A 57486-nucleotide genomic window follows, 5' to 3' on the forward strand; every position below is an offset into this window, starting at 1 on the left:
TTTAGCATGCCCTTTTATGGATCAATAAGTGGTAAAAATAAGACAGTAACCTCAGAATAGCTACTGTCTCATCTCTTTTTTTACTTAAGCCCCTTGATATACTTGACAAATGGTAGAAAAGAGCCCTTTTTTAGTGCTCAAAATAGCACTCAATTTTAAATGGATTTGGTGTTCAAAAAATATAATCAAATGCAACAAACTAATTTCATTTTTAATAGGCACAATTAATTTTAGAAGATAGTACGAAAAAATATTGACTATTTTCTTTAGAATGTGTAAAATTTAGATAGATTATTTAAAGTGAGGTTTTTTTATCTTGTCTATATTAAAGAAGAAAGTTAATATGTTTAGTGTACTATTGAATGTGGTATTAATAGCTATTATAGCTATTGGAGTGCTATTTTTCTTACCTAAGGAACATAAATCAGAAGTCAAATCGTCAATTAATATCGAAAGTATTGAAAAAGTGAATGAAGTTGTATTTTTGAATGCGGGAATTAATGAAATTATTTCTGAAACAAAAACAACTCAAGTTTTTGGGTTTGATGTGCCGTTCTCTAAAAAAGCAGCATTAGTAATTTTAAATTATAAAGCTAAATTTGGAATTAAAAGTAGTGTAAAGGTTGAACAAATAAGCGAAAAAGAATATAAGGTTATTGTTCCAAAATTGGAAGTAATTGGTGTTGAACTTTCAAAAGATAATCCTTATGATTTATATGATAGTCATGGAGAGTTATTAAGTGGAACTACAGAAGATATTGATACTGGGAAATTGATCGCTAACCAACTTTCTAGTGATAAACAAGCAGAGTATTTAGATAAATTTAAGAGTGAAATTAAAGAATCTGCAATCAATTATTATAAAACAATATTTTCTTCAATGGATTCTGAAGTAAAAGTAACTATAGAATTTACAGAATAATTTTTGAAATACAAAACCCTGGCCATCTCTGGTCAGGGTTTTGTGTGGTTCTATAATTTTTAGGGTTGATGGAAATTTTCCACCAACCCTATTTTAGTGTATACAAAAAGGCCAACATCCATTATATTAAAAGCGCTGAAACCTAAAACAAAAGAATGATGACCATATGAACAATATACTAGAAGCTACACTACAAATCAAAGATGCACACAATGAAGGTGTTACATTCCATTTCTTAGAGAATATTAAAGAAGTATTGCGTGATGAGAGTGGGAAAGTAACTGGTGTAAAGGTTATTACAATGGAACTTGGTGAATCAGATGAAAGTGGAAGAAGATCAACGCATGAAGTGGCAGGTAGTGAACATATTATTCCATGTGACCTTGTCGTTGCAGCAATTGAACAAAAGTAGACTTTAGTGTTCTAGATGAAAGGTAAAAATTTGACTTTCGGTCAACATCAGAATACAATAGAAATGAACTAATAACAGGGGATGCATATTTAGGTCCTCAATCTATCGCAACCGCAATTAAAGGCGGGTGAGAAGTTGCGACAGAAGTACATGAATCGTTTAAAGAAAACACATAAATAACTTGTGGTGCCTTTCGTTTTTTTACTGGGAAAATTAAGGAACTATAGTTATAAATCCTTAAAGATATTAATATATTAACATGCGTATATTTATAGGAAGATTAAATAGAAATATTTGATATTAGCAAGAATATCTACATCCTATAACAATACAAGTATTAATATGTTCATAAAATATTAGGAGGAGAAATAATGAACAAGAAACTATTATCAGGCTTATGTGCAGCAGTACTCTTATAAGGTTTAGTAGGATGCGGACCTAAGGAGTCAAAACAAAATACCACAACAAGTACTTCTACAATAGAAACAAAAAATAACACAACAAATAACTCTGAAGTAACAGAGAAGAACTTCAAAGACTTCCCAGAGACAGATGAAAAGTACTTCACATATGATGAATGGCAAGAAGGTTATGTCATCTATAGTTGTACTTCTGACGATAAGGTTGTTCGTGTACCAAAGGAAATTAAAGGTAAACCTGTTATCGCAATTGGAGAACGTGGTCTTGCGAACTTGAAACATTGTGAGGCAATCGTTTTACCAGATACAGTACGATATATTGGAAAAGGTGCGTTTGCGATTGACAATAAGTTAAAGTATGTCCACTTTGGTAAGTCAATAGAAACAGTAGAAGATGATGTTTTCAACTCTGACAGTTCATTAGAATCAGTTGTATTCCCAGAAGGAACAAAGAGTATTGGAACATTAGTCTTCTGGGGGACATCATCAATTAAATCTATTACAATTCCAGCAAGTGTAACAGCAATTACAGAATACTTCTATTTTGTGGATAACTGTAACCCAGATGTAGAAATCCATACACCTAAGGGATCAAAGGCAGAAGAAGTAGCTAAAGCAATGCAACTTAAAGTAGTAAATGACTAAAGGGGAATAGTATGAACAAAAAATTACTATCAGGCTTAGGGACTGACCCCAAAAAGTGAGAATTTAATAAAAACACCCTAGGGCTACCGTCTTCGGTATTCAACCGGAGACAGGTAGTCCAATTTTTGTTGGATTCTTTTTTCATTAGGTTCTTCATCAACACTATTTGACAAAGAGCCAAAAGAATCAGGTGATAAACCTGATTCTTTTTTTGTTTGTACATTCTCACCAAGATTACATGATACCGAAGAAACGAGCTGCGATACCAACTACAAAGAGGGCAAGAATGATTGTGATTGGAGATACTTTTTTCTTAAGCAACCACATGCAAAGGAAAGTAAGGAGAAGTCCCATCAATCCTGGGATCAATGAGTTCAACTGTCCTTGAAGGGTTTGTGGTTGAACGCTATCCAAGCTCAATCCGCTAAGTGCTTGGCCGAGGATTCCCTTCAATTCTCCACCTGTAACAGGACCTTCTGGGAAGACGATGTAGGCACCTTCTGACAATTGTTTACCTGGAAGGTTGATAGTGAAGTTGATTGATACCCAACGTTGTACAAGAACGGCAAGGATGAACATACCAAGGATAGAAGCTCCTTTAGTGATGTCTTTCAAGATACCACCTGACATATCTTTAGTGATTTCAGATCCAGCCTTGTAACCAAACTCTTGTGTATACCATAGGAAAGACATACGGATTGCATTCCATCCAAAGAAGAAGAGAAGTGGACCAACGATGTTACCAGTTGCAGCAAGTGATGCACCAAGGGCACCAAGGATAGGACGAACTGTAAACCAGAAGACTGGGTCACCGATACCAGCAAGAGGTCCCATCATACCGATCTTAACACCTTGGATAGCAGCGTCATCAATTTCAGTACCGTTTGCGCGTTCTTCTTCAAGTGCAAGAGTAACCCCCATGATTGGGGCAGCTACGTATGGGTGAGTGTTGAAGAACTCGAGGTGACGCTCAAGAGCAGCAGCTTGGTCTTCTTTTTTAGTGTAAAGTTTCTTGATAGCTGGGATCAAAGAGTAAGCCCAACCCAAGTTTTGCATACGTTCGTAGTTCCAAGAACCTTGAAGGAATTGTGAACGCCACCAAACTTTTTGGCGATCTGATTTTGATAATTGAATTTTTTCAGCCATGATTGTTCCCCTTTCTAGTAGTCTTCTAGGATATCACCGATTGGATCGTTAGAAGTTGCAGCTCCTCCTCCGCCGTTTCCACCTTGTTTAGAAAGGTTGAGGTAGATGAAGGCAAGGGCAACACCGATGACACCAAGGGCAATCAAAGTCAATTGAGAGATTGCTGCAAGAGCAAAACCGATAGCGAAGAATGGCCATACTTCACGAGTAGCCATCATGTTGATAACCAATGCGTAACCAACGGCAACGACCATAGCACCACCGACAGCCATACCACCTTTAAGCCATTCTGGCATAAGGTTCAATACGCTTTGAACGGCTTCAGTTGGCATTGCAAGCAAGAGTGCAGCTGGGATAGCAATACGTAGACCTTGAAGAGCGAGGGCAAAGTAGTGAGCGCGTTCAACAGCTGTAATGTTTCCTTCTTTAGCAGCAGCGTCAGCAGTGTGAACCAAACCAACTGAGATTGTACGAACAATCATAGTCAAGAAAAGTCCAGCTACGGCAAGAGGTATTGCAGTAGCAGTTGCGACTGCGATACCTTCAGTAGTAAAGTTACCACCTTTAATCATGATGATTGCAGCGGCAACAGAGGCAAGGGCAGCGTCAGGAGCAACGGCAGCACCGATGTTTGCCCAACCAAGGGCGATCATTTGAAGTGATCCACCAAGCATAACCCCTGCTTCGAGGTTACCAGTTACAAGACCGATAAGGGTACATGCGACGATTGGTTGATGGAATTGGAATTGGTCGAGGATACCTTCAAGACCTGCGAAGAAGGCAACAACTACAACCAAGATAGCAGAAATGAATGAAATATCTGACATGGTTTTATTCCTTTTCTATTTAATGTTAATTATTGAACGTTAGCTTTGCTAATCAAGTCAAACAAATCTTTTTTAGTGTCGTTTGGTACTTTACGTACATCAAATTCAACGCCAAGGTCGCGCATTTTTTCAAATGTAGCAACGTCGTCTTTGTCCATTGACAATACGTTATTGACCATTGTTTTACCAGTTGAGTGAGCCATTGAACCAACGTTAAGAGTCTTGATTGGCACACCGCCTTCGATAGCACGAAGGGCATCTTGAGGTGTTTCAAACAAGATAAGGGCGTGTGTTTCACCAAAACGAGGGTCTTTTGCAACCTCAATCAATTTTTTGATTGGTACAACGTTAGCCTTCACTCCGTTAGGAGCTGCTTGTTTGATCAATTCTTTACGAAGATCGTCGTTAGCTACGTTATCTGAAGCAACGATGATACGGTTAGCTTTTGAATCTGGTGTCCAAGCAGTTGCGACTTGTCCATGAAGAAGACGTGTGTCAAGACGAGCAAGATTGATTTTCAATTTACCGTCTCCGATAACAGTTCCTTCTGGGATGGCAGCTTGGGCTACAGGAGCAGCTGCAGCAGTTGCAACTTCCTCAGCTGGGTTTATCTCTTCTGGTAGAGCCTTGATGCCATCTTTGGCTTCTTTAATGATGTTCGCAGCGACTTTATCCACTCCAGCATTAGCATCCATAAGGCGCTCTGTGTAGGCTTGGATCAACATCGGCAAGTTAAGTCCTGTGATGATGGCAAATTTACGCTCAGGATTTTCTCCCATTACGCGGCTTGCTTGGTTAAATGGAGAACCACTCCAAAGGTCAGCCAAGACTAGAACCTCATCTTCTGCGTCAAATGCAGCCACAGCATTGTTGAATTTTGCGTATAAATCATCTGGACCTTCGTTTGGCATAAAGGTTACAACTTGAACCTTTTCTTGTTCACCAAAGATCATAGATCCTGACTGATGAATACCAGCGGCAAATTCACCGTGGCTCGCAATAATGATTCCGATACTCATTATTGTCATTCCTCCTTATAAAATGTTTGACTCGTAGTTTAAGAAAACTTTAAGACTCCTTAAGTATAAATCGTTTTCATCAAAAAATCAACTAATTATAATAAAGAGTGAAAAAATCTCAAAGCTCTATCTTTACAGATATTGATATATAAACTTTTTGTAAAATCGTCTATAAAATGGTAAAAAAATTTAATATAAAAAAGCGGTGGTGCTAGGAAGTTTACGTCAGTAGTGCTCTTGGGCGTCTAAAAATTGCCCCAAGTCCAATTAGTTGTCGTATCAAAATTTTATTGCTAAAAAAACGAGGTAGGATCTTCTGTCCCTACCTCGTTTTGGCATTTATTATTTATCTTAATGAGTAAAGTCTAGAACCATACGACCTTGGATGGTTCCAGCAGCCATTTCATCAAAAACAGCAATGGCATCTTCGACAGGGCGTTTTTGAACGACTGGTACAACCAGTCCTTCAGCACCAAATTGGAAGGCTTCTTCCAAATCTTTACGTGTTCCAACGAGAGAACCGATGACTTGGATACCGTCAAGAACTGTTTTGACGATACTTAGGTCCATCATTTCTGAAGGGAGTCCGACAGCTACTACACGACCGCCTGCACGAACAGAGTCAACTGCTTGGTTAAAGGCAACTTTTGATACAGCCGTTACGACAGCTGAGTGAGCACCACCGTTTGTTTTTTCTTTGATAAGACCTGGGACATCTTCGACTTCAAGACCATTAATTACGATATCAGCACCAACTTCTTTAGCTAGAGCAAGTTTATCATTGTTAATGTCAACTGCGATAACGTGAGCGTTAAACACTTTTTTAGCGTATTGAACAGCCAAGTTACCAAGGCCTCCAGCACCATAGAGGACAACCCATTGACCTGGCTCAACTTTTGCTTCTTTGATAGCCTTGTAGGTAGTAACACCGGCACAAGTGATAGAAGAAGCTTGGGCTGGATCGAGCCCTTCTGGAACCTTAACAGCATAATCTGCAGTTACGATACATTGTTCTGCCATACCACCATCTACTGAGTAGCCAGCATTTTTTACGGAACGGCAAAGAGTTTCGCGTCCAGTTGTACAGTATTCACACATACCGCAGCCTTCAAAAAACCAAGCTACGCTGACACGGTCGCCAACTTTGAGGCTTTTAACATCAGGAGCAACTTCTTTGACGATACCGATCCCTTCGTGACCGAGAACGCGTCCTGGAACTTTTCCAAAGTCACCATGGGCAACGTGGAGGTCTGTGTGGCAAACACCACAGTACTCAACTTCAACAAGTGCTTCCCCAGTTTCGAGCGGACGGAGCACTTTTTCTTCAATAGCAACACCAGTGCTTTCTGGATTTACAACAACAGCTTTCATAGCTATCCTCCTTGATTAGTCGTTGAGGTGCAGAGGAAAAGGGGCTTGGCTTGAAAAGCTTTCAAGTGAAGTCGAATTTGAACTGCCCTCTTTTTTGTCTATATGTGAATTGTATCACTATATTTAATATAGTACAAGGGATTTGATGCAAAAACATATGTAATCGCTTAACCGGTTGATGAGACTGTGAAAATTGAACAATGATATCTGACGTCTTGGCATAAAATTTCATATAATGAGGAAGTTATTTGGTCTTAAATCTAGGGAGCGAGCTTGCAAACAGATTTTCTAAGGTCCTTCTCTAGGACTTTTTGGTATAATAGAGAGTAATTTGTTTTCTAGTATGAGAAGTTAGAATGAGAGGTATGTATGTCCCCTTCAGTTCAGTTATTAAAAGACCGCTATTTAAAGAATATCAAAGAAAATCCAGAGCTCTACATTGGCATTGAGTTGGAGTTTCCAATCGTTCATAAGAAAGGTCAGCCTACAGATATTGAAGTCAGTAAGGATTTGATGTGCTTTTTGGTGGATGCTCTCAGTCTGAAAGTTGAAAAGGAGGACCAGGATGGCAATCCAATTCAACTTGTAGAACCGATGAGTCAAGATCGAATTCTGTTTGAGGTTTCTTACACGACCTTGGAGTTTGCTTTTGGGAAGGCAAAGAGTATTCAGGAAGTGGAAGGGCGCTTTAGAGCTTATATGGAAGTAATTCAGGAGAAGCTAGGAGAAAAGGATCATGCTATCCAAGGATGGGGGATTCACCCGAACTGGGATATCAATGATAATAGGCCTGTTGCTTATCCTCGCTACCAGATGCTGATGGCTTATCTGAGTATGGGGATTCACCAAGAAAGTACGCATTTACATGACTTTCCACAATATGGAGCCTTTATCTGTGGTAGTCAAGTTCAGTTGGATGTTTCGACCGCCAACTACCTACGTGTCATCAATGCTTTCACTCAGATAGAGGCAGCCAAGGCCTACTTGTTTGCTAATTCTCAGTTTTCGGGAGCAGAATGGGATACTTTGATTTCACGAGATATTTTTTGGGAAGATTCCATGCATGGAATTTATCCAGAGAATGTCGGTGTCAATTCAAAACTCTTCAAAGATGAGGATGATTTCTTTGATTATCTAGACCGCTCTGCGATTTTTACGGCAGAACGTGACGGGGAAACCTACTATTTTTCTCCAATTCGGGCTAGAGATTACTTAGATACTGATGAGATTACTGCCTATACTCTAAATAGAAAAGAAACTCTGCTTGTTCCTCAAGAGAAGGATTTCCAAACCCACCGTAGTTACCAATTCCAAGACTTAACAACTCGAGGAACGGTCGAATTTCGTAGTGTTTGTACACAACCGCTAGACCGAACCTTTGCTTCAGCAGCCTTTCATCTAGGATTGTTGGTGAGTCTTGACAAGCTTGAAGCTTACCTAGAAACAGCTCCTTTCTTTGAAAGTTTTGGTCGTGACTACAAGTCTTTGAGAAGACAATTTTCTAAGAAACAGCTCACAGATGAAGAAACAGCTGGAATTGTTCAATTCTCAAAAGACTTGCTAGCGATAGCAGAGCAAGGTCTTAAGATAAGAGGTCAGCAAGAAATGACCTATTTAGAGCCTTTGAAAGAAAAATTGATTCTATAATTTTTTTATAAAGGGAGAATTTTCTGAAAAATCATGTTATAATGGATGAGACTATAGATAAAGGATAGAGATTATGACATTAGTTTATCAATCAACGCGTGATGCGAACAATACAGTAACAGCCAGCCAAGCGATTTTGCAAGGTTTGGCAACAGATGGAGGCTTGTTTACTCCAGTGAGTTATCCAAAGGTAGACTTGGATTTTGACACATTAAAAGATGCTTCTTACCAAGAAGTTGCGAAACTTGTCTTGTCAGCCTTCTTGGATGACTTTACAGCAGAAGAGTTGGACTATTGTATCACCAATGCCTATGACAGCAAGTTTGATACACCAGCTATTGCCCCTCTTGTCAAACTCGATGGCCAATACAACTTGGAACTTTTTCACGGTTCAACCATTGCCTTTAAAGATATGGCCTTGTCTATCTTGCCATACTTTATGACAACAGCTGCTAAGAAACATGGTTTGGAGAATAGGATTGTCATCTTGACAGCGACATCTGGGGATACTGGGAAAGCTGCTATGGCAGGCTTTGCGGATGTTCCAGGTACTGAAATTATCGTCTTTTATCCAAAGGATGGTGTCAGCAAGGTACAAGAGTTGCAAATGACTACTCAAACTGGTGAAAATACTCATGTTATCGCTATTGATGGAAACTTTGACGATGCTCAAACCAACGTCAAACATATGTTCAACGATGTGGCTCTTCGTGAAAAATTAGCAGCCAACAAGTTGCAATTTTCATCAGCCAACTCTATGAATATCGGTCGTTTGGTACCACAGATTGTCTACTATGTCTATGCTTACGCTCAGCTTGTTAAGACTGGCGAGATTAAGGCTGGTGACAAGGTCAACTTCACCGTTCCGACAGGAAACTTTGGGAACATCTTGGCTGCCTTTTACGCTAAACAAATCGGTCTGCCAGTTGGGAAACTAATCTGTGCTTCAAATGACAACAATGTCTTGACAGACTTCTTTAAAACTCGTGTCTATGACAAGAAGCGCGAGTTTAAGGTGACCACTAGTCCGTCTATGGATATCTTGGTATCTTCAAACTTGGAGCGCTTGATTTTCCATCTTTTGGGTAATGATGCGGTTAAGACAGCTGAACTCATGGATGCCTTGAACACTCAAGGTCAGTATGAATTGAAAGATTTTGATGTAGAGATTCTTGATCTTTTTGCGGCAGAGTATGCGACAGAAGCGGAAACCGCAGCAGAAATTAAGCGTGTCTACGAGTCAGATTCTTATATTGAGGACCCTCATACAGCAGTTGCTTCAGCCGTATTTAAAAAATACCAAGCAGCAACAGGCGATGTGACTAAGACGGTGATTGCTTCAACAGCTAGTCCTTACAAATTCCCAGTCGTTGCAGTAGAAGCTGTAACTGGACAATCAGGTCTTAGCGACTTTGAAGCCTTGGCTCAATTACATGAAATCTCAGGAGTAGCAGTGCCACCAGCAGTGGATGGCCTTGAAACAGCTCCAGTTCGTCACAAGACAACTGTTGCAGCATCAGAGATGCAGACTGCAGTAGAATCTTATCTAGGACTTTAAAACAGAGGAAGTAAACTCGGTTGGGAAACTAACTGAGTTTCTTTTCATCAGGAGGAAGGATTGTTTAAGAAATATAAAGACATTCTCAACATAGCTCTGCCAGCCATGGGTGAAAATTTTTTACAGATGCTTATGGGAATGGTGGATAGTTATCTGGTAGCACATCTAGGCTTAATCGCCATTTCGGGTGTGTCTGTAGCGGGTAACATTATCACCATTTACCAAGCGATTTTTATTGCTCTAGGAGCTGCGATTTCCAGTGTTATTTCCAAAAGTTTGGGGCAGAAGGACCAGTCTAGACTAGCCTACCACGTGACAGAAGCGCTCAAGATAACCTTGCTTTTGAGCTTGATTTTAGGGTTCTTGTCCATCTTTGCCGGTCAAGAGATGATTGGTCTTTTGGGGACAGAAGCGGCTGTGGCTGAGAGTGGAGGACTATACCTAGCTTTGGTCGGTGGAACAATCGTCCTCTTGGGCTTGATGACTAGTCTAGGAGCCTTGATTCGCGCCACCCATAATCCGCGTCTTCCCCTTTATGTGAGTCTTTTATCCAATGCCTTGAATATTCTCTTTTCAAGTCTAGCTATTTTTGTTCTTGATATGGGCATAGCTGGTGTAGCTTGGGGAACTATTTTGTCTCGTTTGGTCGGAGTTATCATTTTGTGCTCACAATTAAAACTTCCATATACGAAACCAAGGTTTGGACTGGATAAAGACTTGCTGACTTTGGCTTTACCTGCAGCGGGAGAGCGTCTCATGATGCGAGCTGGTGATGTGGTCATTATTGCCTTGGTTGTTTCCTTTGGGACGGAGGCAGTCGCAGGAAATGCAATCGGTGAAGTCTTGACTCAGTTTAATTATATGCCAGCCTTTGGTGTCGCTACAGCAACAGTCATGCAGGTGGCTCGAGCAGTTGGAGAAGATGATTGGGCAAGGGTAGACAACTTAAGTAAGCAAACTTTTTGGCTATCGCTCTTTCTCATGTTGCCCTTAACACTTAGTATCTATGCTCTTGGAACGCCCCTAAGTCACCTCTACACTAGTGATCCTGCGGCCATTAAAGCCAGTGTTTTGGTGACGCTGTTCTCACTACTAGGAACTCCTATGACGACGGGAACAGTCATTTATACAGCTGTCTGGCAGGGGTTGGGAAATGCACGCCTCCCCTTTTATGCGACAAGTATCGGAATGTGGTGTATCCGTATCGGAACAGGGTATCTGATGGGAATTGTTCTTGGTTGGGGCTTGCCTGGTATTTGGGCAGGAACGCTTTTGGATAATGGTTTTCGCTGGTTCTTCCTGCGCTATCGTTATAAGCAATATATCTCTTTGAAAGGATGACATATGAAAAAAATTGGATTTATCTGGGATTTAGATGGGACCTTGTTAGACTCTTATGAGGCTATCTTAGCAGGAATCGAAGAGACTTTTGCCCAGTTTGACATTCCTTATGATAAGGCTGAGGTTCGTGCCTTTATTCTAAAAACTTCCGTTCAAGATCTGTTGGAAAAGGTGGGAGAAGAAAGAAGCTTGGATGCTGATATGCTCAATCAGGTTCGTGCTCAGAGTTTGGCTGAGAAGAATGCTCAAGTTGTTCTGATGCCGGGGGCGCGTGAAATCTTAGCTTGGGCAGATCAGCAAGGGATTGAGCAGTTTGTTTATACCCATAAAGGGGACAATGCTTTTACAATTTTGGAGAATTTGGGTTTGGCCCACTATTTCACAGAAATTTTAACCAATCAAAGTGGCTTTTCTCGGAAGCCTAGTCCAGAAGCTGCGATTTATCTTCTAGATAAGTATGAACTAGATCCTCAGCAGACTTATTATATCGGCGATCGGACTTTGGATATCGAATTTGCTCAAAACAGTGGCATCCAGAGTATCAATTTTCTTGCCTCTCCTGCAACTTGTAATCAACAGATAGAGCATTTAGAAGACATTAGCTCGCTTTCCTTCTAGAATTTTCTGCAAGAAGAATGTGTCAGCCTGATGACAAGAAACTAACAAACTATTTCAAGTAATGTGATTTGTTACAACGAATGTACAGTTCTGTTAAATAGCCCCAAAAGGGCTTTTTTTCTATTTTCTTTGTGTTATGATAGACAGGTACTACATTTGAAAAGGAGTTTGATAGTATGAAGAAAAGAATTATTTTAGCATCAACAGTAGCCTTATCCCTTGCCCCTGTATTGGCAACCCAAGCAGAAGAATTAGTGTGGACAGCGCGTAGTGTTGAGCAAATTCAAAACGATGTTACTAAGAATGAGAATAAAACAAGCTATACGATTCAGTATGGTGATACCTTAAGTACCATTGCCGAAGCTTTGGGAGTGGATGTGACCGTTCTTGCTAACCTGAACAAGATCAGCAATATTGATTTGATCTTCCCTGAGACAGTCCTTACAACAACTGTCAATGAAAAAGAAGAAGTGACAGAGGTTGAAATTCAAACCCCTGATGCAGTTCAAGGAGGCGAAGGCACAACTGCAACAGCAGATTTGACAACCAACCAAGTCACTGTAGATGACCAAACTGTACAGGTTGAAGATTTAACTCAACCAGTCGCAGAAACAACTGTAGCTGAGCCAGTCGCAGAAGCAGCTGTTACAGAAGTTGTAGCACCGGTAGAAGAGTCAGTAGTAGAAACCACTACTGAAGTTGCAACACCAGCAGAAGAATCTGCAGCAGAAACAACAACAGGAGCTGTTGCAGAAGTTTCAGCACCAGTAGAAGAGCCGGTAGCAGAAACACTTGTAGTGAAAGAAACGACTACAACAGAAGCACTAGTTACAGAAACTGTAGCAGAGACTCAATCAACACCATCAACTTATCAAGCTGAAGCAAGCCAAGGTTCATCAGCGACTTATGCAGCACCAGCAGCACCTGATTATGCAAGTATTGCAGCTTCAAAATCAGAAAATGCAGGTCTTCAGCCACAAACGGCTGCCTTTAAAGAGGAAGTAGCTAACTTGTTCGGAATCACATCATTTAGTGGTTACCGTCCAGGAGATAGTGGAGACCACGGAAAAGGACTTGCCATTGACTTTATGGTTCCAGTAAGCTCTGCTCTTGGAGACCAAATTGCAGATTATGCTATCCAAAATATGGCTAGCCGTGGCATAAGCTACATCATCTGGAAACAACGTTTCTATGCACCATTTGATAGTAAATACGGACCAGCCTACACTTGGAATCCAATGCCAGACCGTGGTAGTGTTACAGAAAACCACTATGATCACGTTCACGTATCTATGAACTAATGATTAATAAGAAGCTATACATTTAAAAGTGTAGCTTCTTTTTTTGTTATGACACGCTTTATAAGTGAAATAAAATCTAAAACACGATATAATGTAAGCGTATACAAAGTTATCTAACGATTTTAAGCATAGAGAGAAAGGATGAAAAGAATGACAAAACGATTAAAAACTCCATTTGAGAAAACAAGAGATGATTTTGAATAGGAATTTTGCGGAGAAATTGTTGAGCTCTTGATTTTTACCCTCCAAAATGTAAATGGAGCAATCTCTTTAAAAGATGGATGCAAGATACCGTCCGTTCATTTTAAAGCTAGTGTCAATGTCGAAACTCAGGACTTTTCTGAACTTGAAGGACGTTTGGAATGGCTCTTGACTCCAGAAGAATTTGAAGAAAAACGATGGGGCTTTAGTTTTGAACCCTACAACATTCATCGTATTAAATGTCAAAAACGCCCCTTCATGGAGCTAGAGCCTTATATGTCAGAAGTGGCGAACAACTGCTACCGCTTGCTGGAATACCTAGATGACCAATCCACGGACTCTAGGTTAGAGACCTTGATTGAAAGCTATCAAAAACCTGTTATCATTCAAGACGCTCTTGGCGAGTTCACCCTAAATAGAGCCTATTCTTGGTTTGAAGGCTTCATCACCTATGAAGGCGGTAAGATTCATGCTATGTTTGATGCGGGTGCAGATGAAAGTCTTCCTCCAAGTTCTTTTGATGATTTAAAGAAATTTATGGGAACTTTCCAAGTCCATGATGCTCAGATTAAAAACTATATCGTCAAAGAATTGTGGGAAACAGCTCAAGACTGGATTGATTCAGATGAAAATGATGTGGAGTTAATAGAAGAGTATTTTACCAACTCACTTTCCTTGAGTGAGCTATCAATCAACGAAGATGGGGAATTGACTCTCTACTATGATGATAGCGAGGAAATTTTTGCAGGCCATGCCATCGAAGTTGTCATCGATAAAGAGGGAGAAATCCTTCGAGCAGATTTGGTAGGTTAGTACTGGATTTTATCTAGAATATAGAATTAATAGCCTTTTGGGATTGAAACCAAGAGGCTATTTTTTGGAGTGAGCAAAATAGTTGCGTTTTTAATCTTTCTGTATTATACTTGACAAGTCAACTATTGATGAATCAAATATAAAAGAAAGGAGAAAATACTAAAAATGCATGAATTGCTATACCAACTCCATTTAACAGATCAGACCATCACTCAACTTTTTGAGAAACAATTGGGAATTAGTTTGACCCGCTATCAAATCCTGCAGTTTTTACTGCAACAGTCACCCTGTAACCAGATTGCAGTTCAGGAGAAATTACAGATTGACCAGGCAGCCTTGACCCGTCATTTTAAGATACTGGAGTCAGAGGGCTATGTCAGTCGCAATCGGAATCCAATCAATCAGCGAGAAGTCTTAGTTGAATTAACCCAAGAAGCCAAGAATCAACTCTTGGTCAATCCGCCTAAACATCACTTGCGAGTGAAGGAGCAGATGGAGAACATCTTATCCTCTACTGAGCAGCAAGACCTGACAGCTTTGTTGGTAAAACTAGTATCAGGATTAGAAAAAATAGAATTTTAAGGAGAAAACGATGTCAATCATTACTACTATTTTAGCAACTATTGTTGCCCTCGAGCATTTTTATATCTTTTATTTGGAGAGTATGGCAACCCAATCAGACGCCACCAGTCGAGTCTTTAATATGGAAATGGAAGAGTTGACTCGACCATCTGTAACCTCATTGTTTAAAAACCAAGGAATTTATAATGCCTTGATTGGGGTATTTCTTATTTACGGAATTTATTTCTCACATAGCTTAGAAATCGTAACAATCTTTGTTTTATTTGTCATAGGAGCAGCGACCTATGGTGCCTTAACAGCAGATAAAAAAATCATTCTCAAGCAAGGTGGACCGGCAATCTTAGCACTTTTGAGTATCCTTTTCTTGAAATAAAAAGCGGAGGTGGAAAAAATATTGGATTTAAGAATCCATTATTATAAATCCTTATGCTTGATAAATTAAATAAAAAAGCGGACAAGATAGAATTCTGAGTATCAGAAACAAGTATGGTTCGCTTTTTTATTTATGATTAGACTTTTATACGAATTTTGTTTTTAAGTTGGTTCACTTCAGTGTGGTTAAGGAAGTGATGTTTGTAAATCTTTAAAAACTTATGGAAATGCGTGGTCATGTTATTCAAGACTACTTCTTTACTATTAAAGTTTATTTGGATAATACTTGACAAAAGCGAATGTTCATACTATAATTTTTTTAAACAAGCATTGAACAAAAAGAGGTTATCAATATGATTTCAGAAAAACAATTTAAACTACTGTCTTTTTTGCAAGAGCATCCACAAGAGGAGTTTACACAAAGACAGTTAGCGGAACAATTGGAAGTTTCTTTAGGAACAATTAATTCCCTGCTTAAAGAAATGAAAGAAGCTAATTGGATTGATCAAGAAGGTCACCTATCTGAGTTAGGAAAAGAAGCTTTAGAGCCTTATCGAGTACAAAATGCAGTGATTATGGCTGCAGGGATGAGTAGTCGATTTGCACCTTTGTCTTACGAAGTACCAAAAGGATTGTTAAAAGTTAAAGGGGAACGCCTGATTGAAAGGGAAATTGAACAACTACAGGAAGCAGGTATAGAAGATATTACAGTTATTGTAGGTTATTTACAAGAAAAAATGTTTTACCTTGCTGAAAAATATGGTGTAAAAATCGTTGTCAATAATGATTACTATAAATACAATAACTGTTCTTCATTAATGTTGGTTAGAGATCAACTATCAAATACTTATATTTGTTCATCGGACAATTATTTTGCCGAAAATCCATTTGAGAAGTATATTTATAGGGGCTACTATTCAACAATATTTGTGGAAGGCGAGACAGACGAATATTGTGCTACCGAAGACTCCAACAACATGATTGTTGACATACAGATTGGTGGTAAAGACACTTGGGCTATGGTGGGACATGTGTATTTTGACCGTGCCTTTAGTGAAAAATTCGTAAAAATTTTAGAAACTGAGTTTAAACACGAGCCCTATAAAGAACAGCTCTGGGAAGATTACTATACCCGCAATGTTCATGAATTGCATTTAGAAGCTCGTCATTATTCAGCGGATATTGTTAAAGAATTTGATTCCTTAGATGAGTTGCGTCAATTTGATGACCGCTACTTGATGAATTCTAATTCTGAGATTATTGATAATATCTGCAAGACCTTGAATTGTGATGCTTCGGATATTGTTCATATTAAACCACTCAAAGATGGTTTGACCAATACATCCTTTAGCTTTGATTGTCTTGATAAAAAATATGTTTACCGTCATCCTGGAAGAGGAACTGAAAAATATATCAACAGGTCAAGTGAAGCGGCTTCTATGGAAATTGCAGCAAAACTACAAATAGACAGAACATTTGTTGCAATGGATAAAAACGAAGGGTGGAAGATTTCAGAATTTATCCCTAACGCTAGACCGCTTGATTATGATAATTGGGATCATGTAGAAAAAGCTATGGGGCTCTTGAGAAAACTACATCAGTCTGGAGAGAAGACAACTCATAATTTTGATTTATTTGTAGGAATTGATGATTTTAGAGAAAAATTGAAGGCTAGCAATCGTTTTGAGTTTGATGGACTTGATGAACTCGATAAAAACATTTCAACTATTAGAGAATTTTTAAAACAGGATGACACTGAGAGAGTTTTATGTCATGGAGATTCCTATAGTCCTAATTTTCTCCTAAACGAACAAGAGGAGATGAGTCTGATTGATTGGGAGTATTCTGGTATGGGGGACCCTGCAGGGGATTTAGGTACCTTCATTGGTTGTTCGAATTATACTGTTGAACAAGCTGAGAAAGTACTTGAGATTTACTTGCAAGAAGTTCCAGATACAAAAACAAGACGTCATTATTTAGCCTATGTGGCAGTGACATCTTATTATTGGTTCTTGTGGGCCTTATTCCAAGAGAGTGTTGGAAAACCTGTGGGAGAATTTCTTTATACTTGGTATCGATTTACCAGACAATACGGACAACTTTCATTAGAGTTATATCTAGGAGAAAAATAAGATGAAATCTGTATCTGAAATTGAACAATTGGTAGCAGATGAAACGAAACGAAGACTGGAAGAAATGGAATCTCCAGACTATGATTTTGCGCAACCATTCTTAAAAAAAGATTTTGCTTTGATTGGTGTTATCATTGGAATTAATCTAATCTTGATTATCTTAGCTATGACAGGAGGAATTAAATAATGTCGAAAACGACCGACTTTATTCAACAAGAAACCATAACTGGGATTGTTCCAATGACTAGTAAGGATCGGCAATATTCCTTCTGGGATCTATTCTTATCAACAAGTGGTTTTGCGATTGCAACTTGGTGTTACACACAAGGAGCGTATGTTGCTCAATATTTGACCTTCAGCCAGATGTTAATCAATATTTTTAGCTTTAATATTATTTGGGTCTTTATCGAGTGTCTTCCCACCTTGTTTGCAGTGAGATACGGAATTGATTTATGGATTTGGCTTCGAGCGGTTTTAGGGAAGCGCGGAGTGGCATTTTTGTCAACAACTATCAGTTTAGCAAATTTTGGTTGGTATGCAGTTACTGCAAATCTTTTTGCCAGTTCTATGATTCATCTAGCTAATAATTTTGGCCTTGGACTGGAGAAGGGGATTTGGGCACCAATTCTTGGGACACTTTGTGTCTTATTAGGGACCTTGATTGCCCTTGGTGGACCGGAGGTTATAAAAGGTATTAATCGGTTTATGGTAATTGCTTTACTAGTTGTTGGATTGATTATCGTTGGAATTTGTTTTGTAGCAGTTCCGATTACTGACATTATGAACGTTCAACCAGCAGTACAAGGAGATTTGAGCCCGCTAGAGCGATTTATGATTTCAGGAGAGGGGAATGTAGCGACTGCCTTTTCTTGGTCGACGCAAGCATTAATTTTACCACGTTTAGCAAAATCAGAACGTAGTGGGTATTGGGCTACTTCTTTATCTTATGGCGTAGTAGCACCATTCTTTGCTGCGACGGGTGGTGTTATGGCTCTAGCTATGTTTGTAAGAACAGGAGTTTACGAGAGTGATCCAACTGCGATGCTTTCAACCTTGAGTACTCCTACCTTTGCTCTTCTTAGTTTATTGCTAGTAGCTTTTGCAAATATTGGAACTCAAGGGACAGGATCCTATGTGAACTGTATGATTGTTAAAAGCGGTATGCCTAAGGTGAGCTATAAACTAATGGTTTGGATTGCCATGATTTATGTGAGTGCGTTAACAATTTGGGGTGGCGTAGAAGAATATTTTGGTTCTTTTATCTCGCTTGCAGCTTATATTCAAGGACCTATTATTGGAATGATTGTTGTTGATTATTTCTTGATAAGAAAACGGAAATTAGATTTACGATCAGCTTATTTCTTAGATGGACATCAGGCTTATGAGTTTACTAAGGGATTTAATTTAGTTGGTTTGTCTTGTGTATTCGTATCTCTGTTAGTTGCGGTACTCTTTGTTTACAATCCCCTAACTAAACAAATTCAAAGTTCGATCTTCTTAATCACAACAGGTAGTGGCTTTACGGCGATTTTTGGTGGCTTCCTATATTGGTTGGCAAGCCTAACTCCATTAAAACACTACATGATTAAAGACAGAGATCAAGTAACCATTTAAATAAAAACAAACCAGCACTTTCTATTGAAGGTGCTGGTTTTAATCATTCACATTAAACTTTTCTCCGCTTGATTTCGAGTAATCTTTGATAAAAGAAGAATTGACTACTATAGATATAAGGGAAAGTAGGGATGCTCGCAATTCCGAAGCTGATCCAGATAAGGAGATACCAAGGAAGTAGCTGTAAATCAAGCACGAAGCGTTGGAATTTATAGCCTTTCATAAGGAAGCGACTGGTTTTGAGTACGCGGCTTGGCTTGGCAATTCCAATTGCAAGGGTATCACATAGGAGCAGCTCTACTTGGGAATAAGCGTAGTATTGCGGCAGATAGGCAATGGTTCCCAAAATCATCAGAAAGACGCTACCAAAGAAGTAGAGTGCAAAAGTGAGCAGAAAATGTTCGATATCTGAATTGGTGACGTCTACGGCTGGAAATTCGGGATGAAGTTCTACAAATTTACGGGCCATGGCACTGCTATAGAAGAGCAAGTAGACACCAAAAAGATTAGGGATGCTCCACAAAAAGAGATAGAAACGCTTGAGCAAGAGAGTCAAAAAGGTCTGGGTGAAGAAGCGATTGTCAAGTAAGGACAGACTATCTTTAAAGGAAAGCTCTATCTCGGAAATTCTGTAAAGATTAATGGTTGTAAAAAGAGCACCAGCTAGGATAATAGAACTTGTAAATCCGACTGCTAGAGGAAAGAGTGAAGACTGGATCAAGCTCATCAAAAAAGTAAAGAAGGATTGCTCAAGAATCCCCTCATCAAGTAGGGATAATGGACTTATAAAGCTGGATAGAATCAGGAAAATGCTTGGTAATAAAAAGACAAGCAATAGACGTGGATGTTCAGCTTGAAATTGTCTAGCCTGCTGGCGAACTTCTTTTAAATCAATTTTTGGGTATTTCATTCTTTCATTATACCATAGTTCGTGACAGTTCCTGTTTTTTTTGATAGAATCATACAGTATGCCCTTGGGCACAAAGTAAGAACTGGGACTGTCTTTCCCAGCTTCGGAGGTAAAAAATGTCAGATTCGCCAATCAAATATCGATTGATTAAAAAAGAAAAACACACGGGAGCTCGTCTGGGTGAGATTATCACGCCACACGGAACCTTCCCAACCCCTATGTTTATGCCAGTAGGGACTCAAGCAACGGTCAAGACTCAGTCGCCAGAAGAATTGAAAGAGATGGGTTCAGGAATTATCCTATCCAACACCTATCACTTGTGGCTTCGCCCTGGAGATGAGTTGATTGCTCGAGCAGGTGGGCTTCATAAGTTCATGAACTGGGACCAACCTATCTTAACGGATAGTGGCGGTTTCCAAGTATACTCTCTAGCGGATAGTCGTAACATCACAGAAGAAGGGGTAACGTTTAAGAACCACCTCAATGGTTCTAAAATGTTTCTATCACCTGAAAAAGCCATCTCTATCCAAAACAATCTAGGGTCAGACATTATGATGTCCTTTGACGAATGTCCTCAATTTTATCAGCCTTATGATTATGTGAAGAAGTCAATCGAACGTACCAGCCGTTGGGCTGAGCGTGGATTAAAAGCTCATCGTCGTCCACATGACCAAGGTTTGTTTGGGATTGTACAAGGTGCAGGATTTGAAGATCTTCGTCGTCAGTCAGCTCATGACCTTGTCAGCATGGACTTCCCAGGATACTCTATCGGAGGGTTGGCAGTAGGTGAAACTCATGAAGAGATGAACGCAGTTTTGGACTTCACCACTCAACTCCTTCCTGAAAACAAACCTCGCTACTTGATGGGAGTGGGAGCGCCAGATAGCTTGATTGATGGGGTTATTCGTGGGGTCGATATGTTTGACTGTGTCTTGCCGACTCGTATCGCTCGTAACGGAACTTGTATGACTAGCCAAGGACGTTTGGTTGTCAAAAATGCCCAGTTTGCGGAGGACTTTACCCCACTTGATCCTGAGTGCGATTGCTACACATGTAAGAACTACACCCGTGCCTACCTTCGTCATTTGCTCAAGGCTGACGAAACCTTTGGCATCCGCTTGACAAGTTACCATAACCTCTACTTCTTGCTCAATCTCATGAAGCAGGTCCGTCAGGCTATTATGGATGACAATCTCTTGGAATTCCGTGAGCATTTTGTTGAAAAATATGGCTACAATAAATCAGGTCGTAATTTCTAAGATTATCAATCTAAAGCTGAAATCCTAAGTTTTCTCTTAGGATTTTTCTTCTTTTTTTGATAAAATAAAGGTAGTATGGAATGAACATTAGATGGTTTTTTACTACTCTAATGAACGGAGAATAAACTCGTATGCGTATTAAATGGTTTTCCTTGATCAGGATTACAGGCTTACTCTTGGTGCTTTTGTACCATTTCTTTCAGACGGTTTTTCCAGGAGGTTTCTTCGGGGTTGATGTCTTTTTTACCTTCTCAGGTTTCCTAATTACGTCACTCCTGTTAGAAGAATTTGGACAAAAAGGTAAGATTGATATCCTAGGATTTTTTAGAAGACGCTTCTATCGGATTTTTCCCCCAGTTGTCTTGATGATCCTGGTCGTTATGCCTTTTACTTTCTTGGTTCGACAGGATTATGTGGCAGGAATCGGTGGTCAGATTGCTGGTGTCCTTGGTTTTATGACTAACTTCTATGAAATGCTGACAGGAGGAAGTTATGAATCTCAATTTATCCCTCACCTCTTTGTTCACAACTGGAGTTTAGCGGTTGAAGTTCATTACTATATCTTGTGGGGCTTGGCAGTTTGGCTTATGTCTAAGCAAGCCAAAACAGGTGGGCAACTACGGGGAATGGTTTTTCTACTATCTTCAGCTACCTTCGTCGTTAGCTTTCTTTCAATGTTTATTGGTAGCTTTATCGTTAGCTCATACTCAACGCTTTACTTTTCAAGTTTGACTCATGTTTATCCATTCTTTTTAGGAAGTGTGCTTGCGACCTTGATAGGAGTTCGTCATACGACACCTCTTCTCAAACGTTTGAATCAAACCCTAGACTTGAAACAGACCTTGCTAGTATTTGGGGCTGGTCTCGGAGTTTTACTCTTATTGACCTTCTTCGTGAAATTTAATTATCTCTTTGCCTACTTGCTTGGCTTCTTGTTGGCAAGTTTAGCTGCCCTTCTGATGATTGTTGCAGCACGAGTTTTACATGAGAAAACTCCGACGATTGAAGAACCCAAGGTAATTAGCTTCTTAGCTGATACGAGCTATGCCGTTTATCTTTTCCACTGGCCGTTTTATATCATTTTCTCTCAGTTGATGAGCAACCTACCGGCAGTGATTCTCACCACTATCTTTTCTTATCTCTTTGCAAGCCTTTCTTTCTATGTGATTGAACCTTTCATTGCCGGGAAGAACACTAGCTTATTGCAAAGGGTAAAAGAAATTCCGCATATTCAACCAATCTTTGCGGGTAGCGTCGGTTTTCTTAGCTTGCTGACACTGATTGTGATGCTCATAGCTCCCCAAGTCGGTGCTTTTGAAACGGATTTGATGGTAAATGGCCTCAATCAAGCTCAAACCAATATCACCCGTACAAAAACCATGGCGGATCAAGCAGAAGCAAGTCGCTACAATATTGCTGAAGGTGTATCCATTATCGGAGATTCTGTAACCTTGCGTGCAACACCTGGACTTAAAGAGGTTCTACCAGACGCTCAGACAGATGGTCAAGTAAGTAGAAATACCAAGCAAGCCAATGCTATTATGCTCAATCACAGTCAGAATAAAGTCCTCCCTAAAATAGTCGTTATTGCTACTGGAGTGAATAACCCTGAGGATTATAAGGCTGATATCGATTCTTTGATAACGAATCTACCCAAGGGACATCAACTTGTACTTATGACACCTTATGAGGGTGATACAACTCAAGCAACTCATCCTTATGTAGAACAGTATGCTAGCTATGTGCGTGAAGTGGCTCAAAAGTATCCTTACATTGAGGTTGCAGACTGGAATCAGGTATCTAAAGATCATCCAGACATCTGGAAAGGAACGGACCAGGTTCACTTTGGAAGTGATAATGCCAAACTAGAAGAGGGAGCTAAGCTCTACGCAGAAACGATAGCATCAGCTATCAAGGCCTTGGCAGATAAACCTGTGAAGTCAAAATAATATTTAAAAAGTAGAGATGACCTTTCTCTACTTTTTCTTTTTAGAAAGTATGTCATAGAAGCTCAATCATTCTCTAATACTCTTCGAAAATCAAATTCAAACCACGTCAGCTTCGCCTTGCCGTACTCAAGTACAGCCTGCGGCTAGCTTCCTAGTTTGCTCTCTGATTTTCATTGAGTATAAGTTTATCTCTCTAACCTATGCCAATATCCTCTTGCTCTAGATTATTAGGTCTTTGAGCAGTTTGGCCAAACTATGACTAATTTCTAGTCTGTAGTTTTTATGGCGAATCCAGTCTTGATGGGGAAAAACTTGCCAAATTGTCAGAATTATGAGAAAATAGGTGCAGTTTACAAATGGAGGGAATGCAATGAGAGAAGATATCAAAATCAATGATCGTGCTCTAGCATTAGGGGATCAAATCATTGACAAGCTAGAAAAAGTTTACGATACAGATGTGGAACTAGATGTCTATAATCTTGGCTTGATTTACGAGATTCATTTGGACGAGGCTGGTCTTTGTACAATTGTCATGACCTTCACCGATACTGCCTGTGACTGTGCAGAAAGTTTACCCATCGAAATCGTGGCAGGCTTGAAACAGATTGAAGGGATTGAAGATGTCAGGGTTGAAGTTACCTGGTCGCCTGCTTGGAAGATTACGCGAATCAGTCGCTATGGTCGCATAGCGCTTGGTCTACCACCGCGCTAAAATATAAGAGCTCTCTGCTAATAAACAGAGAGCTGTTTTGTTATCAGATTCCTCTAACTGCGAAATAGTGTCCACTTGGATTTGCAAAGTTAAAGTGAGGGAAAGGTTGAGTATTGATCGGACTTGTGGTCTCAGTTACAGAAGCTATGCGCTCGTGAAGACTGCAAAGGTTCGCTGATTCAAAGAGTAGGCTAGGTTTCATATCAACTACCTCTGGTGATACCTGACGAATAAAGTCTTTGGCGTAGACAGTAAAAGTCAGTGTACTGTCCGTGTGAGGTTTCATTTCAAAAGTTTCAAAACCCATAATTTCAGATTGATTAAAAACTTCAAATCCGATAGCAGACCAAAAATCTCTCTCAGCTGCTACATCATCTACGTAGAGCATAATTCCTGTATTTTTTGAAAACATTGTCTCTCCTTCATAATCATAGTTAGAGCAATTATCTTATCACATTTCACGAGATAACACAAAGGATTAGAAAAAGCAGTCATTTAGCGACTGCTTATTTTTTTAGTTATTTTTTACCAGATTGTTCCATATTCCAGAAATCTGTAACGGCACCACGGGATGCAGAAGATACGGTGTGGGCATACTTACCGAGGACACCACGGCTATAGAGTGGTGGCAAGGTTGTTTCTGCCTTACGTTTTTCAAGTTCTTCATCAGATACAGCCATGGAAATTTCTTTAGTATCTTGGTCAACTGTGACGATATCGCCTGTACGGAGGTAGGCAATTGGTCCTCCATCCTGGGCTTCAGGAGCGATATGTCCGACAACCAAACCATAAGTTCCACCAGAGAAACGTCCGTCTGTCAAGAGGGCAACCTTGTCTCCTTGACCTTTACCAACAATCATTGATGAAAGTGAGAGCATCTCAGGCATACCAGGACCACCTTTAGGTCCGACGAAACGAACAACGACAACATCGCCATCAACGATTTCATCTGACAAGACAGCTTGGATAGCATCTTCCTCTGAGTCAAAGACCTTAGCTGGACCAACGTGACGACGCACTTTCACACCGGACACCTTGGCAACTGCACCGTCAGGAGCAAGATTACCGTTCAAGATGATCAATGGACCGTCCGCACGTTTAGGATTTTCAAGTGGCATAATGACTTTTTGACCTGGTGTAAGGTCTGCAAAATCAGCCAAGTTTTCAGCAACTGTCTTACCAGTACATGTGATACGGTCTCCGTGAAGGAATCCATTTGCCAACAAGTACTTCATAACCGCAGGCACACCACCAACTTCGTAGAGGTCTTGGAAGACATACTGACCTGAAGGTTTTAAGTCTGCCAAGTGAGGCACACGTTCTTGTATCGTATTAAAGTCCTCAAGTGACAAGTCAACATTAGCTGCGTGGGCAATAGCAAGCAAGTGAAGAGTGGCGTTAGTAGAACCACCTAGAGCCATTGTCACTGTAATGGCATCTTCAAAGGCTTCACGAGTCAAGATATCAGACGGTTTGATACCAAGTTCAAGCATTTTGACAACTGCACGACCGGCTGCTTCGATGTCTTCTTTCTTATCAGCAGATTCAGCTGGGTGAGAAGAAGAACCTGGCAAACTCATCCCCAAAACTTCGATAGCAGTAGCCATAGTATTGGCAGTATACATACCACCACAACCACCAGGGCCAGGGCAGGCATTACATTCCAGACGTTTCACGTCCTCAGCAGTCATATCGCCGTGATTCCATTTTCCGATACCTTCAAATACAGAAACCAAGTCGATGTCTTTACCATCTAGTTTTCCAGGGGCAATCGTACCACCGTAGGCGAAAATAGCAGGGATATCCATATTGGCAATGGCAATCATAGAACCAGGCATGTTCTTGTCACAACCACCGATAGCCACAAAGGCATCCACGTTGTGACCGCCCATAGCAGCTTCGATAGAGTCCGCAATGATATCACGTGACGTTAGAGAGAAGCGCATACCAGGCGTCCCCATGGCAATCCCATCTGCTACCGTAATGGTTCCAAATTGAACCGGCCAAGCACCAGCAGATTTGACACCTTCTTTAGCCAATTTCCCAAAGTCATGCAAGTGGATATTACATGGTGTATTTTCTGCCCAAGTCGAAATGACTCCCACAATCGGTGTTTCAAAGTCCTTATCTGTCATACCAGTCGCACGAAGCATGGCACGGTTTGGTGATTTAACCATGCTATCATAGATGCTACTGCGATGACGTTTATCTAATTCTGTCATTAAGTTCCCTCCCATTTCAGTTTTTACCATTATAGCACATTTTAAAAGCAATGAACAGAAGAAAATTCTTGAATTTTCAGAAAATTCAATACATTGAAATCTTCTTAAAAAATATTGCATTTTTTTATTGACATTTAAAATTAAAGTGATATCATTTAGATATCAAATGCAGGAGGTCATTCTGATGACTGAAAAACTAATCAATTCAAAACCAAATGGTGTAGTAGCCTTGATACTTATCGAGTTGGCACTCGTACTTGGTTTCTTTATATTTATCATGGGTGCTGGTTCGGAAAACGTTTTTGGAATTATTATCGGGCTTTTATTAATCTTAATTGCAGCTCTAGCTCATGCTGGTTTAAAAGTTGTCAAACCTCAGGAAGCACTGGTTTTGACCCTCTTTGGTAATTATACAGGTACCATCAAAGAACCTGGTTTTTACTTTGTCAATCCTTTTAGCATAGCGATCAATCCTGCAAACCACACTCGACTTGGTCAAAGTGGTGATGTTAGCACAAAATCACCTTTTTCAGGGATGAAATCATCAAATGGCAATGATGTAAACCTTGAAATTGGCAAGAAACAGATTTCTCTCAAAGTTATGACTTTGAGTAATTCTCGTCAAAAGATTAACGATTGTTTAGGTAACCCTGTTGAAATCGGAATCGCGGTAACTTGGAGAGTTGTCGATACAGCTAAAGCAGTCTTCAACGTAGATAACTATAAAGAATATCTTTCATTGCAGTGTGATAGCGCCCTCCGTAATATTGTCCGCATCTATCCTTACGATGTGTCTCCGAATGTGGATACTACAGGTGATGGGCAAGCGGATGAAGGAAGCCTCCGTGGTTCTAGTGAGATTGTAGCTAAACGTATTCGTGAAGAAATCCAAAGTCGCGTAGAGGACGCTGGTTTGGAAATTCTTGAAGCACGTATTACTTACCTAGCTTATGCACCAGAAATTGCAGCTGTCATGCTTCAACGTCAACAAGCATCTGCTATTATCGATGCACGTAAGATGATTGTTGATGGCGCTGTAGGAATGGTTGAAATGGCACTAGAACGTCTCAATGAAGGAGAATTAGTAGAACTTGACGAAGAACGAAAAGCTGCTATGGTTTCAAATCTCCTAGTCGTTCTCTGTGGCAATCATGATGCACAACCAATTGTCAATACAGGAAGCCTTTATTAGAAATGGCAGAAGCTAAAAAAAAGCAAATCCCCCTTCGACTCTCGAATAAGCTATACGCTGCACTCGCATCATGGGCAGAAGATGACTTTCGATCAGTTAACGGGCAAATTGAATATCTCCTCACCGAATGTGTCAAGCAACGGAAGAAAGACGGGAAATACGTCTCAGAAACCATTGATGAACCCTTCGAAATTGATATTTAATCTATTTTCCTATTCAGAATAGTGGATAGAAAAATTTTTTAATCTTTTTTTGTCAAGTAACTTTACTTTACAAAAAAGTTTTGATATACTATTAAAGTTGATGAAAATCAAACCTAACTGAATTTATATCTTAAAAGGAGAAATCAAAATGGCAGTACCTGCACGTCGCACTTCAAAAGCGAAGAAAAACAAACGTCGTACACACTACAAAGTAACAGCTCCATCTGTAAACTTTGACGAAACTACTGGAGATTACTCACGTTCACACCGTGTATCACTTAAAGGATACTACAAAGGACGTAAGATCGCTAAAGCTGCATCAGCTGAATAATAGAAGGGAGATACCATGCGCGTAAATATTACACTTGAACACAAAGAATCTGGTGAACGCTTGTACCTTACTTCTAAAAACAAACGTAACACTCCAGACCGTCTTCAATTGAAGAAATACTCACCAAAACTTCGCAAACACGTTGTGTTTACAGAAGTGAAATAGGGATTCACTACACGTCAACAAACGTGAGAAACCTTGATTTTAAGCGATTTTTGAAATTTCAAATTTCACTACATTGCAATAAAAATCAACCGAATCACTACCTTTTTCACTACCTTTTTTGAAATAAGAACATTGATTCGGACAATTAAAAGCAAGAGGAGGAGCTTCATAATGAAGCTCCTCTTTTTTATCTTTATACCGTTCTATCCCCCTACTAAACTCTAGCGTTTACTTGTTTTAAGTTCAATTCCTCATCTTCAAACAATAATCTGATTTGGATTTGAGTAGGAGCATTCCCATTATTTAGAACACAAACAAGTCTTGTTTCAATATTTGGTTTAAATTGTCTCCCATCAATTGAATCTTGTAACAGTGGATGTTGTAGGATACGATTGCGTATTTCCTCATGAGGAATTGAACCCCAGCAAATAACTGGCTCAGCTCTTTCGATAATCATTCTAGGGATATAATCAGGCACAAATTGTTCTGGTAAGATACATAATCCACCATTATTAATAAAAGATTCTAGCATCTTATCAAAAATAGCAGTAGGTGTTTCATCACTTTTTAGTCCATAAAATCCTATTAAGTCACCAACTTTTTTAGCAATATCTGGCTTATTCTCATCTATAAATCTAGATAATTCTTCATTTTCAGGAAGCTCTGGTCTCCTTTGATAAATACCCTGCCAATTGTTATGATTTCCCCCATAATTTGCACAATTATTTTTTCTTTCTATATCGTATAACAGTCCTTCTATAGGATTTCTTGTATGTGCCGCATAATATCTTCCAGTTCTACTTTGCGTATTATTATTTTCCCCCCCAATAAGTTGAATCGAAGAACCACAAGTTGGACACAATGCGTACTTACTGCCATTTTGATAATATGGTAATTCTTTATTTGTTTTCTCTTCAAACACATCAATATGATAAGTTCCACCATTGATTAATTTAAAATATTTCATCGCTATTACCTCAATAAATAATCCATCTAATTTCATTTCGTCTTTACCAAATTTGACGAGATTGACGACCTCTTCATAACGTCCTACCGCATTATCGACATTTTATAAGTTCGTTCTAGCTTTTGATTTCTTACGGAGGAAGCTTTTGATAAGGCTTTGTCAATCTCTGGATTGACACTTTCATTTTGTGTCACAAACTCCATGCCGTAAGACGTTACTACTCTTCAACTTCATGTTGGATTTTTACTTCTTTACTCTGTTTCGTTGCCATTACCAAAGCCTTTCAAAATGTTCTTTAAATTAGCTCTTTTAATCGCCCAGTGAGTCCTACTTAATTCCCAATCTTCAATTTTTAAATCTGAATGATGCAGTTCAACCAGATTTAAATCAATTTTACACTCTTTATGAAAATCAAATTTTATATATCCAGCTCTTTTATCTATATCCACTAATTGTCCTAAAAATCCAGTTTTTATCTCTTGGTTCACCTCACTATACTCTGGAAGGAATAAAGTTGGTAAACCCATTATTTCGTCAATATCTTCTAGTGTAAATTGAGAAAACTTTTGTTTTATCGCTGTATTAGTGTATTCAAAAATTCTACCATTTTCTATGGTAAATGAATCTCCTTCATACTGTTCACCGTAAATTATAAATAAGTTGTAGTATTCGTTAGAAGAAAGTATCTTGCGTGCAGGGACATAGTTGACGATATTGTTTACATTGTTCGCTTGCTCGATGTTATAAATTCTTTCTGCATTTTGTTGTAGTGGTTGTTGGGGAAATTCTGACGGCAAATTACCCTGTCTTTTTAGTGAGTTTGTCAATGTATTCTCCTTAATTTAGATTTTCTACATGTTCTATGTTATAGATATTATTGGCATACTGATTGATAACTTTAGGATTATTCAACACTTGTTTTGTTATTGCATCATCACTTTCAACATTAGAATGAAACTCTTCTTCAAACTCAACATCTGATTCTTCAATATGCTCTTGTTCCTCAATATCTCCCGCACTTGGATTAAATCGAGTTATTTGTAAATCGTTCATGCGTTGTCCAAGTTCTGCATTAGAAAATTCCCAAGGGGTTCTTGCTCCACTTTGAGAATACCATGCTTCAAATGTTGGCTTACCCTCAGTATTATCTTTTTTATTGACAAAAATATATCTCATTACATCTAATAAAAATGACTCAATCTCGATTACCTCAACACTTAATAAACCTTGCTTACTGGCCGACTCATTAGGGGAAATTTTAAAATTCTCCGAATCTTTAATCGTTTCATCGGTACAAATACTTTCAACAACCGCTGAAACAAGCCATTTCAATTTTCGTTCCGAAAACTTCTCATTTATAAATACAGACATACTTTCTAGTGTGTCTTTTTTATTCTGTTCAACAGAATCTTTAAATAAATTAATGAAACTCAAATTATCAAAAGGCAAATACCCTGTTTTAGAAATAATACATTTTTTATAATCAGAAACATTCTTTTTAAACGTGCTCCCGTAAGGCATTTGCTGAATTTCTCCTGTAAAAATATCAACAAGAGACCTCATAATATCAGTTTCGGATAATACATCAGTTCGTTCTTCTAAGCATTCAATCCGAACCTTACTTTTGGGTTTTCTAGCTTCAAGCATCAGTCCAAATAGAATACCTCCTGTGAGTCGTGGGATATTTTCAGACATTTTTTACTCCTCATAACTAAATTAGTAACTGTATCTACTTTATATACTCTATCTACAATTGATGGTAACACTATCTACTTTATAATAGAGAGTGAAGATAAAGCAAATGTATATTTGATTCTATTATATCAAATTTCACAAGCGTTTTCTTCAGAATAATATCATTAGTCCTAATTGGTGGCCACCAAATGGACGGATTGAAACGAATATGAAAACTCAGACGATAACGGTCGAGTTCTGCATATATCTGTTTATCCGTTTCTTTGGTGTGCCCTTTCACATCTATCGGTATTCAGTATGGCTCATTAAAGTTTCTTTCCGTCCTAGAAATGGACTTAGAAAGAGGCTATTATGCCAATAAGAACATTCGAAGACCGTCTTACTCCACAGGATTTGATAGATATTAAAAACTGGGATAAAAGACTAAAAAGCGAGGATAAATCTTACGAAAATGCTAAGCGACGAGATAGATATCATAATCTACAAAGTTTAGATGAAAATGTTTCTTTAGATAGTAGAGCAACAGAAAGATATGATTTAATTGCAAGCAACTCACTCAATGGTGAACAATATTGTATTAATAATGAACTTGTTGATACTGTATGTAATTATATATCTTCTCTTGATATAGACGAGCAATATATTATAATTGGGAAATTAGATGAAAAGCCTATGCCATCGTCTGCGATAGCTGAAATTGTAGAATGTAGTGACAAAACTGTAACAAATCACTTCAAAAAACATCAAGAAGTGCTACAAAAAACGTTAAAAGACTACAGATAGTGTCTCCAAGCCTGCTAATCAAACTGATTGCCAGGCTTTTGTAATAAATATTTTAATTTCTATGTCCTAAATTTCCTTATATATTGACTAGAAAGCAAAATAAGAAAAGTACAAAAACTTTTTAAAAATTCTCCGAATTTAAGTCCCCAAATCTCCTATAAGATAAGAAAGGAAATTTTTATAAGTCCAGCTCAAGACCTCAAACCGGGCATGCTAACTATACTACAAAATACACGAGGTATTTAATATCATGAAAATGAATCCACAACATCGCAAAAGCGGATATTCACAACAAACGGCTCAACAATATGTTGATCCACAAGCGCCTATCTACTCGCTCAGCGAGGAACTTGAACCGCAGCAAAAGTTTGAAGATGGGAAACCAACTGGTAAGATTATTTCTTACAAAGCATGGTTCGGGCAAAAAGGTCTTCCACCATTTCAAGTAAAATTCCTTGAAGAACCTGTATTACCTGAATATCTTTCCCTTGTTAGTTTTGATAATCTACAAGCATGTGAAGTAAATTATAACGTTTACTTCAAAGCTGACGGATTGAAAGAGGTAAAATGATGCTTCAATCTCTCACAAAAAGAGAGTTGGAACAATACCTGTTACAGAGCCTAAATATGGCTTTGGGCTCTGTATTGCAGGGTGAAACATCATATACCAACTCTTTCGATATTTCTGTTCAAGAAGAGGGTTTTGTCTTCGTTCCACGTCTTCCGTCTGGTTTTATCATCGATGATGACTTGTATCAGAAGATTTTTTTAATTGCTAACGCATCACTTTACCCACAATACACATTATTAAAGCAAAATTCTGCTTACTTTGTCGCACTGAAAACAGATGATATTCATGTTCAGCGAGGACTATTCTTCCCATGGAAAAAGGGAATCTCTGAACGTCTAATTATCTCGGACTTAGATAAGTTCACATCATCTCTTATAGGAAATAATATCCCCGTCATGAAAAATCTAGTGATTAACTACAATAAAGTGACTTCAGTTGCAATTGCTGGTAATTCCGGAAGCGGGAAAAGCTATGCTCTGACATATCTGCTAAGTGTCTTGAAAAATATTTCTGACCTTATTATTATTGACCCAAAATTTGATACCCCATCACGTTGGGCAAAACAGCAACAAATTGCTGTTATTCATCCTAAAGAAAATCGTTCCAAATCTGACTTTGTATCAGAAATTAACGAAAGTCTGAGCCAGTGTTTGACTATAATTCATAAAAGGCAAGGGATTTTATTTGAAAATCCACGATATGAGTTTAATCACTTGACTATTGTTATTGACGAAGTTCTTGCCTTATCAGAGGGGGTAAATAAAAATATCAAGGATTCTTTCTTCTCTTTGCTATCGCAAATCGCTTTATTAGGGCGAGCAACAAAGGTTCATTTGCTCCTTGTCAGTCAACGTTTTGACCACAATACAATTCCTATATCTGTACGTGAGCAACTCAATGTACTTATTCAAATTGGAAACATTAACAAAAAAACTACGCAGTTTTTATTTCCAGACCTTGACCCCGAAGGCATTGTCATTCCCATTGGAAAAGGAACAGGACTTATTCAGGTTATTGATAATGAACACCCTTATCAAATTTTACCCCTACTTTGTCCAACATACTACACAAAGAAAGGTATTTTATAATAAATGAAAAAAAATTACTATCAAAAAATATTTAATATCTGTACTCTGCTGTTCGTTGTAGGATTCCTCTGTTTCATTTGTTCTATATTGCTAGGCATTAGTATAAACTTCCTACAAAGTGTCACTTATCTAGCTTTCTTTTATCAATTTTTAAGTATGATTTATAACATTAGTTTGTATGTTGCTCTTATCTCAACAGCCTCTTTCTTAGCACTTGTTTATTATGAAATACATCTAAGGTTAAAGGAAGACAATCTAACAAATCTCTGTAAGTCGGTTTGGCAAACGCTTACGATACGTATATTTTTACAACAAAGAGAAAATTCTGAAACTATAACAACAATTGAACAAGTCAAGGTAACACGTTACAATCCTATCAATAAGTCTTTCAACAAAACTGTCTGTAAGGTAATCGTAGATATTCATGAAGATAAGGTTATCTTATTAATCCGGATTCCAAAAACTCAACAAGCAACTAAAATTCTAAAAGAAATGGAAACACTTATCAGTGAAGAAATTTCAAATCGCAATCCTAATTACTATTTTTCACGTCCTGAACGAAATGGGAAATGGTTATATTTTATCGGTACTAAACGCAAATAAACGATAGAGAGGGCACTGTGGCTCACGAAGTGAAAGCCAACAGTGCCCTTCTTTTTAATTAGTCATAACGGGGTTACTACGACCCCCGTTATGTCATTAATCCATAATCATCTAAAAATAGGGGAATATTGAAAATATCTATTTTCGCTCCGAATTTCGTATTCTGAATCTCCTAATAGATAGAAATAAAAAATTGAAAGTGAGAGATTTTGTTGATAGCAAAAGAACAACGTTCCAATAAATGGGCGTTCCTATTCTATAAGGAAAGTGCGCCAGATAACTATTTAGAAATTCTTGAAGAAATTCATGTTCCCTTTGTACTGTCACCATGGCACGATAGAGACGTAAACAAAAAGACGGGGGAATTTAAGAAAGCACATAAGCATGGAGCATTATATTTTGATTCCCTCAAAAGTTACTCTCAAGTATCGGGACTTATCAAGGAAAAATTAAACGGACCTGCTCATGTAGAGCCTGTTATGTCCCCCAAAGGGATGTATGACTATTTTGTCCATGCGGAAAATCCTGAAAAAACTCAATACAATATCGAAGATATAGAAACAGGATGCGGATTTGAATTGAATAAATTCCTCATCAGCAATAATAATGATGAATTTCTATCAACAGTCATTGATGTGATAGAAAAATACAATTTCACTGAGTTTAATAATCTTGTTAGATATGCTCGAGAGGAAAATCCAACCTTATTAAGGCTAATTGTAGAAAAAACATACTTTTTTGCAAAATATCTGGATTCACGTAGACATGCTTCAAAACAAAAGCAACTATCAAAAGGAGAAAATACTGATGGACATGATTAAATTAAATCAAATTGAAGAACTACTAAATACGCTCATTACCATCATTCAACAGAAATTACAAAACAATGATTCCTATGGAATCGTAACACAAAAAGAACTACTAAAAATTTTACATATTTCTCCCAATACATTGAAAACATGGGAAAACAAAGGTTTAAAACGTCTTGAACCCCCAATTGAGGGAACTCGTACTGTTTATTACAAAATGGAAGATGTCATTAAATTTTTAACTATCTAACTTCAAAATATGCTAGAATAGAATAATCAAACAAAGAATGTGAGGGTTCTATTCTAGCCTTTTGATTGTCCGAAAAGAGAGGCTATATGAGTAAAGAAATCATTCAATACAACAATAAAAAGATAATCAAAGTCACTAAACAAAATGGTGATATCAGCTATTCAATTAAAGGTGTTTATATAGGAACTGACGTAAAGACGGGGAAGAGGTTCACTAAAACCATTACTGCTAAAACATTGAAAGCCTTAGATAGGAAAATCGTTGAAGCTAAAATCGAGTTTGAAAAAGCAGGCTCTACTATCAAAGAGACTATCCATATTGATAACTTTGAAAGTCTAGCTGAAATATGGTTTAGTAACTTCAAAACATGGGTAAACTCACAAAATACTATCAATAGGGTTAGAGGATATCTTGATACCTATATAATTCCTGAATTTGGGGACTATAAACCTGACCAGATTGAGCCAGCTGACGTTCAATTTTGGGTTAACAGGCTATCTAAAAAGGCAAAGAAATCTATTGATTCTGGGGTAAAACGTGCTCCAAAAGGTAGTGCAAAAGATTTTGGAGCTATGGCGCACAAAGTCAGTGATATTTTTGACTATGGCATCACAAATTTTGGATTGACTACTAACCCGGCTAAATCAATCAAGATTCCACCTAAGCCCAAGGCTAACAAAGAACGTATTATGGTACTTCATGATGACGATCTTAAACACTGGTTATCCTATCTTGAAACTTTAGAAAACACTAGAGCAAATAGGCGATTTAAAGTTATTTGTAATACACTTTTAGCATCAGCGTTACGAATCAATGAGTTGTTAGCACTAGAAATCACTGACCTAAATTTTGAAACTAATGAAATTCTTGTCAGTAAAACACTAATGTGGAAAAGTGCAAATAACAAACTCGGTATTAAAGGGGAAGTGGTTTGTAAACAAGCCCCTAAAACCGATTCTGGAAATCGTAAAGTTGCTATTCCACCATATATTATGGAAAGCCTCAAAGCATTCTATAGCGAAATGACTACTTATTTTGAAAACCACAACTTACCTCAATCAAAACTCATTTTCCCAACCATCTACGGTAATTATATGTGCGATAGGAATGAACGTGCTACCCTTAAAAAGCGATTGACTGCTTTGGGATTGCCAGACTATGGTTTTCACTTATTCCGTCACACACACGCTTCTATGATGTTAAATGCAGGTATGAATTGGAAAGAGTTACAACATAGAATGGGACACAAGTCTATCACAACAACTATGGATACGTACGCTAAATTAGCTCCTAAAAAGACATTTGAGGCAGTCGATATCTTCTTGAAAAAGATGGAAGAACTGGCAAGTTGATTCCGTCACTACCTTTATCACTACTTTTTTACTGAGAAAACCTATAATCCTTGATATTACAAGGTTTATAGACTTCTTATTTAACCCTTACAGAGGTGAAGTAAGGGTTTCAGTACACGTCAATAGACGTTAAAATATTGATTTAAAGTGATTTTTGATTTTTTGAAACTCATTATATCGCACTACAAATCAATAAAAACTCTACCTTTTTCACTACCTTTTTTAGATAAATATATCATTTAGATATTGAAATTAAGCCCTGCTATCATTTCGATGGCAGGGCTTTTTAATGTTTGGTACACTACCTTCTTATCTATATTTTGATGGAGCTGAAGTTGACATCTATAAAGTTTAATGTTAAAATATATTCAAAAATATATTTGAATGAGGTATTTTATGATTCAAAATGTTGTTACTTCAATAATCCTGTATTCTGGGACAGCCGTAGACTTACTTATTATCCTAATGTTATTTTTTGCCAAAAGAAAAAGCAGAAAAGACATCATTAACATCTATTTAGGACAATTTCTAGGCTCTGTTAGTCTAATATTGCTAAGTTTACTTTTTGCATTTGTCTTAAATTATATTCCTAGTAAAGAGATTTTAGGTTTGCTCGGTTTGATTCCAATTTTCCTAGGATTCAAAGTTTTGCTTTTAGGAGATTCTGATGGAGAAGCTATTGCAAAAGATGGTTTGCGCAAAGATAATAAAAACCTGATTTTTCTAGTCGCTATGATTACTTTTGCAAGTTGTGGTGCTGACAATATTGGTGTTTTTGTCCCATATTTTATTACCTTAAATTTAGCGAATTTGATAGTGGCTTTACTTACTTTTCTAGTCATGATTTATCTCTTGGTTTTTTCTGCCCAAAAATTGGCACAAGTCCCTTCTGTTGGAGAAACTTTGGAAAAATATAGCAGATGGTTTATTGCCGTTGTTTATTTAGGATTGGGGATGTATATCCTGATTGAAAACAACAGCTTTGACATGCTAAGGACTGTGTTCGGCTAGGAGAAAAAATTATGAAAAAAGATAGTATCTGCCAAGTGAATATTATAAATCAACAAAATGTTACAACCGCAACGAACTACCTTGAAAAGGAAAAAGTCCAAAAATCACTTCGTATTTTATCAAAGTTTACCGATAATAAACAGATAAATATCATCTTTTATCTCCTTGCTGTTGAAGAACTCTGTGTCTGTGATATAGCCTGTTTACTAGATCTCAGTATGGCATCTGCCTCCCACCATCTTCGTAAACTAGCCAATCAAAACATCTTGGACACTAGAAGAGAGGGGAAAATTATATATTATTTTATAAAAGATGAGGAAATCAGAGATTTTTTTAATCAACTAGGATAACAACTATTTTTACGTCTAGAGCGTTTTTGTGTTGTTTAAGAAGAATAGATAGAGGTTTTAGATAACTACACATATTAGTTTTTTTAAAAATGAGATTTAATCGATGATAACTAGAAAGGATTATTACTAAATATCTTGTTTATTGCCAATTAAAAGACGGTAGAATCGTCATCCTACGGTGTTGTTGCTTTTTAAATGCAAGAAGTGACAGAAGGAAAATATAGAAAACACCTTTTACATTTAATAGGCAGGCGGAAGGTTTCAAGAGGAAAAACTTGGAACTTTGAGTGTACCAATTGGGTAAATTACTAGTACATTAGATATTTTATAGATTTCGAAAGTAAATTGGAAGGATTTTCAAATTATCTCCTCAGCAAAAAAGCTGGAAACATTTGTCAGAGCTATTGACAAATGCAAAAGAATCAGATAGAATAGTAAAGTATGTTTAGTAACTGATCACTTTATAGCCGGCTAAACGAATACAAAATCTATGAGGAGGTATTCATCGTGAAACGTACTTATCAACCAAGTAAACTACGTCGTGCGCGTAAACACGGATTCCGTAACCGTATGTCAACTAAAAACGGTCGTCGCGTATTGGCAGCTCGTCGTCGTAAAGGACGCAAAGTTTTGGCTGCATAATCCAAACGAATTCAACAATGAAGTCAGTAGGAACTCGAGTCTACTGGCTTTTGTTTTGCCCTAAAATAATAGTTTGTATAAGCTTTCTATTTTTTCTATAATATTTCATATACTATATAAATGGAGAATATTTATGAAAAAATCAACAGCTCTCTTACTAGGGGTTGGAATTTTGAGTGCTAGCTTCTTGATGGTAGCTTGTAGCTCGACACAGTCAAATGCATCTGATAAAACCTACTCTTATGTATTTGCTAGCAATCCAGATACATTAGACTACATTACTTCGACACGTGGCTCGACATCCAGCATTACAACAAACTTGATTGATGGACTGTTGGAAAATGATAAGTATGGCAATCTGGTTCCTTCCATGGCTGAATCATGGACAGTATCAAAAGATGGCTTGACTTATACTTACAAAATTCGCCAAGGTGTTAAGTGGTATACCTCTGAAGGAGAAGAATATGCTGAAGTAACAGCTCACGACTTTGTGACAGGCCTAAAGTATGCTGCGGATAAAAAGGCAGAAAACTTGTACTTGGTGCAAGACTCTATCAAAGGTTTGGCGGACTATATTGAGGGGCAATCATCAGACTTTGAGACTGTTGGAATCAAGGCAGTCGATGACTATACTCTCCAATATACCTTAAACAAGCCAGAGTCCTACTGGAATTCTAAGACAACAGGTGGAATTTTAAGTCCAGTCAATGAAGCCTTTTTGAAATCTAAGGGGGATGAATTTGGAAGTGTAACTCCATCTAGTATCCTGTCAAATGGGCCATACTTATTCAAATCATTCACATCAAAATCTTTGATTGAGTTTGAAAAGAATCCTAATTATTGGGACAAGGACAATGTGAAGATTGAGAAAGTAAAACTTTCCTTCTATGATGGCTCAGACCAAGATAGTTTGGCTAGAGGTTTCTTGGAAGGCAACTACACAGATGGTCGTATCTTCCCAACAAGCTCAGTGTTTGATCAGTTGAAAAAAGGGAATGAAGACAAGATTACTTATACACCTCAAAATGCTATAACCTTCTACTACCTCTTTAATGTCAACCGTCAAAGCTACAAGCAAACCATGAAACAGACAGATAAAGAAAAGACGGATTCTCGTCTAGCTATGCAAAATAAAGACTTCCGTCAAGCTATTAACTTTGCCTTTGACCGTCATGCCTATGCTGCCCAGACAAATGGAGAAGATGGGGCTGATCGAATCCTTAGAAATACAGTTACACCAAGTAACTTTGTTCAAATCGGTGGAAAAAACTTTGGAGATGCGGTCAATGAAAAGATGGTCAACTATGGTACAGAGTGGTCAAATATCAATCTGAACGACGCTCAAGCTGCTTTCTTGGATCCTGAAAAAGCCAAGGCTGAGTTTGCCAAGGCTAAAGAAAGTTTGCAAGCAGAAGGTGTGACCTTCCCTATCCACTTGGATATGTTGGTTGATCAGACTGCTAAGTTGGATGTTCAGCAAGCAAGCTCCTTCAAGCAGACCGTTGAAGCAACGATTGGATCAGATAATGTTGTGATTGATATCATTCAATTGTCTCCAGATGAGAAAGACAATGCAACTTTCTTTGCGGATACCGCCGATCAAAAGGACTATGACATTGATATCTCAGGTTGGAGTGGGGATTTCTCAGATCCGAAAACCTATCTTGATCTCTTGGATCCAGACTCTGGTTCTCAGTTGAAAAATCTTGGCTTGACTCCAGGAAAAGACAATGAGATCAAGGAAAAACTCGGTCTAGCTACCTACAAGAAGTTGTTGGATGCGGCAGATAGTGAGAATGAAAATACGCAAACACGTTATGAAAAATTTGCCGAAGTTCAAGCTTGGTTGACAGATAGTGCTCTCTTCCTACCAGTTCAAAGTGCAGGAGCAAATCCTATTTTCCGTAAGACAGTTCCGTTTACAGGGGCCTTCTCATTTGTTGGGCACAAAGGAGATGCGGACAACTACAAATATGTTGAATTGCAAAAGGAACCTGTGACAGCTAAACAGTACCAAGAACTTTATGAAAAATGGCAAAAAGAAAAAGCTGAGTCTAATAAAAAAGCCCAAGAAGATTTGGTTAACCACGTTCGATAGAAGAAGGTTATCAATAAAATTTTAATACTCTTCGAAAATCTCTTCAAACTGCGTCAACGTCGCCTTTCCGTAGGTATGGTTACTGACTTCGTCAGTTCTATCCACAACCTCAAAGCAGTGCTTTGAGCAGCCTGCGGCTAGTTTCCTAGTTTGCTCTTTGATTTTCATTGAGTATAAGTCTAATTTTAGGGACTAGATTCAGAAAAAAGGCATTACCAGGAGCTTATTGGTTCTGGTAATGCCTTTTCTTTATTCTTTCAAATGATATGAATAGCTAGCAATAACGACATCTTCGTGCCATCTGAGAGCATATTTTAATTTAAGGCTCATTTGATTGTGGAGGATATTTTGCCAAGGTTTGTTAGGGATAAACTGGGGTACAAGAACTGTAACCGTGTAGTTCTTTTTCTTGGCTTCTTGAGATATTTTTCGAACATATCGAACTGTAGGTGTGATAATATCGCGATAGCTGGTATTAATGTTTTTAAGAGTAATATTTGGGAAGTAGTCGGCAAATTCTTGGAGGATTTCTTGGTCTTTTTCCTCAGTTTCCTTGGTGGAAATGTGCATCGCCAAAACCTCATCTCCAATACTTTGAGCGTAGTTAATAGCACCAACGCTGACTCGGGTAACATTTCCCACTAAGACAAGGACGATATTGCCATCGTAGGTTTTCTTTTGAATTCCTTCATAAAGTCGAAGTTGTTTCGCCACCTTTTGGTAATGGCTATGGATAGACAAGAAAAGGAAGGTTAGGACCAGGATAATTGGGAAGAATGGCCAGATATCTCCAAGTCTGAAGAAGAGTAGGATAAGAACGATAGCATAACAAATGATGGCTCCGAGGATATTTGCAAAGGCAGATTTTAAGAAATGAGAGCCTTTTTCTTTTTTCCAGTGGCGAATCATTCCTGTTTGAGAAAGTGCAAAAGGTACGAAAACTCCAATAGTATAAAGAGGAATCAAGCGTTCTGTATTTCCGTTAAAAATGAGCAGAAGAATCATAGCGCCAAAGGCCAAGGTTAGGATCCCGTTTGAGTATCCTAAGCGATCTCCCTTCTCCATAAAGAGATGGGGCATGTACTTGTTCTTGGCCATATTGTAAGCTAACATAGGAAAGGCCGAAAAACCAGTATTTGCAGCGACGGCTAGGATGAGGGCTGTTGAAAATTGGAAGAGATAATAAACAACTTGACCGAGAGCTGAATCCCCTAAAATTCCTTTAGCCATTTGTGAGAGGATTGTTTCTCCGTGTTGAGGAGTAATCCCCATCCAGTAGTTTAGGAAGGTAATTCCTGCAAAGAGAAATCCAAGAATCAGAGACATGATGGTCAGTGTTTGAGCTGCATTCTTTTCTTTTGGGGTCTTGAAAAATGGAACGGCATTTGAGATGGCTTCAACCCCGGTTAATGAAGCTGAACCGCTGGTAAAGGCTCTTAAAATCAGGACAATTGAGAGACTTGGGACAGTTTGACCAATAGAGGAAGTTGCATGATAGCTGAGAGAACCTGTCAATAGTTGGAAAATACCAAACAATAAGAGGAAGACCGTACTAAAGATAAAGAGATAGACAGGGATCATCAGAGAACTAGCAGATTCCCTCAAGCCTCGCAGATTCAAAAGCATGAGTAAACAGACCAGAAAAATGGAGATGTGGAGGTTGTAGGGGTGGAGGGCAGGCAGTGCAGCTGTAATCGCATCAGCACCTGCAGCTACAGATACGGCTACTGTCAGCATGTAGTCAACAAGCAGACTTCCCCCAGCAATCAAACCTAGCTCAGGAGATAGGTTTTCTCGAGTTACCATATAGGCACCTCCACCTTGAGGGTAGGCGTGAATGATTTGTCGGTAAGAAATGGTTAGACTAGCAAGTAGCAAGAGGACAAAAATGCCGATAGGGAGACTCCACCAAATAGCAAGCGGAGATAGACTAGCCAAGACAAGAACGACCTGCTCAGGTCCATAAGCAATAGAAGATAGGGCATCACTTGAAAGCATTGCAAGTGCCTGTGTTTTTCCAAGTAGTCCTCCCTCGCCTTCAGTCAAGGACTTAAGAGGACGACCAATAAAGGTATATTTTAATTTTGTAAACATTTTCTTTCCTTTTCTGAAAATTTCAACAAGAGCTATTATACTGCTATGAAAATAAGCAGTCAAGGAAAAATGAATGATTTTAAAATATTTTTTCCTATAAGAATGAGATTAGTTTTTTGGTATAATAGAAGGTAGAAAAAACGAGGGAATATACATGATTTTTGATACACATACCCACTTGAATGTGGAAGAATTTTCAGGAAGAGAAGCAGAAGAAATAGCCTTAGCAGCTGAAATGGGTGTGACTCGGATGAATATCGTTGGATTTGACAAACCGACCATTGAGCGGGCCTTAGAACTAGTAGATAAGTATGACCAACTCTATGCGACGATTGGTTGGCATCCGACCGAAGCAGGGACTTATACAGAAGACGTTGAGAAATACCTGTTGAACAAGCTCAAACATCCTAAAGTGGTAGCTTTGGGTGAGATTGGTTTGGACTACCACTGGATGACGGCATCTAAGGAAGTTCAAGAAAAAGTTTTCCGTCGTCAGATTCAGCTATCTAAGGAACTGGACTTGCCTTTTGTGGTCCATACCCGTGATGCGCTAGAAGATACCTATGAAATTATCAAGAGTGAGGGAGTCGGTCCCCGTGGTGGCATCATGCACTCCTTCTCAGGTTCTTTGGAGTGGGCTGAGAAGTTTGTGGAGCTGGGTATGACTATTTCCTTTTCTGGAGTGGTGACCTTTAAAAAAGCGACAGACATTCAGGAAGCTGCCAAAGAGTTACCTTTGGATAAGATTTTGGTAGAGACTGATGCGCCTTATTTAGCCCCTGTACCCAAGCGTGGTCGCGAAAACAAGACAGCTTACACGCGCTATGTAGTAGACTTTATTGCAGACTTGCGTGGCATGACGACAGAAGAATTAGCTGCTGGGACAAGTGCAAATGCCGAACGAATTTTTGGACTGGAAAGTAAATTATGAAAAAGAAAATTTCCCAAGTCATCGTAGTCGAAGGGCGTGATGATACGGCCAATCTCAAACGTTATTTTGATGTGGAGACCTATGAGACTCGTGGATCGGCTATCAATGAGCAGGATCTTGAACGAATCCAACGTCTACATGAACGTTATGGGGTGATTGTCTTTACAGATCCTGATTATAATGGGGAACGAATCCGGCGCCTGATTATGACCGCCATCCCAACAGTCCAGCATGCCTTTCTCAAACGTGATGAAGCTGCTCCCAAGTCCAAGACCAAGGGACGTTCCCTAGGAATCGAACATGCCAGTTATGAAGACTTGAAAACAGCACTGGCTCAAGTAACAGAGCAATTTGAAGTAGAAAGTGACTTTGATATTAGCCGTAGTGACTTGATTCGCCTTGGTTTTCTAGCTGGAGCAGACAGCCGAAAACGCAGAGAATATTTAGGAGAAAGCCTTCGTATCGGTTATTCCAATGGGAAACAACTTCTCAAGCGTTTAGAATTATTTGGCATCAGTCTAGCTGAAGTTGAAGATGCCATGAAATCGTATGAGAATTGAGAAACCGTCCCAAAATGTAGGGGGAATATGATACAATAGAAGTAAGCATATACGGTTTAATCAGGCTTGATAGCAAGCATTAGAAAAGTGCTCCACGGGATTAGCCTTGTGTGGAGTTAATGAGGAAAAGTTATGGGAATCTTTGATTTTTTAAAAAAGACGGAAACTGCAGAGGCAACTGAAATCACTAAAGCACAGAAAGAAACAGAAGAATCTAAAAACAATGCATGTATTGGAGTTCTAGATTTGTTCCCGATGAAGGAAACGAATCAATTATTGATTGTTGGGAGTCTAGAAGGTAGTATCAAGGTTGGAGATCAGTTGCAGTTTTGCAATCCCGACCAAGGAATGGATGCTCTTGGTACTGTAGAGGTTAAAAAACTCAGCAGTCAAAACAAAGATGCAGAAAGTCTAAGGGATGAAGTTCTCGCGCATCTAGTGGTTGATAGGATTCCTTCTTTGGATAAACTGAAAAAAGGAAGTGTGCTCTTTAGTTCAGGTGTTGAGGAAGAGCAAAAATTATCTAGCTATTCAGATGCTCTTTACCGTGCATTTGTAGCCATCCAAGAAGGTCAATTGACTAATGAAGATTATTTGGCAGCTAGTCTTGATGATAGCGTAGAAATTTTACGTCTCTTTTTATGGAAATGCCGTCAAAATCAGGAAACTGAAAGTGAAGAAAGCTATCAAGCTAACACCCGCAAGTTGGAGCGTCTAGCGGAAATCGTCAAGGACAAGTTATTAGCAGCAGATTCGGTTTATGCAGTTTATTCGGAAAAAACAGGCGAACCTTACCTTTTCTCAACGACCTATGATAGGGGAGAAGAGGGGTATCTCTGTACTGATCCCATGATTATGCTTTTGACACCATCTTGGTATCGCCAATTTCAGGAAACTATCGATAGTCGACCAAACTCAGTTGTAAAACTGATTGAAAATACGGAAGATAAAAAAGGGATTGAGAATTTCCTTGGGACAGCCTTTTACTTAAACGGTGCCATGGGAGCAATCTTTAATTCTAAGGAAGTCAGCATCAGCGCTCCTGCCTTGGTTCAAAAACCAGATTATTCTAATTTGCCAGAAATACAAGTTCCTGTAATGAATCCTGACCTAGTAAGATGGATGTTGTTGATGGGACAATTGGATAGCCCGACGACAGAAGATGAAGAAGTAATTTATAAGCTCTATTATAAGTTCTTTTCAGAAGCTATGCCGAAAGCTAAATTCCTAATTCCTCTAGATGCGGCTTCGGAATTTAAGGGCGATAGTCAGGAAGGAAATTCCTTCGTTTTAGAAAAAGATTCTAGTTTCAACATTCCAGTTAAAGAAGGAAAAGATGGGCGAAATTCTGTGCCTGTATTTACTGATTGGAAACGTCTGCGAATGGTCTTTGATGAAAAATGGAATGGCATGATTGAAGAAGCAGGAGGCATGATTGAAGTTTTTGACTATGCCATTAATCCAACGGAATACTATGAAGCGGGTGCCTATGTTAGCCTAACAGCTTTTAAAGAGATGCAAGAGCTCAGTGAGGAACTAGAAGGCAGAGCTAAAGATTAGAGAGTTTTTTTACATTGGGAAACTATATAGTTTTATCTACATCCTACTTGAACCACTAACCTTTTTCAAAGATTGTGAAAGGAAATGATATGGCAAATAGAAGTTATATTTACTTAAAAAACGAAGATGGAGCTCGTATGCTAACAGAGGGAATTTACACAATACCCTATTTTTGGCAATTGTTTTGGGATGAAGAAGATTTAAAAGCTCCGATTGCTCTCTGGGAAACAGCAGAAAAACTGGAAGAAGATGAAGAGCAAGCAGAAAGATTTTACCAAGAGCAGAATGTAGATATCTTGCTTTCTATTGAAAAATTCCAGCAGAATGCCCTCAAAAACCGATCTTTTTTAGAAGAGAATGCCCCGCAATCCGTGCAACTATATGATGCCTTTGTTCGTTATATTCTTGCAAATGTCAAAGACGGTGATGTACTCGGATTTGATCTTTTAGATGTTGTTTTTATGGACCAAGTGTCTGTTGTTTCTGATAAACTGTTAAAAAATATTCGGGCTATTCGGGAAAATCAACCCAAAGATTTAGATTTTTCTTTGACAGAAGAGAACTTAATTGGTCTTGCTATGGGTTTTCCTGACTATTATGCTTCAGAATTATTGCCAGAAGACAATATTCTAGATTCGGTTGCCTATCAGGATGAACTGAAGAAAACGAACCCCCAAGAAGATAAGAAAGTGCTTGATATGACTGGATCTGATTCAAAAGGGGGCAAACCTCGTGTTCTTTTAGTGTTTTGGATTTTGTTGGCACTAGGAATTATGTGGGTTTTATATATTATTTTTAGCTAATAAATAGAAAAGAGAATAAATGAGAATTGCAGATTATAGCGTGACCAAGGCAGTGCTGGAGCGTCACGGTTTTACCTTTAAAAAGTCCTTCGGACAAAATTTCTTGACCGATACCAATATCCTTCAAAAAATTGTGGATACGGCTGAGATTGATGACCAGGTCAATGTCATTGAGATTGGGCCAGGTATTGGTGCCTTGACGGAGTTTTTGGCTGAGCGTGCAGCTCAAGTCATGGCTTTTGAGATTGACCACCGCTTGGTACCAATCCTAGCGGATACTTTACGTGATTTTGACAATGTGACCGTAGTTAACGAGGACATTCTCAAAGTTGACTTGGCGCAGCATATCCAGAATTTCAAAAATCCTGACTTACCCATCAAGGTAGTGGCAAACTTGCCTTATTACATCACGACCCCTATTCTCATGCACTTGATCGAAAGTGGCATTCCTTTTAGTGAGTTTGTGGTCATGATGCAAAGAGAGGTGGCGGATCGTATCTCTGCTCAACCAAATACCAAGGCTTACGGTAGCTTGTCGATTGCCGTTCAGTATTACATGACAGCAAAGGTTGCCTTTATTGTACCTCGTACAGTCTTTGTGCCAGCTCCGAATGTTGACTCAGCCATCTTGAAAATGGTCCGTCGTCCAGAACCGGCTGTAGCAGTAAAAGATGAGAACTTCTTCTTTAAGGTTTCCAAGGCTAGTTTCACCCATCGTCGTAAGACCTTGTGGAACAACTTGACAGGTTACTTTGGCAAGACTGAGGAAGTTAAGGATAAGTTGACTAGGGCTTTGGACCAAGCAGGCTTGTCACCATCTGTACGTGGTGAAGCTCTTGGCTTAGAAGAATTTGCCAGTCTAGCAGATGCACTTAAAGGACAAGGACTCTAGGATGCAGGGACAAATCATTAAAGCTTTGGCCGGATTCTACTATGTGGAGAGTGATGGTCAGGTTTATCAAACACGCGCGCGTGGGAATTTCCGTAAAAAAGGTCACACGCCCTACGTTGGAGATTGGGTAGACTTTTCTGCGGAGGAAAATTCCGAAGGCTATATTCTCAAGATTCATGAACGAAAAAATAGTCTGGTTCGTCCACCCATTGTCAATATTGACCAAGCTGTGGTTATTATGTCTGTTAAAGAACCTGACTTTAATAGCAACTTGTTGGATCGGTTCTTGGTTCTTTTGGAGCACAAGGACATTCATCCTATCGTCTATATTTCCAAAATGGACTTGTTAGAGGATAGGGGAGAGCTGGATTTTTACGAGAAAACCTATGATGCTATTGGTTACGACTTTGTGATGAGTAAAGAGGAACTTTTGCCCTTGTTGACAGATAAAGTTACGGTCTTCATGGGGCAGACTGGTGTTGGAAAGTCAACTTTGCTCAATAAAATCGCACCTGATCTCAATCTAGAAACGGGAGAAATCTCAGACAGTCTGGGTCGTGGTCGTCACACCACTCGAGCGGTTAGTTTTTACAATCTCAATGGTGGAAAAATCGCAGACACACCAGGTTTTTCATCGCTGGATTACGAAGTAACAACAGCAGAAGACCTTAATCTAGCCTTTCCAGAAATTGCTAGTGTCAGTCGAGACTGCAAGTTCCGTACTTGTACGCATACCCACGAACCTTCTTGTGCGGTTAAGCCTGCAGTAGAAGAGGGCATCATTGCTACCTTCCGTTTTGACAACTACCTACAATTCCTCAGTGAGATTGAAAATCGTAGAGAAACCTATAAAAAAGTCAGCAAAAAAATTCCAAAATAAGGAGAAACCTATGTCTCAATACAAGATTGCTCCGTCAATTCTGGCAGCGGATTATGCCAACTTTGAACGTGAAATTAAACGCCTAGAAGCAACTGGGGCAGAATATGCCCATATCGATATCATGGATGGTCACTTTGTACCTCAAATCAGTTTTGGTGCAGGTGTGGTCGAGGCTCTTCGTCCTCACAGCAAGATGGTTTTTGACTGCCACTTGATGGTATCAAATCCCGAACATCATTTAGAGGATTTCGCGCGTGCAGGAGCAGATATTATCAGCATCCATGTCGAGGCAACACCTCATATCCATGGCGCTCTTCAAAAGATTCGTTCTCTCGGTGTTAAACCTTCGGTAGTCATCAATCCTGGTACGCCTGTTGAAGCTATCAAGCATGTTCTTCATTTGGTTGACCAAGTATTAGTTATGACGGTGAATCCTGGCTTCGGTGGGCAAGCATTTCTGCCAGAAACCATGGATAAGATACGTGAATTGGTTTCCCTTCGTGAGGAAAAAGATTTGAACTTTGAGATCGAAGTGGATGGTGGGATTGATGATAAAACCATTGCTCAAGCCAAAGAAGCTGGTGCAACAGTTTTTGTAGCAGGATCCTATGTCTTTAAGGGAGATGTCAATGAACGAGTGCAAGCTCTCAGAAAAGAACTGGACTAGAGTTGCAGTTTTTGCTGGTGGAGACCGTGGTCACTATCGAACAGATTTTGATTGCTATGTCGGTGTGGATCGAGGCTCGCTTTGGGTACTGGAGGAAAAACTTCCTCTTGCTTTAGCCGTTGGGGATTTTGATTCTGTGACTCTAGAAGAACGTCATTTGATTCAAAAACGTGCCCAGCATTTTGTTCAAGCCCAGCCAGAAAAAGATGATACCGATCTGGAACTAGCACTTTTAACGATTTTTGAAAAAAATCCTCAAGCTCAGGTGACCATTTTTGGTGCCCTAGGTGGTCGCATTGACCATATGCTGGCTAATGTCTTTCTGCCCAGCAATCCTAAATTGGCACCCTATATGCGTCAAATAGAGATTGAGGATGGGCAAAACTTGATTACCTATTGCCCAGAAGGGACCAGTCGACTTGAACCACGTTCGGACTATGATTACCTTGCTTTTATGCCTGTGAGGGATAGTCGTTTGACAATACTCGGTGCCAAGTATGAACTGACAGAGGAGAATTTTTTCTTTAAGAAAGTTTACGCTTCTAACGAATATATAGATAGGGAAGTGTCAGTGACTTGCCCAGATGGCTATGTGGTTGTGCTGCATAGTAAGGACAGGAGGTAGGATGGAAAGTTTACTTGTTGTTTTATTAGTTGCTAATCTAGCCGGTCTCTTTCTCATTTGGCAAAGGCAGGACAAGCAGGAAAAATATCTGACCAAGAGCTTGGAGGATCAGGCAGATAACCTATCAGACCAGCTAGATTATCGATTTGAACAAGCTCGACAAGCTAGTCAGCTGGATCAAAAAAATCTTGAAGTGGCTGTCAGTGATCGCTTGCAGGAAGTGCGAATCGAGTTGCACCAAGGCCTGACGCAAGTTCGGCAGGAAATGAATGAGAACCTCCTCCAAACCAGAGATAAGACCGACCAACGACTACAGGCCTTGCAGGAATCAAATGAGCAACGCTTGGAACAGATGCGCCAAACGGTCGAGGAAAAGTTAGAAAAGACCCTGCAGACACGCTTGCAGGCCTCCTTCGAGACGGTTTCTAAACAACTGGAATCTGTCAATCGAGGTCTGGGTGAAATGCAGACGGTTGCGCGAGATGTCGGTGCGCTTAATAAAGTCCTTTCTGGAACTAAAACGCGAGGAATTCTAGGTGAATTACAACTGGGACAGATTATTGAAGACATCATGACACCTGCCCAGTATGAACGAGAATTTGCAACGGTTGAAAACTCTAGTGAACGTGTGGAGTACGCCATCAAGTTGCCTGGACAAGGTGACCAGGAATATGTCTATCTACCAATCGACTCTAAGTTTCCCCTGGCGGATTATTACCGTCTGGAAGAAGCCTATGAAGCAGGTGACAAGGACGAGATTGAGCGCTGTCGTAAGTCTCTCCTAGCAAGCGTCAAGCGTTTTGCCAAGGATATCAAGAGTAAGTACCTGGCGCCACCTCGGACAACTAACTTTGGAGTCTTGTTTGTTCCGACAGAAGGTCTCTATTCGGAAATCGTTCGCAATCCGATTTTCTTTGATGATTTGAGACGGGAGGAGCAAATTATCGTTGCAGGTCCAAGTACCTTATCAGCCCTACTCAATTCTCTATCTGTTGGCTTCAAAACTCTCAATATCCAAAAGAGTGCTGACCATATCAGTAAAACCCTAGCTAGTGTCAAAACAGAATTTGGCAAGTTTGGAGGTGTTCTGGTCAAGGCACAAAAACATCTCCAACATGCCTCTGGCAATATTGATGATTTATTAAACCGTCGTACTACAGCTATCGAGCGAACGCTTCGTCACATTGAGTTATCAGAAGGTGAGCCTGCGCTTGATTTGCTCCAATTCCAAGAAGATGAGGAAGAATATGAAGATTAGTCACATGAAGAAAGATGAGCTTTTTGAAGGCTTTTACCTGATCAAGTCAGCTGACCTGAGACAGACACGTGCTGGGAAAAATTACCTAGCCTTCACCTTCCAAGATGATAGTGGAGAAATCGAAGGGAAGCTCTGGGATGCTCAACCCCACAATGTTGAAACCTTTACAGCAGGGAAAGTAGTCCATATGCAAGGTCGTCGTGAAGTGTACAACAATACGCCTCAGGTTAATCAAATCACCCTTCGCTTACCACAACCTGGCGAACCAAATGACCCAGCGAACTTCAAGGTTAAATCTCCAGTAGATGCCAAAGAGATTCGTGAGTATATGGCGCAGATGATTTTTAAAATTGAAAATCCAATTTGGCAGCGAATTGTTCGGAATCTCTACACCAAGTATGACAAGGAATTCTACTCTTATCCAGCTGCTAAGACCAACCATCATGCCTTTGAAACAGGTCTTGCTTATCATACTGCCACTATGGTTCGTTTGGCAGAAGCAATTGCAGATATTTATCCTCAGCTCAATAAGAGTTTGCTCTATGCGGGAATTATGTTGCACGACCTTGCCAAGGTTATTGAGTTGACAGGTCCTGACCAGACAGAGTACACAGTGAGAGGAAATCTTATCGGGCATATCGCTTTGATTGATAGCGAGATTACCAAAGCGGTAATGGAACTTGGCATTGATGATACCAGAGAAGAGGTTGTACTTCTTCGCCATGTCATTCTCAGTCATCATGGTCTCCTTGAGTATGGTAGTCCAGTTCGTCCTCGAGTGATGGAAGCAGAAATTATTCATATGATTGATAATTTGGATGCCAGCATGATGATGATGACAACAGCTCTGGCCCTTGTTGATGAGGGAGAAATGACCAATAAAGTCTTTGCTATGGACAATCGTTCCTTCTACAAGCCGAAATTAGACTAGAAACTAAAAAAATGAACTTTATTTAGGCAATAAAGTTCGTTTTTTTGCTTTAGTGTGATATAATGAGAAAAAGACTAAATAAAAAAGAATGGTAAAAATATAATGAAATTAAGAAGAAGTGATCGGATGGTTGTCATTTCCAATTACTTGATTAACAATCCATACAAATTAACCAGTCTCAACACCTTTGCGGAAAAGTATGAATCTGCCAAATCGTCTATTTCTGAAGATATCGTCATCATTAAACGTGCTTTCGAAGAAATTGAAATCGGTCATATTCAAACGGTGACAGGTGCTGGTGGTGGTGTTATTTTTACACCATCGATCTCTACCCTTGAGTCTAAAGCGATTATCGAAGAGCTTCGTGATAAACTTTCAGAGAGTGACCGCATTCTTCCAGGTGGTTACATTTATTTATCTGACCTATTGAGCACTCCAGCTATTTTGAAAAATATCGGTCGCATTATTGCTAAGAGCTTTATGGATCAGAAGATTGATGCCGTTATGACGGTAGCGACCAAAGGGGTTCCGCTCGCAAATGCAGTGGCAAATGTCCTCAACGTACCATTTGTCATTGTTCGTCGCGACTTGAAAATCACTGAAGGTTCAACTGTTAGTGTCAACTATGTTTCAGGTTCTAGTGACCGTATCGAAAAGATGTTCCTTTCAAAACGTAGCCTCAAAGCAGGAAGTCGTGTCTTAATCGTCGATGACTTCTTGAAGGGTGGAGGAACCATTAACGGGATGATTAGCCTCTTGTCTGAGTTTGATTCAGAGTTGGCTGGTGTAGCTGTTTTTGCTGATAATGCACAGGAAGACCGTGAACAACAGTTCGACTACAAGTCACTCTTGAGAGTCACAAATATTGATGTGAAGAACCAACAAATTGCTGTTGAAGTTGGAAATATCTTCGATACAGAAAAATAAGAATTGACTTGAAATACAAAGGTTGGAACTTTCGTCCCAGCCTTTCTTTGATAATGAATATGAAGGAGTTCTATGAAAACACCATTTATTAAACGTGATGCCTTAGAAAAGATTGTTGAGGAGTTTCCAACCCCATTCCATCTTTACGATGAAAAAGGTATCCGCGAGAAAGCACGCGCAGTAAACAAGGCCTTTTCTTGGAATAAGGGCTTTAAAGAATACTTCGCAGTTAAAGCAACCCCAACTCCAGCTATCTTGAAGATTTTGCAAGAAGAAGGATGTGGAGTGGATTGTTCTAGTTATGTAGAACTCTTAATGAGTCATAAGCTTGGGTTTACAGGGGCGGATATGATGTTCTCATCTAATAACACCCCAGATAGAGAATATGCCTATGCTCGTGAATTAGGTGCGACGATTAATTTAGATGCCTTTGAAGATATCGAGCATTTGGAACGTGCAGCAGGCATCCCAGAAATCATCTCTTGCCGTTACAATCCTGGTGGCGTATTTGAACTGGGTACGGACATTATGGATAATCCTGGTGAAGCTAAGTTCGGGATGACTAAGGAACAGCTTTTTGAAGCCTTTGCCATCTTGAAGGAAAAGGGAGCTAAAACCTTTGGGATTCATTCCTTCCTAGCTTCCAATACAGTGACCCACCTCTATTATCCTGAATTGGCACGTCAGCTCTTTGAGCTAGCTGTAGAAATCAAGGAAAAGTTAGGTATTTCACTGGATTTTATCAATCTTTCAGGTGGTATCGGGGTTAACTATCGCCCAGATCAAGAACCTAATGACATTGCTTTGATTGGTGAGGGAGTTCGTCAGGTTTATGAAGAGGTTTTGACACCAGCAGATCTTGGTCAGGTTAAGATCTTTACAGAACTAGGACGTTTCATGTTGGCCCCCCATGGAATTCTCGTTACAAAAGTTACTCATAAAAAGAAAACCTATCGTACTTATCTAGGAGTAGATGCATCAGCTGTCAACCTGATGAGACCAGCTATGTATGGTGCCTATCACCACATCACCAATATGATGCATCCTGATGGTCAGACTGAAGTGGTTGATGTTGTTGGTTCTCTTTGTGAAAACAACGACAAGTTTGCAGTTAATCGTGATCTACCTCAAACAGAAATTGGTGATTTGTTAGTCATTCATGATACAGGTGCGCATGGCTTCTCTATGGGTTACCAGTACAATGCCAAGCTTCGTTCGGCAGAAATTCTATATACAGAGGATGGTGGAGCACGCTTGATCCGCCGAGCCGAGCGACCAGAGGACTATTTTGCGACTCTCTATGGCTTTGATTTTGACAAGGATTAATAAATATTTTGAAAATCATGAAAGTTGAAAGTGAAAAACAGATTGTTTTCTAAAAAATAGGCAAAATCTGTGGTTTTTCTTTTCAGTCATGGTATAATAAAGACTATAAAACGTTTTCAAGGAAGGTAACGATATGTCTGAGGAAATAATTGACTATGGACAAGTGACAGGAATGGTGCATTCGACAGAGAGTTTTGGGGCGGTAGATGGCCCTGGGATTCGTTTTATTGTCTTTTTGCAAGGCTGTCAGATGCGTTGCCAATATTGCCATAACCCAGATACTTGGGCTATGGAAACAAATAAATCTCGTGTACGAACAGTAGATGATGTTCTAGAAGAAGCGCTTCGTTATCGTGGTTTCTGGGGTGACAAGGGAGGTATCACAGTCAGTGGAGGAGAAGCCCTCTTGCAGATTGATTTCTTGATTGCCCTCTTTACTAAGGCAAAGGAAAAAGGTATCCACTGTACCTTGGATACTTGTGCCCTTCCATTCCGTAACAAACCACGCTATCTAGAAAAGTTCAACAAGTTAATGGCCGTGACAGACTTGGTTCTCCTTGATATCAAGGAAATCAACGAAGCACAACACAAGATTGTTACCAGTCAAACCAATAAAAATATTCTGGCTTGTGCTCAGTACTTGTCAGAAATCGGTAAAACTGTTTGGATTCGTCACGTGCTAGTGCCAGGATTGACAGACCGCGATGAAGATTTGATTGAACTTGGTAAGTTTGTAAAAACTCTCAAAAATGTTGATAAGTTTGAAATCTTGCCTTATCACACTATGGGTGAGTTCAAATGGCGTGAGCTTGGGATTCCGTATTCACTTGAAGGAGTTAAACCTCCAACAGCAGATCGTGTTAAGAATGCTAAGGAATTGATGGATACAGAAAGCTATCAAGATTACATGAAACGTGTACATGGATAAAATGAAAGAAGAGGTCGGAATTTTTTCTCGGCCTCTTTTTGACTATAGAAAAGGCTCAGCATTTAAGCTAAGCCTTTTATTTTTTATCTAGAATGTTGTTTACCAGCATTGCGCTTTTTGTTTTTCTTCTTATTAGAAGTTGTGATAGCTGTTGCTGGTTCAGGGGTTACATCTTTACGAGTGCTTGAAGTTTTGCTTGCTTTTGGTGGGTTCTTAGCAAATTCTTCGCGTACTTTTTTACGAAGTTTTGGACGAACGATGTAGTTGATGATAAATTGTTGAAGAATCATCATGAAACCACCGACAACCCAGTAAAGTGTAACGCTGGCTGGTGAGAAGACAGAGAACACGACAATCATGAGAGGGCTCATATAGAGCATCTTCTTGATTTGTTCTCTTTGAGTTTCATCCTCAACTCCATGTAAAGAAAGGAGTGATTGAAGATAGTAAAGGATACCAGCAAAGGCAACCAAAATCATACTAGGTGAGCCTAGAGGAATTCCTAGGTAGCTTGCTTGGGCAACTCCTTCAGTATGTTGGGCAGCAAAGTAGATAGCAGAGAAGAAAGGCATTTGAATGAGGATAGGGAAACATCCCACGCCGCCAAACATGCTGATGCCGTGCTCTTTTTGAGCAGCAAAGAGAGCTTGTTGAGCTTCTAATTTTTCTTCTTGTGTCGTTGCTTCTTTCAGGCGAGTCTGATGTGGTTCAAGGACGTGCTTGAGAGCATTCATCTTTTCAGAGTGAAGGGTCGCCTTCCATGATTGGTAGATACCAAGTGGGAGGATAATCAAGCGAACGATAATGGTTACGATGATGATCCCAACACCGAAACCGAGACCTTGATCATTAGCGAAGTATTTGATAGCTTCTCCCATTGGAGCACCCAAGAAATCCCAAACGGGTCCAGTTGGGAGTCCTGTTGATTTATCAACCTGGACACAACCTGTCAAGACTAATAGCATAGCCACTCCCATGACTGAGAGAGCGATTCGTTTAATTGATTTCACTGTTTTTATTCCTTCTTTAAAAATTATACCTTTCTATTCTACTGTTTTTTTGGAAAATATACAATAGTTCTAGAGACCTAATTTGCGACTTTGAAGTCTGAATAAGATGGAAAGTTACTCAATTGAACATCAAGATAGGTTACTTTAGAGAATGGGGTAGGGCCTTTTCGGATCTCTTGGATAAATTTAGCCATGATGGCTGAAGACTCTGCTTGGGCAAGAATTTCAACGGTTCCGTCATCGTTGTTCCAGACACGACCCGTAATGCCACCTAGTTCTAGAGCTAGGGTATAGACACCCCAGCGGAAGCCCACTCCTTGGACGCGACCTTGGGCGATCATTTTAACCTTTTGCATACCAAACCTCCTTGATTGTGTTATAATATTTCTATGACTATTATAACCTCTAAAGCCAATTCTGTGGTGAAAAATGCCAAAAAATTACATCAAAAAAAATACCGGAAAACCTCATATCTGATTGAGGGATGGCATCTGTTTGAAGAAGCCGTTCAGGCTGGTGCAAAGATTGAGAAAATATTTGCCCTTGCAGAGTATGATGAGAAATTAGTAGCCTATCCTCAGACTGTTTTTGTAACCGAAGAAATCTTGCTCGATTTAGCAGATTCCCAAACACCTCAGGGCATTGTTGCCATTGTTCAAAAGGAGGAGGATCAGTTACCAGATTTGAGCCAAGGAAAGTATCTCTTTTTAGAAGATGTGCAGGATCCTGGAAATGTGGGGACTATGATTCGGACGGCAGATGCAGCAGGTTTTTCTGGAGTCATCGTTTCAAGCAAGTCGGCTGATATCTACAGCCTCAAAACACTTCGTTCCATGCAGGGTAGCCATTTTCATTTGCCGATTTATCGTATGCCTGTTGAAACATTTGTTGAAGAGGCTAAAAAGAATCACTTGCCCATTCTAGCCACCACCTTATCACAAAACTCTAAAAATTATCGTGAACTGGCTCGTCAAGAGGATTTTGCCTTGGTCATGGGAAATGAAGGTCAAGGCATTAGTTCATTCATGACAGACCAGGCAGACCAATTGGTCCACATCAGCATGAAAGGGCAGGCAGAAAGTCTCAACGTTGCCATTGCTGCAGGCATACTCATGTTTTATTTGAGTTAAAATAGTTTATTTTTGTTATAATCAGTAAAAAGATTTCATAAGGAGAAAAAGATATGAATCAAACAATTATTCAAGAACGTTCAGGTTTGAATCAATTTTATGCAAAAGTTTATGCTTTTGTAGGAATTGGGATTGCCTTATCCGCACTTGTTTCAGCCTTGATGTTAACAACCTTCCAAGACCTTCTTGTTCAGTTGATGCTTAATGCCCGCATATGGCTAATCGTGACAGGAGTAGTTGAAGTTGCTCTTGTCATTGCAGCAAGTAATATGGCTTATAAAAATAGCCCAGCAGCTCTTCCGATGTTTCTCATCTATTCAGTAGTGAACGGTTTTTCACTGAGTTTCATCGTGTCGCTCTATCTACCAGGAACGGTTCTAACGGCTTTCATTTCTAGCGCTGCCCTCTTCTTTGTCATGGCAATTATCGGAGTTGTGATTAAAAAGGACTTGAGTGGTATCGGACGTGCTTTGATTGGAGCCCTGGTGGGTCTTATCTTGGCTATGATTGTCAATGTATTCTTAAACAGTGGTCTCTTCGACTACATTATCAGTATTGTCATGGTTCTTGTTTTTGCAGGTTTGATTGCTTGGGATAACCAAAAGATTCGCTATGTTTATGAAGAATCAAATGGTCAAGTCGCTACAGGTTGGGCAATTTCATTGGCGCTTAGCCTCTACCTCGACTTTATCAACCTCTTCCTCAGCTTCTTGCGTATCTTTGGAAGTGACGATTAATACTTTTAGAGCTCAAATGAGCTCTTTTTTAAATTTTTACTTTTATTTTTACTAGCAAAAGGGTATAATCATCTTATTATTTAAAAGGAGAGATGTATGAAGAAAAGTTTTATCCATCAACAGGA

At 39.2% G+C, this 57486-nt stretch carries 61 protein-coding genes and 1 pseudogene (1 of these 62 only partly in view); 48 read left to right on the plus strand and 14 right to left on the minus strand.

Features of this window, described 5'->3' with window-relative positions; all coding sequences use genetic code 11:
- The first annotated feature begins 343 nt into the window (after positions 1–343).
- From QM406_RS06140 to QM406_RS06150, 3 genes are all read left to right on the plus strand, one after another.
- Positions 344–922, plus strand: coding sequence for a DUF4230 domain-containing protein (locus tag QM406_RS06140; RefSeq protein ID WP_414273723.1), 579 nt, complete (start codon positions 344–346; stop codon positions 920–922).
- A 166-nt stretch (positions 923–1088) separates the two neighbouring features.
- Complete coding sequence (locus tag QM406_RS06145; protein ID WP_004238875.1) at positions 1089–1334, plus strand: hypothetical protein; 246 nt, start codon at positions 1089–1091, stop codon at positions 1332–1334.
- A gap of 668 nt (positions 1335–2002) precedes the next feature.
- Entirely contained in the window at positions 2003–2398 is a 396-nt protein-coding gene (locus QM406_RS06150) for a leucine-rich repeat domain-containing protein (RefSeq protein ID WP_414273753.1), read from the plus strand.
- 234 nt (positions 2399–2632) lie between these two features.
- Here the strand turns inward: QM406_RS06150 and QM406_RS06155 are convergent, their stop codons facing one another.
- The 4 genes from QM406_RS06155 to adhP all read right to left on the minus strand — a co-directional run bounded on the left by QM406_RS06155 (position 2633) and on the right by adhP (position 6761).
- Positions 2633–3544 carry a PTS system mannose/fructose/sorbose family transporter subunit IID gene (locus QM406_RS06155; RefSeq protein WP_045763029.1) on the minus strand — a complete coding sequence of 304 codons (912 nt, stop codon included), beginning with the start codon at positions 3542–3544 and terminating at the stop codon, positions 2633–2635.
- Positions 3545–3558: 14 nt separating this feature from the next.
- Positions 3559–4371, minus strand: a complete 813-nt coding sequence (locus tag QM406_RS06160) for a PTS mannose/fructose/sorbose transporter subunit IIC (RefSeq protein ID WP_060955180.1) — start codon at positions 4369–4371, stop codon at positions 3559–3561.
- Between the two features lie 29 nt (positions 4372–4400).
- On the minus strand, positions 4401–5390 hold the full coding sequence (locus QM406_RS06165; protein WP_248035889.1) for a PTS sugar transporter subunit IIB: 990 nt from the start codon (positions 5388–5390) through the stop codon (positions 4401–4403).
- Between the two features lie 351 nt (positions 5391–5741).
- Positions 5742–6761, minus strand: a complete 1020-nt coding sequence (gene adhP / locus QM406_RS06170; RefSeq protein ID WP_414273724.1) for an alcohol dehydrogenase AdhP — start codon at positions 6759–6761, stop codon at positions 5742–5744.
- A 369-nt stretch (positions 6762–7130) separates the two neighbouring features.
- Here adhP and QM406_RS06175 point away from each other — a divergent pair, with 369 nt between their 5' ends.
- From QM406_RS06175 to QM406_RS06225, 11 genes and pseudogenes are all read left to right on the plus strand, one after another.
- Positions 7131–8408 (plus strand): gamma-glutamylcysteine synthetase, encoded by a 1278-nt coding sequence (locus QM406_RS06175; RefSeq protein ID WP_414273725.1) that lies wholly within the window; start codon positions 7131–7133, stop codon positions 8406–8408.
- A 73-nt stretch (positions 8409–8481) separates the two neighbouring features.
- Positions 8482–9966: a threonine synthase gene (gene thrC, locus QM406_RS06180; RefSeq protein WP_414273726.1), complete on the plus strand. Its 1485-nt coding sequence runs from the start codon at positions 8482–8484 to the stop codon at positions 9964–9966.
- Between the two features lie 60 nt (positions 9967–10026).
- The gene (locus QM406_RS06185; protein WP_414273727.1) at positions 10027–11307 is read left to right on the plus strand and encodes an MATE family efflux transporter; all 1281 of its coding nucleotides are present in this window, start codon (positions 10027–10029) and stop codon (positions 11305–11307) included.
- A gap of 3 nt (positions 11308–11310) precedes the next feature.
- Complete coding sequence (locus QM406_RS06190) at positions 11311–11925, plus strand: HAD-IA family hydrolase (RefSeq protein ID WP_371608302.1); 615 nt, start codon at positions 11311–11313, stop codon at positions 11923–11925.
- A 176-nt stretch (positions 11926–12101) separates the two neighbouring features.
- Complete coding sequence (locus QM406_RS06195) at positions 12102–13226, plus strand: LysM peptidoglycan-binding domain-containing protein (RefSeq protein WP_371608301.1); 1125 nt, start codon at positions 12102–12104, stop codon at positions 13224–13226.
- A gap of 216 nt (positions 13227–13442) precedes the next feature.
- Positions 13443–14240, plus strand: a pseudogene (locus QM406_RS06200) (DUF2262 domain-containing protein); the annotation flags it as partial.
- Positions 14241–14405: 165 nt separating this feature from the next.
- Positions 14406–14822 (plus strand): MarR family winged helix-turn-helix transcriptional regulator, encoded by a 417-nt coding sequence (locus QM406_RS06205; protein WP_414273728.1) that lies wholly within the window; start codon positions 14406–14408, stop codon positions 14820–14822.
- Positions 14823–14832: 10 nt separating this feature from the next.
- On the plus strand, positions 14833–15195 hold the full coding sequence (locus tag QM406_RS06210) for a DUF1304 domain-containing protein (RefSeq protein ID WP_414273729.1): 363 nt from the start codon (positions 14833–14835) through the stop codon (positions 15193–15195).
- Between the two features lie 352 nt (positions 15196–15547).
- Complete coding sequence (locus tag QM406_RS06215; RefSeq protein ID WP_153225646.1) at positions 15548–17326, plus strand: phosphotransferase; 1779 nt, start codon at positions 15548–15550, stop codon at positions 17324–17326.
- Position 17327: 1 nt separating this feature from the next.
- The gene (locus QM406_RS06220; RefSeq protein WP_153225647.1) at positions 17328–17513 is read left to right on the plus strand and encodes a hypothetical protein; all 186 of its coding nucleotides are present in this window, start codon (positions 17328–17330) and stop codon (positions 17511–17513) included.
- Positions 17513–18940: a cytosine permease gene (locus tag QM406_RS06225; RefSeq protein WP_153225648.1), complete on the plus strand. Its 1428-nt coding sequence runs from the start codon at positions 17513–17515 to the stop codon at positions 18938–18940. Before QM406_RS06220 ends, QM406_RS06225 begins: the two co-directional genes overlap by 1 nt.
- A 52-nt stretch (positions 18941–18992) precedes the next feature.
- Here the strand turns inward: QM406_RS06225 and QM406_RS06230 are convergent, their stop codons facing one another.
- Positions 18993–19850: a DUF975 family protein gene (locus tag QM406_RS06230; RefSeq protein WP_414273730.1), complete on the minus strand. Its 858-nt coding sequence runs from the start codon at positions 19848–19850 to the stop codon at positions 18993–18995.
- Between the two features lie 116 nt (positions 19851–19966).
- Here QM406_RS06230 and tgt point away from each other — a divergent pair, with 116 nt between their 5' ends.
- The 3 genes from tgt (at position 19967) to QM406_RS06245 (ending at position 23770) form a co-directional block, all read left to right on the plus strand.
- The gene (tgt, locus tag QM406_RS06235; RefSeq protein WP_004250663.1) at positions 19967–21109 is read left to right on the plus strand and encodes a tRNA guanosine(34) transglycosylase Tgt; all 1143 of its coding nucleotides are present in this window, start codon (positions 19967–19969) and stop codon (positions 21107–21109) included.
- 131 nt (positions 21110–21240) lie between these two features.
- Positions 21241–23058: an acyltransferase family protein gene (locus QM406_RS06240; RefSeq protein WP_414273731.1), complete on the plus strand. Its 1818-nt coding sequence runs from the start codon at positions 21241–21243 to the stop codon at positions 23056–23058.
- 370 nt (positions 23059–23428) lie between these two features.
- Positions 23429–23770 (plus strand): metal-sulfur cluster assembly factor, encoded by a 342-nt coding sequence (locus tag QM406_RS06245; protein WP_153225650.1) that lies wholly within the window; start codon positions 23429–23431, stop codon positions 23768–23770.
- A gap of 43 nt (positions 23771–23813) precedes the next feature.
- Here the strand turns inward: QM406_RS06245 and QM406_RS06250 are convergent, their stop codons facing one another.
- Positions 23814–24182, minus strand: coding sequence for a glyoxalase (locus QM406_RS06250; RefSeq protein WP_414273732.1), 369 nt, complete (start codon positions 24180–24182; stop codon positions 23814–23816).
- A gap of 106 nt (positions 24183–24288) precedes the next feature.
- A complete protein-coding gene (gene ilvD / locus QM406_RS06255; RefSeq protein WP_006149292.1) occupies positions 24289–25992 on the minus strand; it encodes a dihydroxy-acid dehydratase in 1704 nt (567 codons plus the stop codon).
- 184 nt (positions 25993–26176) lie between these two features.
- Here ilvD and QM406_RS06260 point away from each other — a divergent pair, with 184 nt between their 5' ends.
- The 4 genes from QM406_RS06260 to rpmG all read left to right on the plus strand — a co-directional run bounded on the left by QM406_RS06260 (position 26177) and on the right by rpmG (position 27883).
- Positions 26177–27184, plus strand: coding sequence for an SPFH domain-containing protein (locus tag QM406_RS06260; RefSeq protein WP_248035868.1), 1008 nt, complete (start codon positions 26177–26179; stop codon positions 27182–27184).
- A 2-nt stretch (positions 27185–27186) separates the two neighbouring features.
- Positions 27187–27387: a PTS ascorbate transporter subunit IIC gene (locus QM406_RS06265; protein WP_000796543.1), complete on the plus strand. Its 201-nt coding sequence runs from the start codon at positions 27187–27189 to the stop codon at positions 27385–27387.
- Between the two features lie 148 nt (positions 27388–27535).
- Positions 27536–27718, plus strand: a complete 183-nt coding sequence (rpmF, locus tag QM406_RS06270; protein ID WP_000290417.1) for a 50S ribosomal protein L32 — start codon at positions 27536–27538, stop codon at positions 27716–27718.
- Positions 27719–27733: 15 nt separating this feature from the next.
- Positions 27734–27883: a 50S ribosomal protein L33 gene (rpmG, locus tag QM406_RS06275; protein WP_001265622.1), complete on the plus strand. Its 150-nt coding sequence runs from the start codon at positions 27734–27736 to the stop codon at positions 27881–27883.
- 214 nt (positions 27884–28097) lie between these two features.
- Here the strand turns inward: rpmG and QM406_RS06280 are convergent, their stop codons facing one another.
- The 3 genes from QM406_RS06280 to QM406_RS06290 all read right to left on the minus strand — a co-directional run bounded on the left by QM406_RS06280 (position 28098) and on the right by QM406_RS06290 (position 30545).
- Positions 28098–28886 (minus strand): hypothetical protein, encoded by a 789-nt coding sequence (locus QM406_RS06280; protein WP_241500617.1) that lies wholly within the window; start codon positions 28884–28886, stop codon positions 28098–28100.
- Between the two features lie 215 nt (positions 28887–29101).
- Entirely contained in the window at positions 29102–29677 is a 576-nt protein-coding gene (locus QM406_RS06285; protein WP_268703428.1) for a hypothetical protein, read from the minus strand.
- A gap of 10 nt (positions 29678–29687) precedes the next feature.
- Positions 29688–30545, minus strand: coding sequence for a hypothetical protein (locus tag QM406_RS06290; protein WP_414273733.1), 858 nt, complete (start codon positions 30543–30545; stop codon positions 29688–29690).
- 351 nt (positions 30546–30896) lie between these two features.
- Between QM406_RS06290 and QM406_RS06295 the strand changes: the two genes are divergently transcribed.
- The 7 genes from QM406_RS06295 to QM406_RS06325 all read left to right on the plus strand — a co-directional run bounded on the left by QM406_RS06295 (position 30897) and on the right by QM406_RS06325 (position 36001).
- On the plus strand, positions 30897–31328 hold the full coding sequence (locus QM406_RS06295) for a hypothetical protein (RefSeq protein WP_084944802.1): 432 nt from the start codon (positions 30897–30899) through the stop codon (positions 31326–31328).
- A 256-nt stretch (positions 31329–31584) separates the two neighbouring features.
- The gene (locus QM406_RS06300; protein WP_193432033.1) at positions 31585–31899 is read left to right on the plus strand and encodes a hypothetical protein; all 315 of its coding nucleotides are present in this window, start codon (positions 31585–31587) and stop codon (positions 31897–31899) included.
- Positions 31899–32987, plus strand: a complete 1089-nt coding sequence (locus tag QM406_RS06305) for a cell division protein FtsK (RefSeq protein WP_084944846.1) — start codon at positions 31899–31901, stop codon at positions 32985–32987. The genes QM406_RS06300 and QM406_RS06305 overlap by 1 nt, the downstream gene beginning before the upstream one ends.
- 3 nt (positions 32988–32990) lie before the next feature.
- Positions 32991–33590: a hypothetical protein gene (locus QM406_RS06310; RefSeq protein ID WP_414273734.1), complete on the plus strand. Its 600-nt coding sequence runs from the start codon at positions 32991–32993 to the stop codon at positions 33588–33590.
- A 215-nt stretch (positions 33591–33805) separates the two neighbouring features.
- Entirely contained in the window at positions 33806–34411 is a 606-nt protein-coding gene (locus tag QM406_RS06315) for a replication protein (RefSeq protein WP_084944847.1), read from the plus strand.
- Positions 34398–34649 (plus strand): MerR family transcriptional regulator, encoded by a 252-nt coding sequence (locus QM406_RS06320; RefSeq protein WP_084944805.1) that lies wholly within the window; start codon positions 34398–34400, stop codon positions 34647–34649. Before QM406_RS06315 ends, QM406_RS06320 begins: the two co-directional genes overlap by 14 nt.
- Before the next feature lie 86 nt (positions 34650–34735).
- Entirely contained in the window at positions 34736–36001 is a 1266-nt protein-coding gene (locus QM406_RS06325) for a tyrosine-type recombinase/integrase (RefSeq protein WP_084944806.1), read from the plus strand.
- A gap of 239 nt (positions 36002–36240) precedes the next feature.
- Here the strand turns inward: QM406_RS06325 and QM406_RS06330 are convergent, their stop codons facing one another.
- Positions 36241–36369, minus strand: a complete 129-nt coding sequence (locus QM406_RS06330) for a FanG protein (RefSeq protein ID WP_281335247.1) — start codon at positions 36367–36369, stop codon at positions 36241–36243.
- Between the two features lie 28 nt (positions 36370–36397).
- On the opposite strand from QM406_RS06330, the gene QM406_RS06335 reads away from it, so the two are divergent.
- The 4 genes from QM406_RS06335 (at position 36398) to QM406_RS06350 (ending at position 40102) form a co-directional block, all read left to right on the plus strand.
- Positions 36398–37012: a CadD family cadmium resistance transporter gene (locus tag QM406_RS06335; RefSeq protein ID WP_281335210.1), complete on the plus strand. Its 615-nt coding sequence runs from the start codon at positions 36398–36400 to the stop codon at positions 37010–37012.
- 11 nt (positions 37013–37023) lie between these two features.
- Positions 37024–37362, plus strand: a complete 339-nt coding sequence (gene cadX, locus QM406_RS06340; protein WP_153225139.1) for a Cd(II)/Zn(II)-sensing metalloregulatory transcriptional regulator CadX — start codon at positions 37024–37026, stop codon at positions 37360–37362.
- Positions 37363–37869: 507 nt separating this feature from the next.
- Complete coding sequence (gene rpmH, locus QM406_RS06345) at positions 37870–38004, plus strand: 50S ribosomal protein L34 (protein ID WP_000831905.1); 135 nt, start codon at positions 37870–37872, stop codon at positions 38002–38004.
- A gap of 133 nt (positions 38005–38137) precedes the next feature.
- Positions 38138–40102 carry a peptide ABC transporter substrate-binding protein gene (locus tag QM406_RS06350; RefSeq protein WP_414273735.1) on the plus strand — a complete coding sequence of 655 codons (1965 nt, stop codon included), beginning with the start codon at positions 38138–38140 and terminating at the stop codon, positions 40100–40102.
- A gap of 249 nt (positions 40103–40351) precedes the next feature.
- Here QM406_RS06350 and QM406_RS06355 read toward each other — a convergent pair whose 3' ends face one another.
- The gene (locus QM406_RS06355; RefSeq protein WP_414273736.1) at positions 40352–42196 is read right to left on the minus strand and encodes an APC family permease; all 1845 of its coding nucleotides are present in this window, start codon (positions 42194–42196) and stop codon (positions 40352–40354) included.
- 154 nt (positions 42197–42350) lie between these two features.
- Here QM406_RS06355 and QM406_RS06360 point away from each other — a divergent pair, with 154 nt between their 5' ends.
- The 13 genes from QM406_RS06360 to pflA all read left to right on the plus strand — a co-directional run bounded on the left by QM406_RS06360 (position 42351) and on the right by pflA (position 54484).
- Positions 42351–43127 carry a TatD family hydrolase gene (locus QM406_RS06360; RefSeq protein ID WP_414273737.1) on the plus strand — a complete coding sequence of 259 codons (777 nt, stop codon included), beginning with the start codon at positions 42351–42353 and terminating at the stop codon, positions 43125–43127.
- Positions 43124–43687, plus strand: coding sequence for a ribonuclease M5 (gene rnmV, locus QM406_RS06365; protein ID WP_414273738.1), 564 nt, complete (start codon positions 43124–43126; stop codon positions 43685–43687). Before QM406_RS06360 ends, rnmV begins: the two co-directional genes overlap by 4 nt.
- Positions 43688–43819: 132 nt before the next feature.
- Positions 43820–45247: an SseB family protein gene (locus QM406_RS06370; protein ID WP_414273739.1), complete on the plus strand. Its 1428-nt coding sequence runs from the start codon at positions 43820–43822 to the stop codon at positions 45245–45247.
- Between the two features lie 89 nt (positions 45248–45336).
- Positions 45337–46050: a dimethyladenosine transferase gene (locus QM406_RS06375; protein WP_414273740.1), complete on the plus strand. Its 714-nt coding sequence runs from the start codon at positions 45337–45339 to the stop codon at positions 46048–46050.
- Positions 46051–46069: 19 nt separating this feature from the next.
- A complete protein-coding gene (gene rsmA, locus QM406_RS06380) occupies positions 46070–46942 on the plus strand; it encodes a 16S rRNA (adenine(1518)-N(6)/adenine(1519)-N(6))-dimethyltransferase RsmA (RefSeq protein ID WP_414273741.1) in 873 nt (290 codons plus the stop codon).
- Between the two features lies 1 nt (position 46943).
- Positions 46944–47822 carry a ribosome small subunit-dependent GTPase A gene (gene rsgA, locus QM406_RS06385; RefSeq protein WP_414273742.1) on the plus strand — a complete coding sequence of 293 codons (879 nt, stop codon included), beginning with the start codon at positions 46944–46946 and terminating at the stop codon, positions 47820–47822.
- Between the two features lie 10 nt (positions 47823–47832).
- Entirely contained in the window at positions 47833–48489 is a 657-nt protein-coding gene (rpe, locus tag QM406_RS06390) for a ribulose-phosphate 3-epimerase (protein ID WP_414261235.1), read from the plus strand.
- Positions 48452–49114: a thiamine diphosphokinase gene (locus QM406_RS06395; RefSeq protein WP_414273743.1), complete on the plus strand. Its 663-nt coding sequence runs from the start codon at positions 48452–48454 to the stop codon at positions 49112–49114. The genes rpe and QM406_RS06395 overlap by 38 nt, the downstream gene beginning before the upstream one ends.
- Before the next feature lies 1 nt (position 49115).
- A complete protein-coding gene (rmuC, locus tag QM406_RS06400; RefSeq protein WP_414273744.1) occupies positions 49116–50372 on the plus strand; it encodes a DNA recombination protein RmuC in 1257 nt (418 codons plus the stop codon).
- Positions 50362–51303, plus strand: a complete 942-nt coding sequence (locus QM406_RS06405) for a 3'-5' exoribonuclease YhaM family protein (protein ID WP_414273745.1) — start codon at positions 50362–50364, stop codon at positions 51301–51303. The genes rmuC and QM406_RS06405 overlap by 11 nt, the downstream gene beginning before the upstream one ends.
- A 102-nt stretch (positions 51304–51405) precedes the next feature.
- The gene (gene purR / locus QM406_RS06410) at positions 51406–52230 is read left to right on the plus strand and encodes a pur operon repressor (protein WP_045762704.1); all 825 of its coding nucleotides are present in this window, start codon (positions 51406–51408) and stop codon (positions 52228–52230) included.
- A 72-nt stretch (positions 52231–52302) separates the two neighbouring features.
- Positions 52303–53556, plus strand: a complete 1254-nt coding sequence (locus tag QM406_RS06415; protein WP_414273746.1) for a diaminopimelate decarboxylase — start codon at positions 52303–52305, stop codon at positions 53554–53556.
- A gap of 133 nt (positions 53557–53689) precedes the next feature.
- On the plus strand, positions 53690–54484 hold the full coding sequence (gene pflA / locus QM406_RS06420) for a pyruvate formate-lyase-activating protein (RefSeq protein ID WP_414273747.1): 795 nt from the start codon (positions 53690–53692) through the stop codon (positions 54482–54484).
- Between the two features lie 83 nt (positions 54485–54567).
- On the opposite strand, the gene yidC is transcribed toward pflA, so the two are convergent.
- Both yidC and QM406_RS06430 read right to left on the minus strand, forming a co-directional pair.
- Positions 54568–55494 (minus strand): membrane protein insertase YidC, encoded by a 927-nt coding sequence (gene yidC, locus QM406_RS06425; protein ID WP_045762702.1) that lies wholly within the window; start codon positions 55492–55494, stop codon positions 54568–54570.
- 77 nt (positions 55495–55571) lie between these two features.
- A complete protein-coding gene (locus QM406_RS06430; protein WP_001174501.1) occupies positions 55572–55850 on the minus strand; it encodes an acylphosphatase in 279 nt (92 codons plus the stop codon).
- Between the two features lie 33 nt (positions 55851–55883).
- On the opposite strand from QM406_RS06430, the gene QM406_RS06435 reads away from it, so the two are divergent.
- From QM406_RS06435 to asnA, 3 genes are all read left to right on the plus strand, one after another.
- Positions 55884–56624, plus strand: a complete 741-nt coding sequence (locus tag QM406_RS06435; protein WP_315639875.1) for an RNA methyltransferase — start codon at positions 55884–55886, stop codon at positions 56622–56624.
- 53 nt (positions 56625–56677) lie between these two features.
- Positions 56678–57361, plus strand: a complete 684-nt coding sequence (locus tag QM406_RS06440; RefSeq protein WP_075228308.1) for a Bax inhibitor-1 family protein — start codon at positions 56678–56680, stop codon at positions 57359–57361.
- 96 nt (positions 57362–57457) lie between these two features.
- A protein-coding gene (gene asnA, locus QM406_RS06445; protein WP_315639874.1) for an aspartate--ammonia ligase crosses the window boundary here: on the plus strand, positions 57458–57486 show its 5' end (the start). 964 nt of this gene lie beyond the right edge of the window; only the first 29 of its 993 coding nucleotides appear in the window; its start codon is at positions 57458–57460; its stop codon lies beyond the right edge, outside the window.

The sequence above is a fragment of the Streptococcus infantis genome (assembly GCF_047465035.1).
GTDB lineage: Bacteria > Bacillota > Bacilli > Lactobacillales > Streptococcaceae > Streptococcus > Streptococcus infantis_T.

What these genes read in the sequence shown, in the direction of transcription:
- QM406_RS06350 (WP_414273735.1), top strand. Translation starts at nt 38,138, where the DNA reads ATGAAAAAATCAACAGCTCTCTTACTAGGGGTTGGAATTTTGAGTGCT.
- pflA (WP_414273747.1), top strand. Translation starts at nt 53,690, where the DNA reads ATGTCTGAGGAAATAATTGACTATGGACAAGTGACAGGAATGGTGCAT.
- QM406_RS06305 (WP_084944846.1), top strand. Translation starts at nt 31,899, where the DNA reads ATGCTTCAATCTCTCACAAAAAGAGAGTTGGAACAATACCTGTTACAG.
- QM406_RS06310 (WP_414273734.1), top strand. Translation starts at nt 32,991, where the DNA reads ATGAAAAAAAATTACTATCAAAAAATATTTAATATCTGTACTCTGCTG.
- purR (WP_045762704.1), top strand. Translation starts at nt 51,406, where the DNA reads ATGAAATTAAGAAGAAGTGATCGGATGGTTGTCATTTCCAATTACTTG.
- QM406_RS06210 (WP_414273729.1), top strand. Translation starts at nt 14,833, where the DNA reads ATGTCAATCATTACTACTATTTTAGCAACTATTGTTGCCCTCGAGCAT.
- QM406_RS06335 (WP_281335210.1), top strand. Translation starts at nt 36,398, where the DNA reads ATGATTCAAAATGTTGTTACTTCAATAATCCTGTATTCTGGGACAGCC.
- rsmA (WP_414273741.1), top strand. Translation starts at nt 46,070, where the DNA reads ATGAGAATTGCAGATTATAGCGTGACCAAGGCAGTGCTGGAGCGTCAC.
- QM406_RS06320 (WP_084944805.1), top strand. Translation starts at nt 34,398, where the DNA reads ATGGACATGATTAAATTAAATCAAATTGAAGAACTACTAAATACGCTC.
- QM406_RS06240 (WP_414273731.1), top strand. Translation starts at nt 21,241, where the DNA reads ATGCGTATTAAATGGTTTTCCTTGATCAGGATTACAGGCTTACTCTTG.
- QM406_RS06440 (WP_075228308.1), top strand. Translation starts at nt 56,678, where the DNA reads ATGAATCAAACAATTATTCAAGAACGTTCAGGTTTGAATCAATTTTAT.
- QM406_RS06430 (WP_001174501.1), bottom strand. Translation starts at nt 55,850, where the DNA reads ATGCAAAAGGTTAAAATGATCGCCCAAGGTCGCGTCCAAGGAGTGGGC.
- QM406_RS06375 (WP_414273740.1), top strand. Translation starts at nt 45,337, where the DNA reads ATGGCAAATAGAAGTTATATTTACTTAAAAAACGAAGATGGAGCTCGT.
- QM406_RS06230 (WP_414273730.1), bottom strand. Translation starts at nt 19,850, where the DNA reads ATGAAATACCCAAAAATTGATTTAAAAGAAGTTCGCCAGCAGGCTAGA.
- QM406_RS06290 (WP_414273733.1), bottom strand. Translation starts at nt 30,545, where the DNA reads ATGTCTGAAAATATCCCACGACTCACAGGAGGTATTCTATTTGGACTG.
- QM406_RS06260 (WP_248035868.1), top strand. Translation starts at nt 26,177, where the DNA reads ATGACTGAAAAACTAATCAATTCAAAACCAAATGGTGTAGTAGCCTTG.
- QM406_RS06265 (WP_000796543.1), top strand. Translation starts at nt 27,187, where the DNA reads ATGGCAGAAGCTAAAAAAAAGCAAATCCCCCTTCGACTCTCGAATAAG.
- QM406_RS06295 (WP_084944802.1), top strand. Translation starts at nt 30,897, where the DNA reads ATGCCAATAAGAACATTCGAAGACCGTCTTACTCCACAGGATTTGATA.
- QM406_RS06370 (WP_414273739.1), top strand. Translation starts at nt 43,820, where the DNA reads ATGGGAATCTTTGATTTTTTAAAAAAGACGGAAACTGCAGAGGCAACT.
- QM406_RS06225 (WP_153225648.1), top strand. Translation starts at nt 17,513, where the DNA reads ATGTCGAAAACGACCGACTTTATTCAACAAGAAACCATAACTGGGATT.
- QM406_RS06205 (WP_414273728.1), top strand. Translation starts at nt 14,406, where the DNA reads ATGCATGAATTGCTATACCAACTCCATTTAACAGATCAGACCATCACT.
- QM406_RS06435 (WP_315639875.1), top strand. Translation starts at nt 55,884, where the DNA reads ATGACTATTATAACCTCTAAAGCCAATTCTGTGGTGAAAAATGCCAAA.
- QM406_RS06355 (WP_414273736.1), bottom strand. Translation starts at nt 42,196, where the DNA reads ATGTTTACAAAATTAAAATATACCTTTATTGGTCGTCCTCTTAAGTCC.
- rpe (WP_414261235.1), top strand. Translation starts at nt 47,833, where the DNA reads ATGTCTCAATACAAGATTGCTCCGTCAATTCTGGCAGCGGATTATGCC.
- QM406_RS06300 (WP_193432033.1), top strand. Translation starts at nt 31,585, where the DNA reads ATGAATCCACAACATCGCAAAAGCGGATATTCACAACAAACGGCTCAA.
- adhP (WP_414273724.1), bottom strand. Translation starts at nt 6,761, where the DNA reads ATGAAAGCTGTTGTTGTAAATCCAGAAAGCACTGGTGTTGCTATTGAA.
- QM406_RS06145 (WP_004238875.1), top strand. Translation starts at nt 1,089, where the DNA reads ATGAACAATATACTAGAAGCTACACTACAAATCAAAGATGCACACAAT.
- tgt (WP_004250663.1), top strand. Translation starts at nt 19,967, where the DNA reads ATGTCAGATTCGCCAATCAAATATCGATTGATTAAAAAAGAAAAACAC.
- rmuC (WP_414273744.1), top strand. Translation starts at nt 49,116, where the DNA reads ATGGAAAGTTTACTTGTTGTTTTATTAGTTGCTAATCTAGCCGGTCTC.
- rsgA (WP_414273742.1), top strand. Translation starts at nt 46,944, where the DNA reads ATGCAGGGACAAATCATTAAAGCTTTGGCCGGATTCTACTATGTGGAG.
- QM406_RS06190 (WP_371608302.1), top strand. Translation starts at nt 11,311, where the DNA reads ATGAAAAAAATTGGATTTATCTGGGATTTAGATGGGACCTTGTTAGAC.
- QM406_RS06395 (WP_414273743.1), top strand. Translation starts at nt 48,452, where the DNA reads ATGAACGAGTGCAAGCTCTCAGAAAAGAACTGGACTAGAGTTGCAGTT.
- QM406_RS06280 (WP_241500617.1), bottom strand. Translation starts at nt 28,886, where the DNA reads ATGAAATTAGATGGATTATTTATTGAGGTAATAGCGATGAAATATTTT.
- QM406_RS06360 (WP_414273737.1), top strand. Translation starts at nt 42,351, where the DNA reads ATGATTTTTGATACACATACCCACTTGAATGTGGAAGAATTTTCAGGA.
- QM406_RS06325 (WP_084944806.1), top strand. Translation starts at nt 34,736, where the DNA reads ATGAGTAAAGAAATCATTCAATACAACAATAAAAAGATAATCAAAGTC.
- rnmV (WP_414273738.1), top strand. Translation starts at nt 43,124, where the DNA reads ATGAAAAAGAAAATTTCCCAAGTCATCGTAGTCGAAGGGCGTGATGAT.
- cadX (WP_153225139.1), top strand. Translation starts at nt 37,024, where the DNA reads ATGAAAAAAGATAGTATCTGCCAAGTGAATATTATAAATCAACAAAAT.
- rpmF (WP_000290417.1), top strand. Translation starts at nt 27,536, where the DNA reads ATGGCAGTACCTGCACGTCGCACTTCAAAAGCGAAGAAAAACAAACGT.
- QM406_RS06175 (WP_414273725.1), top strand. Translation starts at nt 7,131, where the DNA reads ATGTCCCCTTCAGTTCAGTTATTAAAAGACCGCTATTTAAAGAATATC.
- QM406_RS06215 (WP_153225646.1), top strand. Translation starts at nt 15,548, where the DNA reads ATGATTTCAGAAAAACAATTTAAACTACTGTCTTTTTTGCAAGAGCAT.
- QM406_RS06245 (WP_153225650.1), top strand. Translation starts at nt 23,429, where the DNA reads ATGAGAGAAGATATCAAAATCAATGATCGTGCTCTAGCATTAGGGGAT.
- rpmG (WP_001265622.1), top strand. Translation starts at nt 27,734, where the DNA reads ATGCGCGTAAATATTACACTTGAACACAAAGAATCTGGTGAACGCTTG.
- QM406_RS06165 (WP_248035889.1), bottom strand. Translation starts at nt 5,390, where the DNA reads ATGAGTATCGGAATCATTATTGCGAGCCACGGTGAATTTGCCGCTGGT.
- QM406_RS06195 (WP_371608301.1), top strand. Translation starts at nt 12,102, where the DNA reads ATGAAGAAAAGAATTATTTTAGCATCAACAGTAGCCTTATCCCTTGCC.
- QM406_RS06160 (WP_060955180.1), bottom strand. Translation starts at nt 4,371, where the DNA reads ATGTCAGATATTTCATTCATTTCTGCTATCTTGGTTGTAGTTGTTGCC.
- QM406_RS06220 (WP_153225647.1), top strand. Translation starts at nt 17,328, where the DNA reads ATGAAATCTGTATCTGAAATTGAACAATTGGTAGCAGATGAAACGAAA.
- QM406_RS06250 (WP_414273732.1), bottom strand. Translation starts at nt 24,182, where the DNA reads ATGTTTTCAAAAAATACAGGAATTATGCTCTACGTAGATGATGTAGCA.
- thrC (WP_414273726.1), top strand. Translation starts at nt 8,482, where the DNA reads ATGACATTAGTTTATCAATCAACGCGTGATGCGAACAATACAGTAACA.
- QM406_RS06140 (WP_414273723.1), top strand. Translation starts at nt 344, where the DNA reads ATGTTTAGTGTACTATTGAATGTGGTATTAATAGCTATTATAGCTATT.
- QM406_RS06415 (WP_414273746.1), top strand. Translation starts at nt 52,303, where the DNA reads ATGAAAACACCATTTATTAAACGTGATGCCTTAGAAAAGATTGTTGAG.
- QM406_RS06155 (WP_045763029.1), bottom strand. Translation starts at nt 3,544, where the DNA reads ATGGCTGAAAAAATTCAATTATCAAAATCAGATCGCCAAAAAGTTTGG.
- QM406_RS06405 (WP_414273745.1), top strand. Translation starts at nt 50,362, where the DNA reads ATGAAGATTAGTCACATGAAGAAAGATGAGCTTTTTGAAGGCTTTTAC.
- ilvD (WP_006149292.1), bottom strand. Translation starts at nt 25,992, where the DNA reads ATGACAGAATTAGATAAACGTCATCGCAGTAGCATCTATGATAGCATG.